General features: G+C 69.2%; 42 protein-coding genes and 1 pseudogene. 20 read left to right on the top strand and 23 right to left on the bottom strand.

Annotation, left to right across the window (positions count from 1 at the left end; genetic code table 11):
* Positions 1–150 precede the first annotated feature (150 nt).
* Positions 151–1092 (top strand): nucleoside hydrolase, encoded by a 942-nt coding sequence (locus tag SCI24_RS07585; RefSeq protein WP_318724815.1) that lies wholly within the window; start codon positions 151–153, stop codon positions 1090–1092.
* A gap of 57 nt (positions 1093–1149) precedes the next feature.
* Here the strand turns inward: SCI24_RS07585 and SCI24_RS07580 are convergent, their stop codons facing one another.
* Complete coding sequence (locus tag SCI24_RS07580) at positions 1150–1422, bottom strand: acylphosphatase (protein WP_318724814.1); 273 nt, start codon at positions 1420–1422, stop codon at positions 1150–1152.
* 214 nt (positions 1423–1636) lie between these two features.
* Here SCI24_RS07580 and SCI24_RS07575 point away from each other — a divergent pair, with 214 nt between their 5' ends.
* Entirely contained in the window at positions 1637–2683 is a 1047-nt protein-coding gene (locus SCI24_RS07575) for a Glu/Leu/Phe/Val family dehydrogenase (RefSeq protein ID WP_318724813.1), read from the top strand.
* A gap of 80 nt (positions 2684–2763) precedes the next feature.
* Here SCI24_RS07575 and SCI24_RS07570 read toward each other — a convergent pair whose 3' ends face one another.
* On the bottom strand, positions 2764–3675 hold the full coding sequence (locus tag SCI24_RS07570) for a YihY/virulence factor BrkB family protein (RefSeq protein ID WP_318724812.1): 912 nt from the start codon (positions 3673–3675) through the stop codon (positions 2764–2766).
* Positions 3676–3827: 152 nt separating this feature from the next.
* On the opposite strand from SCI24_RS07570, the gene SCI24_RS07565 reads away from it, so the two are divergent.
* Positions 3828–4919, top strand: coding sequence for a bifunctional nicotinamide-nucleotide adenylyltransferase/Nudix hydroxylase (locus SCI24_RS07565; RefSeq protein WP_318724811.1), 1092 nt, complete (start codon positions 3828–3830; stop codon positions 4917–4919).
* Between the two features lie 146 nt (positions 4920–5065).
* Here the strand turns inward: SCI24_RS07565 and SCI24_RS07560 are convergent, their stop codons facing one another.
* The 7 genes from SCI24_RS07560 to SCI24_RS07530 all read right to left on the bottom strand — a co-directional run bounded on the left by SCI24_RS07560 (position 5066) and on the right by SCI24_RS07530 (position 12852).
* Complete coding sequence (locus SCI24_RS07560; protein ID WP_106230924.1) at positions 5066–5983, bottom strand: LysR substrate-binding domain-containing protein; 918 nt, start codon at positions 5981–5983, stop codon at positions 5066–5068.
* Between the two features lie 94 nt (positions 5984–6077).
* Positions 6078–7496, bottom strand: a complete 1419-nt coding sequence (cls, locus tag SCI24_RS07555; protein ID WP_318724810.1) for a cardiolipin synthase — start codon at positions 7494–7496, stop codon at positions 6078–6080.
* A 117-nt stretch (positions 7497–7613) separates the two neighbouring features.
* The gene (locus tag SCI24_RS07550) at positions 7614–9119 is read right to left on the bottom strand and encodes a fumarate hydratase (protein ID WP_318724809.1); all 1506 of its coding nucleotides are present in this window, start codon (positions 9117–9119) and stop codon (positions 7614–7616) included.
* Positions 9120–9302: 183 nt separating this feature from the next.
* Entirely contained in the window at positions 9303–10127 is an 825-nt protein-coding gene (nei, locus tag SCI24_RS07545) for an endonuclease VIII (RefSeq protein ID WP_318724808.1), read from the bottom strand.
* A gap of 12 nt (positions 10128–10139) precedes the next feature.
* Entirely contained in the window at positions 10140–12164 is a 2025-nt protein-coding gene (uvrB, locus tag SCI24_RS07540) for an excinuclease ABC subunit UvrB (RefSeq protein WP_318724807.1), read from the bottom strand.
* A 65-nt stretch (positions 12165–12229) separates the two neighbouring features.
* On the bottom strand, positions 12230–12655 hold the full coding sequence (locus SCI24_RS07535) for an OsmC family protein (RefSeq protein ID WP_318724806.1): 426 nt from the start codon (positions 12653–12655) through the stop codon (positions 12230–12232).
* Positions 12655–12852: a hypothetical protein gene (locus SCI24_RS07530; RefSeq protein WP_318724805.1), complete on the bottom strand. Its 198-nt coding sequence runs from the start codon at positions 12850–12852 to the stop codon at positions 12655–12657. Before SCI24_RS07530 ends, SCI24_RS07535 begins: the two co-directional genes overlap by 1 nt.
* Before the next feature lie 147 nt (positions 12853–12999).
* On the opposite strand from SCI24_RS07530, the gene SCI24_RS07525 reads away from it, so the two are divergent.
* Positions 13000–14037 (top strand): folate-binding protein, encoded by a 1038-nt coding sequence (locus SCI24_RS07525; protein ID WP_318724804.1) that lies wholly within the window; start codon positions 13000–13002, stop codon positions 14035–14037.
* Here the strand turns inward: SCI24_RS07525 and SCI24_RS07520 are convergent, their stop codons facing one another.
* The 5 genes from SCI24_RS07520 to dkgB all read right to left on the bottom strand — a co-directional run bounded on the left by SCI24_RS07520 (position 14038) and on the right by dkgB (position 18866).
* On the bottom strand, positions 14038–14796 hold the full coding sequence (locus SCI24_RS07520) for a TatD family hydrolase (protein WP_318724803.1): 759 nt from the start codon (positions 14794–14796) through the stop codon (positions 14038–14040). It lies immediately after the preceding gene.
* A gap of 212 nt (positions 14797–15008) precedes the next feature.
* Positions 15009–16598 (bottom strand): peptide chain release factor 3, encoded by a 1590-nt coding sequence (locus SCI24_RS07515; protein ID WP_318724802.1) that lies wholly within the window; start codon positions 16596–16598, stop codon positions 15009–15011.
* 114 nt (positions 16599–16712) lie between these two features.
* Positions 16713–17258: a DUF6647 family protein gene (locus SCI24_RS07510; protein WP_318724801.1), complete on the bottom strand. Its 546-nt coding sequence runs from the start codon at positions 17256–17258 to the stop codon at positions 16713–16715.
* A gap of 107 nt (positions 17259–17365) precedes the next feature.
* Positions 17366–18031 carry an SDR family oxidoreductase gene (locus SCI24_RS07505; protein ID WP_318724800.1) on the bottom strand — a complete coding sequence of 222 codons (666 nt, stop codon included), beginning with the start codon at positions 18029–18031 and terminating at the stop codon, positions 17366–17368.
* A gap of 25 nt (positions 18032–18056) precedes the next feature.
* A complete protein-coding gene (gene dkgB, locus SCI24_RS07500; protein ID WP_318724799.1) occupies positions 18057–18866 on the bottom strand; it encodes a 2,5-didehydrogluconate reductase DkgB in 810 nt (269 codons plus the stop codon).
* Positions 18867–19042: 176 nt separating this feature from the next.
* Between dkgB and ftsH the strand changes: the two genes are divergently transcribed.
* Positions 19043–20890, top strand: coding sequence for an ATP-dependent zinc metalloprotease FtsH (gene ftsH / locus SCI24_RS07495; protein ID WP_318724798.1), 1848 nt, complete (start codon positions 19043–19045; stop codon positions 20888–20890).
* Here the strand turns inward: ftsH and SCI24_RS07490 are convergent.
* From SCI24_RS07490 to SCI24_RS07480, 3 genes are all read right to left on the bottom strand, one after another.
* Positions 20872–22194: an erythromycin esterase family protein gene (locus tag SCI24_RS07490; RefSeq protein WP_318724797.1), complete on the bottom strand. Its 1323-nt coding sequence runs from the start codon at positions 22192–22194 to the stop codon at positions 20872–20874. The two genes, ftsH and SCI24_RS07490, sit on opposite strands and share 19 nt — an antisense overlap.
* A 72-nt stretch (positions 22195–22266) precedes the next feature.
* A complete protein-coding gene (locus SCI24_RS07485) occupies positions 22267–25398 on the bottom strand; it encodes an efflux RND transporter permease subunit (RefSeq protein WP_318724796.1) in 3132 nt (1043 codons plus the stop codon).
* Positions 25395–26633 (bottom strand): efflux RND transporter periplasmic adaptor subunit, encoded by a 1239-nt coding sequence (locus SCI24_RS07480; protein ID WP_318724795.1) that lies wholly within the window; start codon positions 26631–26633, stop codon positions 25395–25397. Before SCI24_RS07480 ends, SCI24_RS07485 begins: the two co-directional genes overlap by 4 nt.
* Positions 26634–26799: 166 nt before the next feature.
* Between SCI24_RS07480 and SCI24_RS07475 the strand changes: the two genes are divergently transcribed.
* Both SCI24_RS07475 and SCI24_RS07470 read left to right on the top strand, forming a co-directional pair.
* A complete protein-coding gene (locus tag SCI24_RS07475) occupies positions 26800–28071 on the top strand; it encodes an ATP-binding protein (RefSeq protein ID WP_318724794.1) in 1272 nt (423 codons plus the stop codon).
* 42 nt (positions 28072–28113) lie between these two features.
* Entirely contained in the window at positions 28114–28653 is a 540-nt protein-coding gene (locus tag SCI24_RS07470) for a response regulator transcription factor (protein ID WP_318724792.1), read from the top strand.
* Positions 28654–28808: 155 nt separating this feature from the next.
* On the opposite strand, the gene SCI24_RS07465 is transcribed toward SCI24_RS07470, so the two are convergent.
* Positions 28809–29579, bottom strand: coding sequence for a 3-hydroxybutyrate dehydrogenase (locus tag SCI24_RS07465; protein ID WP_318724791.1), 771 nt, complete (start codon positions 29577–29579; stop codon positions 28809–28811).
* 121 nt (positions 29580–29700) lie between these two features.
* Positions 29701–30135 (bottom strand): [NiFe]-hydrogenase assembly chaperone HybE, encoded by a 435-nt coding sequence (gene hybE / locus SCI24_RS07460; protein WP_318724790.1) that lies wholly within the window; start codon positions 30133–30135, stop codon positions 29701–29703.
* A 111-nt stretch (positions 30136–30246) separates the two neighbouring features.
* Here hybE and SCI24_RS07455 point away from each other — a divergent pair, with 111 nt between their 5' ends.
* The 5 genes from SCI24_RS07455 to SCI24_RS07435 all read left to right on the top strand — a co-directional run bounded on the left by SCI24_RS07455 (position 30247) and on the right by SCI24_RS07435 (position 34567).
* Positions 30247–31065: an inositol monophosphatase family protein gene (locus SCI24_RS07455; RefSeq protein ID WP_318724789.1), complete on the top strand. Its 819-nt coding sequence runs from the start codon at positions 30247–30249 to the stop codon at positions 31063–31065.
* Positions 31066–31195: 130 nt separating this feature from the next.
* Positions 31196–31465 (top strand): GrxA family glutaredoxin, encoded by a 270-nt coding sequence (locus SCI24_RS07450; RefSeq protein ID WP_106230942.1) that lies wholly within the window; start codon positions 31196–31198, stop codon positions 31463–31465.
* Complete coding sequence (locus SCI24_RS07445) at positions 31462–32541, top strand: bifunctional enoyl-CoA hydratase/phosphate acetyltransferase (RefSeq protein WP_318724816.1); 1080 nt, start codon at positions 31462–31464, stop codon at positions 32539–32541. Before SCI24_RS07450 ends, SCI24_RS07445 begins: the two co-directional genes overlap by 4 nt.
* A complete protein-coding gene (locus tag SCI24_RS07440) occupies positions 32538–33692 on the top strand; it encodes an acetate/propionate family kinase (RefSeq protein WP_318724788.1) in 1155 nt (384 codons plus the stop codon). The genes SCI24_RS07445 and SCI24_RS07440 overlap by 4 nt, the downstream gene beginning before the upstream one ends.
* Before the next feature lie 107 nt (positions 33693–33799).
* Positions 33800–34567: a DUF1338 domain-containing protein gene (locus SCI24_RS07435; RefSeq protein WP_318724787.1), complete on the top strand. Its 768-nt coding sequence runs from the start codon at positions 33800–33802 to the stop codon at positions 34565–34567.
* A gap of 186 nt (positions 34568–34753) precedes the next feature.
* On the opposite strand, the gene SCI24_RS07430 is transcribed toward SCI24_RS07435, so the two are convergent.
* Both SCI24_RS07430 and SCI24_RS07425 read right to left on the bottom strand, forming a co-directional pair.
* Positions 34754–35416, bottom strand: a complete 663-nt coding sequence (locus tag SCI24_RS07430; protein ID WP_318724786.1) for a CoA transferase subunit B — start codon at positions 35414–35416, stop codon at positions 34754–34756.
* 52 nt (positions 35417–35468) lie between these two features.
* Positions 35469–36170 carry a CoA transferase subunit A gene (locus SCI24_RS07425; RefSeq protein WP_318724785.1) on the bottom strand — a complete coding sequence of 234 codons (702 nt, stop codon included), beginning with the start codon at positions 36168–36170 and terminating at the stop codon, positions 35469–35471.
* 147 nt (positions 36171–36317) lie between these two features.
* Here SCI24_RS07425 and SCI24_RS07420 point away from each other — a divergent pair, with 147 nt between their 5' ends.
* From SCI24_RS07420 to SCI24_RS07395, 6 genes are all read left to right on the top strand, one after another.
* The gene (locus tag SCI24_RS07420) at positions 36318–37223 is read left to right on the top strand and encodes a LysR family transcriptional regulator (RefSeq protein WP_318724784.1); all 906 of its coding nucleotides are present in this window, start codon (positions 36318–36320) and stop codon (positions 37221–37223) included.
* Positions 37224–37295: 72 nt separating this feature from the next.
* Positions 37296–38168 (top strand): acyltransferase, encoded by an 873-nt coding sequence (locus SCI24_RS07415; RefSeq protein WP_318724783.1) that lies wholly within the window; start codon positions 37296–37298, stop codon positions 38166–38168.
* Positions 38114–39043 carry a M23 family metallopeptidase gene (locus tag SCI24_RS07410; RefSeq protein ID WP_318724782.1) on the top strand — a complete coding sequence of 310 codons (930 nt, stop codon included), beginning with the start codon at positions 38114–38116 and terminating at the stop codon, positions 39041–39043. Before SCI24_RS07415 ends, SCI24_RS07410 begins: the two co-directional genes overlap by 55 nt.
* 125 nt (positions 39044–39168) lie before the next feature.
* The gene (locus SCI24_RS07405) at positions 39169–40329 is read left to right on the top strand and encodes a glycosyltransferase family 1 protein (RefSeq protein WP_318724781.1); all 1161 of its coding nucleotides are present in this window, start codon (positions 39169–39171) and stop codon (positions 40327–40329) included.
* Complete coding sequence (locus tag SCI24_RS07400; RefSeq protein ID WP_318724780.1) at positions 40301–40843, top strand: phosphatase PAP2 family protein; 543 nt, start codon at positions 40301–40303, stop codon at positions 40841–40843. Before SCI24_RS07405 ends, SCI24_RS07400 begins: the two co-directional genes overlap by 29 nt.
* A gap of 39 nt (positions 40844–40882) precedes the next feature.
* Positions 40883–41512, top strand: coding sequence for an alpha-ketoglutarate-dependent dioxygenase AlkB (locus tag SCI24_RS07395; protein WP_318724779.1), 630 nt, complete (start codon positions 40883–40885; stop codon positions 41510–41512).
* A 105-nt stretch (positions 41513–41617) separates the two neighbouring features.
* Here SCI24_RS07395 and gcvT read toward each other — a convergent pair whose 3' ends face one another.
* Complete coding sequence (gene gcvT / locus SCI24_RS07390; RefSeq protein WP_318724778.1) at positions 41618–42727, bottom strand: glycine cleavage system aminomethyltransferase GcvT; 1110 nt, start codon at positions 42725–42727, stop codon at positions 41618–41620.
* Positions 42728–42802: 75 nt separating this feature from the next.
* Positions 42803–44209, bottom strand: coding sequence for a sodium:alanine symporter family protein (locus SCI24_RS07385; protein WP_318724777.1), 1407 nt, complete (start codon positions 44207–44209; stop codon positions 42803–42805).
* Between the two features lie 530 nt (positions 44210–44739).
* Between SCI24_RS07385 and gcvH the strand changes: the two genes are divergently transcribed.
* Together gcvH and SCI24_RS07375 are read left to right on the top strand one after the other, a co-directional pair.
* Positions 44740–45132: a glycine cleavage system protein GcvH gene (gene gcvH, locus SCI24_RS07380; protein ID WP_133637758.1), complete on the top strand. Its 393-nt coding sequence runs from the start codon at positions 44740–44742 to the stop codon at positions 45130–45132.
* Positions 45133–45272: 140 nt separating this feature from the next.
* Positions 45273–46981: pseudogene (locus SCI24_RS07375) on the top strand (glycine dehydrogenase (aminomethyl-transferring)); the annotation flags it as partial.

The raw sequence follows: 46981 nt of genomic DNA, 5'->3' as shown, positions 1-46981 counted from the left end.
GGTGACCGACTGCCTGACGCGCGCCGCCACCGCCGCCGCCCTGGGCGTCCAGGTCGCCGGCGCCGCCGAGAGCATTCCCGAGGCGACGGCAGTCGAGCGCGCCCTGCGCGACGGCCTGCCTGCGCCCCACCGCCACGACGAGGAGGCACCGTGAGCCATCCGATCATCTTCGACACCGACCCGGGCGTCGACGACGCCCAGGCCATCGCCATCGCCCTGCGCCATCCCGAGCTCGACCTGCTGGGGTTGACCACCACCTACGGCAACGTGGACGTGGAGACCGCCACCCACAATGCCCTGCTGCTCGCCGAACTCGCCGGGCGAGAGGTTCCCGTGGCCCAGGGCGCCGCGGCACCGCTGGTCAAGGCGCGCCATCCGCCGCCCGCCCACATCCATGGCGCCAACGGCCTGGGCGACATCGAGCTGCCGCCGGTCAGGGGACAGGCCGACCCGCGCAGCGCCGCGCAGTTCATCGTCGACACCCTGAATGCCCGGCCCGGCGAGGTCACCCTGGTGGCGGTGGGACCGGTGGGCAACCTGGCCGCGGCCCTGCAGCTCGACCCGACGATCATCGAGAAGGTCAAGCGGGTGGTGATCATGGGCGGCTCGATCCGCGAGGGCGGCAACGTCACCCCGGCGGCCGAGGCCAACATGTTCAACGACCCGGACGCCGCCGCGCGGGTCCTCACCGCCGGCTGGCCGCTGACCCTGGTGGGACTGGACGTCACCCACCGCTGCGTGCTCACCGGCGAGCACATGGCGCGAATCGAGGCCGGCCAGGGCGCCCTCGGCAAGGTGCTGGCGGGCAGCTACGGCTTCTACCGGGACTTCTACCGAGAGTTCCTGGGCATCGATGGCTGCTGCCCCCACGACAGCTGCGCCCTGGCCTGGCTGCTGTGCCCGGAGCTCTTCACCACCAGCCGCGGCCACCTGACCGTGGCGACGTCCGGGGATGCCGAGGGTCAGACGATCTTCGCCCCCGAGGGGCGCGGCTTCATCGAGGCGCGCTGGTCCCGCACCCCGCTGGTGGAGGTCTGCCTGGGCGTCGACGGCGAGGCCGTCAGCGACTGGATCGCCGATACCCTGGCCTGACGACCGAAAGGCGCCGGCAGGGCACGCGCTCCGGGCCCTGCCGGTCCCGCCCTCTGGCTAGCCGACGTGGAACTCGTCCGGCGCGTGGGTCTCGATCACCTCGAACTCCACATGGGTGACGCGGGCACCGTCGGGGCCCTTCCACAGCCACTCGGCGAGCCGCTTGACCGCCTCGCACTCGCCGCACATCAGCACCTCGACCCGCCCGTCCGGCAGGTTGATCGCGTGGCCGGTGATCCCGGCCCTGAGGGCCTGCTCCTGGGTCGCGCGGCGATACCAGACCCCCTGCACCTTGCCCGTCACCAGCGCTCTGGCGCAGCACTTGTCCATGGCCATCTCCTCTGTCGTCGCGATCGATAACGTGCCCCTTTCTACCAGCCGCGCCAGGCAGGGGACCAGCCCCCGGGCCTTCCCGTCCCGGGGCCGATGCCCTAGTCTTGTCACTATCCCCGGACGCCATACGGCCACAAGCCCTCCGCGGCCGAGGATCGCCCTACCCGGGCCGACACAATCACAATGATCATCCTCACGAGGGAGTTCCACCATGCCGGTCTTCGACCACCCCGAGTTCGACCACCATCAGCAGATCGTCTTCGGCAGCGACGAGGCGAGCGGCCTGCGCGCCATCATCGCCATCCACGATACCACTCGCGGCCCGGCCCTGGGCGGCCTGCGCATCTTCCCCTATGAAAGCGACGCCGAGGCACTCACCGACGTGCTGCGCCTCTCCCGCGGCATGACCTACAAGTCGGCGCTGGCCGACCTGCCGCTGGGCGGCGGCAAGGCGGTGATCATCGCCGACCCGCGCCGTGACAAGACGCCCGAGCTGCTGCGCGCCATGGGCCGGCTGGTCGATGGCCTGGGCGGCGCCTACATCACTGCCGAGGACTCGGGCAGCAGCGAGGCCGACATGCGGCGCATCGCCGAGGCCACCGAACACGTCGGCGGCCTGCCCCGCCACGGCGAAGCCTCGGGCGACCCCTCGCCCTTCACGGCCTGGGGGGTGTACTGCGCGCTGAAGAGCGCCGTCCGCCATGGGCTGGGGTGCGACGACCTCGCCGGCGTGCGCGTGGCGGTGCAGGGGGTCGGCAATGTCGGCGCCCACCTGGCACGCCACCTCCATGCCGCCGGCGCCCGGCTGGTGCTGACCGACGTCGACGCCGCGGCCCTGGCCCACCTCGCCGAGGAACTCGGTGCCGAGGCCGTGGCACCGGCCGCGATCGCCGATGCCGAGGTCTACGTCTTCGCGCCCTGCGCCCTGGGGGCCGCCCTCTCGGAAGAGGTGGTCGACCGGCTGAAGGCCAGGGTGGTCTGTGGGGCCGCCAACAACCAGCTGGCCTCCCCGGCGATCGCCGAGCGGCTGATGGCCCGCGGCATCCTCTATACCCCGGACTACGTGGCCAACGCGGGCGGGGTGATCGAGATCGCCTGGCAACGTCGCGATGACTACCGCCGCGAGGCCGTCATGGCGCATATCGAGGGGATCGGTGCCACCCTGGAGGAGATCTTCGTCCGCGCCGATCGCGAGGGCCTGAGTCCCGCCACCGTGGCCGACGACCTGGCCCGGGAGCGTTTCCGTCCAGCCGGCTGAGGCAGACTCTCGTGCCTGGTGTTATCACCCGAAGGCCGGCCATCGCCGGCCTTCGCTTCATGGCGCCCAGGCAGTGTCGCTCACTCCTCCAGCAGCTCGTGGCGCACCAGCACCGCGGAATTGCGCGGCACCACCGGCTTGCCCAGGGCCATCAGGTGGCACTTGGTGAAGGCGGCGCCGAACAGGAGGATGAGGGACGAATAGTAGACCCACAGCAGGATCATCACCACCGACCCGGCGGCGCCGTAGGTGGAGGCCGTGGCCGTATAGGCCAGGTAGATGGCGATGCCCCAACGGCCGAACGCGAACAGCACGGCGGTGACCACCGCGCCCACCAGCACGTCCTGCCAGCGCAGCACCACGTCCGGCAATACCTTGAAGATGGTGGCGAAGAGCGCGGCGATCACCATGAGCGAGACCAGGAACTCGGCGCCGGTGGTCAGCAGCCCGACGAAGGGCAGCAGGTCGTCGGCCGCCTGCAGCATGGCCCGTATCACCACCCCGAGCACCAGCGACACCAGCAGGATGAAGCCGATGGAGAGCACCACGGTCAGCGACAGCAGGCGATTCTTGAGGAACTTGAGGGCACTGTTGCTGCTGGGCCTGGCCGTCACGCCCCAGAGGGTATTCAGCGAGAACTGCATCTGGGCGAAGACGGTGGTGGCACCGACCAGCAGGGCTCCCACCCCGAGCAGCGTCGGCAGCAGGCCGGACTCCTCGATGCGCGACTGGGCCACGGCCTGCTCGATGGCGGCGGCGGCACCATGACCCATGGTGCCCTGCAGCTGGGCGACGATCTGCCCATGGGCGGCCTCCTCGCCGAGCACCACGCCGATCACCGTGACGGCGATGATCATCGTGGGCGCCAGGGAGAAAAGGGTATAGAAGGCCAGCGAGCCGGCATAGCTGAAGGCATTGCGCTCCAGCCAGAGCTTGGCAGCACTCCGCACCACCCGCCACCAGAACAGCCCCGCTTCCCTGATGGTCGTCATGCTCGCCTTGATCATGCCGTTCCCCGCGTCCCTGTCGTTTCTTTCAGCATACCCGAATGTAGCCGGCCCGCCGAGGCCGGCCCAATTGCAGCGGCCGTCGGGCCTGACCATAATGGGCTCCGCCATCCCGCCCCCTCTTCCCAGGAGCGCCCATGACCGCACCACCGGACGCCGACAGCCCTGCCGACTTCGATTGTCTGGTGTTCATCGGCCGTTTCCAGCCTCCCCATCTGGGGCACCTGGCGGTGATCCGCGAGGCGCTGCGCCACGCGCGCCAGGTCATCGTGCTGGTGGGTTCCGCCTGGCAGGCCCGCTCGCTGCGCAACCCCTGGCGCTACGAGGAGCGGCTGCGCATGCTGCGCAGCGCCTTCGAGGAGGAGGAGAATGCCCGGCTGGAGGTCGTGCCGCTGCTCGACGCCCTCTACAACAACGACGTCTGGGTGCGCGACGTCCAGCGCAAGGTGCGCGACATCGCCAGCCCCGAGCACGCCCGGCTGCCGCGCATCGGCCTGATCGGCGCCAGTCGGGGGCAGTCCAGCTACTACCTCGCCCTGTTCCCGCAGTGGGAATCGGTCAGCGTACCCCTGGTGGAGGGCATCTCGGCCAGCCGCATCCGCGAGCGGCTGTTCCGCTCCGCCGCCTCGGCGGAGGACTACCTGAGCACCCATGCCGCCCACGACCTGCCCCCCGGGGTGGTGGCGCGGATACGCGACTTCCTGGAGGAGGCGCCCTACGGCCAGCTGGTCGAGGAGCAGCACCTGCTGGACCAATACCGCCAGGCCTGGTCCCAGGCCCCCTACCCGCCGATCTTCGTCACCGTGAATGCCGTGGTGGTGCAGTCCGGCCATGTGCTGCTGGTCAGGCGCACGGCCGCGCCCGGCAAGGGGCTCTTCGCCCTGCCCGGCGGCTTCATCAGCCCCCATGAGCGGCTGATGGACGCCTGCCTGAGGGAGCTGCGCGAACGGGTCCGCCTCAAGGTGCCCGAGGCCGTGCTCAAGGGCTCGTTGCGCGGCCAGCGGCTGTTCGACGAACCCCACCGCAGCTGGCGGGGACGCACCCTGGCTGAGGCCTTCTACTTTGCCCTGCGTCCCGAGCAGCAGCTGCCCCAGCTCAAGCCGGTCCGGGGCGGCGACCATGCACGCTGGGTCCCCCTCGCCGACCTCGACCCCGAGGGGCTGTTCGAGGACCACTTCTTCATCATCCAGGACTTCCTGGGCCTGCCGGCCGACTTCGGCGGCCCCTAGCTCAGGAAAAGGATGTGATTTCCGTCGCGAGCGAAGAGAGACCGGTCACCGCCGGAGAGGAGCTACCGGCGTGTAGTGGCCTACATGAGGATAGCGACGATCCGCCGGGGGCCAGGCTATCGAGCGCAGCAGGAAATCGCACCTTTTCAGGCCTGGAGGAAGTCGCGAGGCAACTTCATCATCTGCCGCCACAGCTTCTCGACCCCAGGCTTGTGCACCAGCGAACAGCGGTAGAGGCGGATCTCCAGCGGCACGTCCCACTGCTCGCCCCCGGCGCGCACCAGGCGCCCTTCCTTGAGCTCCTGGCGGATGCAGAAGTCGGGTATCCAGGCCATGCCCATGCCCTGCATCACCATGCCCTTGAGTCCCTCGGCCATCGCCGTCTCGTAGACGGTTCTCAGGCGCATTCGCAGGGGGTCGTTCTTGAGCAGCATGCGTACGCTGCGCCCCAGGAAGGCGCCCTGGGTGTAGGCCAGATAGGGAATCGACTCCTGGCCCTCCAGCGGGAAGCGTGGCCGGCCCTGCTCGTCGGGCAGGCAGACCGGCAGCATCTTGACCTGGCCGATGGAGAAGGAGGGAAAGACCTCGGCATCGAGCTGCATGCTGGCGTAGGGGTCGTAGTAGGCGAGCATCAGGTCGCAGTTGCCCTCGCGCAGCACATGGATGGCATCGCCCACGTTCATGGCCACCAGGCGGGTCGGCAGCTCACCGAGGCCCTGCTGCAGCCGGGAGATCCACTGAGGGTAGAAGCTCAGCGCCAGGGAATGGGCGGCGACGATATCCAGCGCCTCGTTGGCCATGGCCAGGCCACGCAGGTGGCCGAGGCTCTCGTTGAGCTGCTCGACGATATTGCGGGCGGTGACCAGGAACAGCTGCCCCTCGGGGGTCAGGTCCACCGGGGTGGTCGACCGGTCGACCAGGGTCACGCCGACCGCCTGCTCCAGGGAGCGGATGCGGCGGCTGAAGGCCGGCTGGGTGACATGCCGCTGACGGGCCGAGGCGGAAAAGCTGCGCGTGCTGGCCAGGGCGACGAAGTCTTCCAGCCACTTGGTCTCGAGGTTCACCAGGACTCCCCAGGATGTCTGCGTGGACGACTCCCGCCAGGGAGCCTTCGAAGCCCGCTAATGTACCCCAGCGGCGGCCGGGACCCAAGGCACCTCACTGGATCGGCGAGAGCAGGTAGGCCGCCCGGGACAGCAGCTTGCGCCACAGGGGGCGACGGGTCAGCTCCTCGAGGGAGACGCGGCGGCAGTCGGTGAAGTCGTGCTCGAGCATCAGGCGCACCTCGGCGGCGAACTGCCGGTCGGGCACCACGGCGGTGATCTCGAAGTTGAGGCGGAAGGAGCGGTTGTCCAGGTTGACCGTACCGACACTGGCGGCGGCATCGTCGATCAGCATCACCTTCTGGTGCAGGAAACCCGGCTGGTAGCGGTAGACCTTGACCCCTGCCCGCAGCATGTCGGGCAGGAAGGAGAAGGCCGAGAGGAAGACCAGCAGGTGGTCGGGGCGTTCGGGCATCATGATGCGTATGTCCACCCCGCGCATCGCCGCCAGTCGCAGGGCATCCTGCACCCCCTGGTCGGGCACGAAGTAGGGGCTGGTGACCCAGAAACGCTCGTGGGCACTGTGGATCGCGTGCTGCACCAGCAGGCTCGCCGTCTCCTGATGATCCGCCGGCCCGGAGGGCACGATCACCACGTTCTGGTTGGCTTCCTCGCTCGGCCGGGGCGTCCAGGTCAGGGAGATCATCTCGCCGGTGGCCCAGTGCCAATCCTCCCAGAAGGCCTCCTGCAGGCCCAGCACGCTGGGGCCGGTCAGCTTGAGGTGGGTGTCGCGCCAGTGGCCGTGGCGGGGGTGCTGTCCGAGGTATTCGGTGCCGACGTTGAAGCCCCCCAGCCACCCTTCCCGGCCATCGACCACCAGCACCTTGCGGTGGTTGCGGAAGTTGAGCTGGAAGCGATGCTTGAAACCGCGGGAGGAACGGAAGGCGCTGACCTCTACCCCGGCCTCGGCGAGGTCGCGGAGGAAGCGATCGCCGAGGCCGCGGCTGCCGATCTCGTCATACAGGAAGTAGATGCGCACATCCCGCTCGGCGGCCCGCTGCAGGCGATGCTTGAGCTCGATGCCCAGGGAATCGTCGCGGACGATGAAGAACTGGATGAGGACGTACTCCTCGGCCGCCTCGATCCCGGCGAAGAGGCTGTCGAAGGTGGCCTCGCCGTCGATCAGCAGCGCCGCCCGATTGCCGCGGGTCAGCGGCATCATCGCCAGTTGTTCCACGGCGCGGATGTCCGCATCGCCGGGTTCGGGCAGGTAAGGGTCGAAGCGGTCGCGGTAGCGTTCCAGCAGGCGGCGCAGCACGGTGTCGCGCTCGCCACGGGCCGAGACATAGCCGTAGAAGCGCGGCCGGCCGAAGATCCAGTAGGCCGGAACCGCCACGTAGGGCATGGTGATCAGCGAGATGATCCAGGCAATGGCGCCCTGGGAGGTACGGCTCGACATCAGGGCCAGCACCGCCGAGACGAAGCCCAGCAGGTAGGTCAGGAAGATCGCCAGGCCGATCAGCCAGGAAGTCATGGTCGGATCCCCGTTCCGTGGGAGGACGACAGCGCCGTCCGGAAAGCAGTGACTTGCAGCATACCCCCAACGACGACGGCCCCACCAGATGGCGGGGCCGTCGTCAGCACGGGACGATCAGGCGCGCTCGGCGATGATCTCCTTCCACTTGGCGGGGCCGGTCTGGTGCACCGAGGTGCCCTGGCTGTCCACGGCCACGGTCACCGGCATGTCCTCCACCTCGAACTCGTAGATGGCTTCCATGCCCAGGTCCTCGAAGCCGACCACGCGGGCCTTCTTGATTGCCTGGGCAACCAGATAGGCGGAGCCGCCCACCGCCATCAGGTAGACCGCCCGGTTGTCGCGGATCGCCTCGATGGCCGCCTCGCCCCGCTCGGCCTTGCCGACCATGCCCAGCAGGCCGGTCTCCTCGAGCATGGTGCGGGTGAACTTGTCCATGCGCGTCGCCGTGGTCGGGCCGGCCGGACCGACGACCTCGTCACGCACCGGATCCACCGGTCCCACGTAGTAGATGAAGCGCCCCTTCAGGTCCACGGGCAACGGCTCGCCCTTGGCGATCATGTCGACCATGCGCTTGTGGGCGGCATCGCGACCGGTGAGCAGCTTGCCGTTGAGCAGCAGGGTATCGCCGGGCTGCCAGGTCCGTACCTCGTCGGGGGTCACGCTGTCGAGGTCGACGCGCTTGACGTTGTCGCCGGCCTCGCGGGTGATCTCCGGCCAGTCCTCGAGCTTCGGTGCCGGCAGTGCCGCGGGACCTGAGCCGTCGAGGGTGAAATGGGCGTGGCGGGTGGCGGCGCAGTTGGGAATGATCGCCACCGGCTTGTTGGCGGCGTGGGTCGGGAACTCCTTGACCTTGATATCGAGCACCGTGGTCAGGCCACCGAGGCCCTGGGCGCCGATGCCGCTCCGGTTGACCTTGTCGAACAGCTCCAGGCGCAGCTCCTCGGCACGATTGGCCGGGCCGCGGGCCTGGAGATCCTGGATGTCGATGGGGTCGAGCAGCGCTTCCTTGGCGATCTCCATGGCCTTCTCGGCAGTGCCGCCGATGCCGATGCCGAGCATGCCCGGCGGGCACCAGCCGGCCCCCATCTTGGGCAGCTGCTCCATCACCCAGTCGACCACATTGTCGGAGGGGTTGAGCATGGCGAACTTCGACTTCGCCTCGCTGCCGCCCCCCTTGGCCGCCACATGCACCTCGACGGTGTCGCCGGGCACCAGCTTGTGGTGGATGACCGCCGGGGTGTTGTCGCCGGTGTTCTTGCGGGCGCCGTCCGGGTCGGCCAGCACCGAGGCGCGCAGCACGTTGTCGGGCAGCTGGTAGGCGCGCCGCACGCCCTCGTTGATCATGTCGTCGAGGCTCATGTCGGCCTCGAAGCGCACATTCATGCCCACATGCACGAAGACCGTGACGATGCCGGTGTCCTGGCAGATCGGCCGCTTGCCGAAGGCGCACATCCGCGAGTTGATCAGGATCTGGGCGATGGCGTCCTTGGCCGCCGGGTTCTCCTCGCGCTCGTAGGCCGCCGCCATGGCGTCGATGAAGTCCTTGGGGTGGTAGTAGGAGATGTACTGAAGGGCATCGGCGACGCTCTGGATCAGGTCGTCCTGGCGAATCACGGTCATGGGCAAGGGACTCCTTGGCGTTATCGGCATGCCCGCGTCAAGGCGATGCGGGGTCGCTGCGGCGGGCTTGAACGGCAGGCATTATACCCCACCCTCCCGGCTGTCGACATTGCTGTGGCCGAAGGTCTGAGCTGATGTAAGTGAACTACAAGGTAGATAACGGTATAAAGTTTATCCCGATGATCAACCAGCGGGCTGGCAGCAGGGACAGAGATAGAGCCGTCGGGAGGCCACCCTCACCCGCTCGATGGCCGTGCCGCAGGCGTGGCACGGCAGGCCCTCGCGCTCGAACACGGCGAAGCGCCAGCGCCGCCGGGTGGCTCCCAGGGTACGGTCGGCAGCGGCCCAGTCGGCACGATTGGTCACCCCGGCCTGCTCGTAGGCCTGGCGTGTCACTGCAAGGATGCACGCCGCCAGGCGCGTCAGGGCGCCCTCTTCCAGATCCCCCGCCCGAACCTTGAAGTGCAGTCCGGCGAAGAACAGGATCTCGGCACGCAGGTAGTTGCCGATACCGGCGAACAGCGACTGGTCGAGCAGCAGCCCGCCCAGCCCTCGCCGCCGGAAGCGCGGCTCGAGAAGCCGCGCCCTGGCCTGCCCCACCGTCACGCCGTGGGTCAGCAGGTCGGGGCCGAGCCGCGACAGGAAGGGGTGGTCGCCGATTCTCCCCTCGTCCCACAGCGAGACGTCCGAGGCGCTGTAGAGGCTCGCCGCCCTGCCCTGCGTCACCAGGCGGACACGCAACGAACGGTTGGTGTCCGGCTCGCGGTCGGCGGCGTGAAGCTTCCAGACCCCGTAGAGCTGGTTGTGGGAGTAGAGCACGCGACCGTCGTCGAAGCGTATCAGCAGCGCCTTGCCCCAGCTGTCGACCGCGGTGACCCGCCGCCCCACCAGCGAGGCGGCCTGGCCGGCCAGCTCAGGGAACGCGAACCAGGCGTCGTCGAGCCGCCGGCCGGCGAGCTGGCGATGCACGCAGTCGGCGGCACGACGGATCTCGGGGCCTTCGGGCATGGCGGGCGCCCGTCAGGCGGAACCCAGGAGCAGCTGGCGCTCCTTGAGCTCATGCAGACGGTCGCGCAGCCGGGCGGCCTCCTCGAACTCCAGGTTCTGCGCCGCCTCGTGCATCCCGTCCTCGGTTCGCGAGATCTCCTTGATCAGCTCGCTTGGCGACAGCTCCGCGGGGTCGTAGAGGGCCTCGCGCTCGGCCACCTTGCGTTCGCCCTTGCGCCCCTTCTTCTTCCCGGGCGTCTGGGCGGCCTCCATGATGTCGGCCACCGAGCGCGTCACCGTGGTCGGCGTGATGCCGTGGGCCGCATTATGGGCGATCTGCTTGTCGCGACGGCGCTGGGTCTCGTCCATGGCGCGGCGCATGGAGTCGGTGATCCGGTCGCCGTAGAGGATCGCCTTGCCGTGGGCGTTGCGTGCCGCCCGGCCCATGGTCTGGATCAGCGAGCGCTCGTTGCGCAGGAAGCCCTCCTTGTCGGCATCGAGGATCGCCACCAGGGAGACCTCGGGAATGTCGAGCCCCTCGCGCAGCAGGTTGATCCCCACCAGGACGTCGAACTTGCCCAGGCGCAGGTCACGGATGATCTCCACCCGCTCCACGGTGTCGATGTCCGAGTGCAGGTAGCGCACCCGCACGTCGTGCTCATCCAGGTACTCGGTGAGGTCCTCGGCCATGCGCTTGGTGAGGGTGGTGACCAGCACCCGCTCACCCACCTCGCTGCGCAGGCGGATCTCCGAGAGCAGGTCGTCCACCTGGGTGGAGGCCGGGCGCACCTCGATCTCGGGGTCCAGCAGGCCGGTGGGGCGCACCACCTGTTCCACCACCTGGCCGGCATGCTCGGCCTCGTAGGGCCCGGGCGTGGCCGAGACGAAGATGGTCTGCGGACAGATGCGCTCCCACTCCTCGAACTTCATCGGCCGGTTGTCGAGCGCCGAGGGCAGCCGGAAGCCGTACTCCACCAGCGTCTCCTTGCGCGAGCGGTCGCCCTTGTACATGCCGCCCACCTGGGGAACGCTGACGTGGCTCTCGTCGATGAACAGCAGGGCATCACTGGGCAGGTAGTCGAAGAAGGTCGGTGGCGGCTCGCCGGGGTTGCGCCCGGAGAGGTAGCGCGAGTAGTTCTCGATGCCGTTGCAGTAGCCGAGCTCGAGCATCATCTCGATATCGTATAGGGTGCGCTGCTCCAGGCGCTGGGCCTCGACCAGCCTGTCGTGCTTGCGCAGCCAGTCCAGCCGCTCCACCAGCTCCGCCTTGATCGCGTCGATGGCGCCGAGGATGGTCTCCCGGGGCGTGACGTAGTGTGACTTGGGGTAGATGGTCATGCGCGGCACCCGGCCCCGCACCTCGCCGGTGAGCGGGTCGAAGAGGCTGATGGTGTCGATCTCGTCATCGAAGAGCTCGACGCGGACCGCCTCGTCCTCGGCGTCGGCCGGGAAGATGTCGATGACATCGCCGCGCACCCGGTAGGTGCCACGCCTGAAGTCCATGTCGTTGCGCGTGTACTGCAGCTCCGCCAGGCGACGCAGGAACTTGCGCTGGTCGATCAGCTCGCCGCGGGTGAAGTGCAGGCGCATCTTCAGGTACTGGTCGGGATCCCCCAGGCCATAGATCGCCGACACCGAGACCACGATGATGGCGTCGCGACGCTCCAGCAGCGCCTTGGTGGCCGAGAGGCGCATCTGCTCGATATGGTCGTTGATCGAGGCATCCTTCTCGATGAAGGTGTCTGACGAGGGCACGTAGGCCTCGGGCTGGTAGTAGTCGTAGTAGGAGACGAAGTACTCCACGGCGTTGTCGGGAAAGAACGCCTTGAACTCGCCGTAGAGCTGCGCCGCCAGGGTCTTGTTGGGCGCCATGACGATGGTGGGGCGCTGCAGGCGCTCGACCACGTTGGCCATGGTGAAGGTCTTGCCGGAGCCGGTCACCCCGAGCAGCGTCTGGTGCGCCAGCCCCGACTCCAGCCCGCTGACCAGTTCCCGGATGGCGGTGGGCTGGTCGCCGGCGGGCTGGAACTTGGACTGCAGACGGAAGGGCTTGCTCATGGCGGCTCCAGGGACGGGGCGGGCGCCTGGGCGGCGCCCGGGGTAAGACATGCTCTGGCCCGGGATCAGGCCTCGGCGGTGCTATCGACGGTGCGGGTGGTCACCTCCACGGTGGACGTGGTCATCAACCGGTGGATCGGGCACTTGTGGCTGATCTCCTCCAGGCGAGCCCGCTGCTCGGGGTCCTCGATGCCATGGAAGGTCATCGCCACGTCGAGCCGGTAGGTCCCGTGGCGCTCCTCGCTGTCGTCCCGGTTGACCGTCACGCTGACGCCCGTCAGCGGCCACTTCTTGCGCCGGGCATACATCTGCGAGGTGATCGCCTTGCAGGCACCGAGCGAGAGGTCGAAGTAGTCATGGGGGTCCGGGGCACTCCCCTCGCCGCCATAGGCCTCGTCCACGTCGACGAAGAGGTCGTCGAAACCGTCAAGCTCGACCCGCTGGCGATAGATATGGTTGCGCTCACTGACGACTTCAATGGTCTTCTTCATCACTTGACCTCGATACCCAGATTGAGAGATTGCACCGCCTCGATAAGCGCCTCGCGCCTGACGCGCCCCTCCACCTCGGCTCCGTGGCGGCCGACCTCGACACTGTCGACGCCGTCCAGCATCATCAGGGCGGTGGTGATGCGATTGACCTGGTCGGCGTTCTCGACGCCCTGGAAGTTCAATGACTGATGGGCCATGGGCGGCTCCTGACGCGGCATGAATGAGCGGGAAGGCCCGAGTCTAGCATGCCACCGGAGCGCCAGGCAGCGCCTTGCAATGCCGCCTCCCCGCCCGCACCTAGTGAACATGACCAAGCCTGACGCCGAACCCAGAGGAGCCCGGAGATGATGGATTGGATCGCTGCCACCGGCGGTCGGCAGGAGGCCGAATATCGGGTGACCTTCGAGACCCCCGATGGGCCGCGGCTGGCCCTGGACAGCACCGTGATGACGCCCCTCGCCCACCTCGGGGTGCTGGACGTCGAGGGCCCCGATGCCGAGACCTTCCTGCAGGGCCAGACCAGCGCCCAGCTCTCGCTGGCCGACGGCGACCTCGCCCCGCTGACCTGCTTCTGCACGCCCAAGGGGCGGATGCTGGCCAATGCGCAGCTGCTGCGCGTCGCCCCGGTCCACTACCGACTGGTGATGCACGCCAGCCTGGTGGGCTCGCTGGCCGAGCACCTGAAGAAGTTCGCCCCCTTCTACAAGGTCGAACTGCACGAACGCGACGACCTGGCCCTGCTGGGGCTGATCGGCCACGAGGCCGCGGCACTGGCCGAGGTGCGCTTCGACCTCCTGCCGCCCCGACCCTGGCACCAGGCCGGGGATGAGCAGCACCAGCTGCTGGCGCATCCCGGACCGCGGCCACGCCTGCTGGCCTGCCTGCCGGCCGATGGGGCCGAGGAGGCCTGGAACTGGCTGAAGGCGCACGCCACGCCGGTCGACAACGCGGTGTGGCGCCTGCATGACATCCAGTCGGGCCTGGCCTGGCTCGAGACCGACCAGCGCGACACCTACCTGCCACAGATGCTCAACTGGGAGGCTCTCGGCGGCATCAGCTTCAAGAAGGGGTGCTATACCGGCCAGGAGGTGGTCGCCCGGGCGCACTTCCGCGGCCAGGTCAAGAAGCGGCTGGTGCGTGCCCAGCTCGACGGCGGCCTGCTGCCGGAGCCCGGCAGCGCCATCGAGGACGCCGACGACCGGCGCCTCGGCGAGGTGCTCTGTGCCGAACTGGACGCCTATGGCGAGGCCGAGGTGCTGGCGGTGATGAGTACCCGGGAGCCCGCCCTGCCGCTGCGCTGCGCCGGCCAGAAGCTCAAGCTGCTCAAGCTGCCCTACCCCGTCGAGCGCCTGGACCCGGAGAGCCTGGCGGAAGGGACATAGTCAGCAGCTGAACAGGCGGCGGGCAGTGGCGGTGCAGTCCGTCGCCACCCTGTCCACGTCCTGACCTCGCAGCCTGGCCACCACCCGGCAGACCTCCGCCACCCGTGCCGGCTCGTTGCGCTCGCCTCGGTGGCCCGCCAGCGGCATGTCGGGGCTGTCGGTCTCGAGCACATAGCCATCGTCGGGCAGGCTCTCCACCGCCCGCTGCAGGCGTTTCGCCCGCTCGAAGGTCACCGCGCCGCCCAGGCCGACGAGAAACCCCAGGTCGAGGAACTTGCTGGCCTGCTCCGGAGACCCGGCGAAGGCGTGGATCAGCCCGCCGGCGGGGAGCGCCAGCTGACGCAGGCGCTTGGCCACCTGGTCGTTGGCCCGCACGCAGTGGATCACCACCGGCAGCGCCCTCACCTTGGCCAGGCAAAGCTGGGCATCGAACAGCCGCCACTGGTCGTCCAGGGTATCGGCGAAGCGGGCATCGATGCCGCACTCGCCCACTGCCAGCACCTGCGGATGCTCGTCCAGCGCCGCCTCCAGCGCCGCCAGGTCCCCCTCGCAATGCTCGTCCATGAAGTACGGATGGAGCCCCAGGCAGACGCTGACGTCGTCCCGCTCCCCCAGCGCCAGCACTTTGGGCCAGCGGGTCCGGGTGGTGCCCGGCACCACGAAATGCGCCACGCCCATCGCCCTGGCCCGCTCGATCACCGCCTCGCGGTCGGTATCGAAGTCGGGGAAGTCCAGATGGCAGTGGGCGTCGATGAGCATGGAGACAAGCTACAAGGAGCAAGGAGCAAGGAGCAAGGAAAAAACACCAGCCTTGCTGAGCGCTCGAAGCGAGGGGCGACGGGGGCGGGCCGAAGAGGAGGTCCTATGCCAGGGATGGCATCGGTAGCGCCCAGGGAGGGGTTCACAGCGCCTCCTCGAAGAGCCCGCCGCCGGATCAGCCACGAGCGATCCGGCGACATGCAGCCAAAGCTTCAATGCTCCCGGGTGGGCTGGAAGCGAATCTCCGGCCAGCGCTCCTGGGTCATCTGCAGGTTCACGCGCGTCGGGGCGATGTAGGTCAGGTAGCCGCCGCCGTCGATGGCCAGGTTGGTGCTCGCCTTGCGCTTGAACTCCTCGAGCTTCTTGGCGTCGTCGCTGTAGATCCAGCGGGCGGTGTTGACGTTCACCCCTTCATAGACACAATCGACCTTGTACTCCTCCTTGAGGCGGTGGGCGACCACGTCGAACTGCAGGGTGCCCACGGCGCCCAGTATCAGGTCGTTGTTGTCTAGCGGCATGAACACCTGGGTGGCACCCTCCTCGGAGAGCTGCTGCAGGCCCTTCTGCAGCGCCTTCATCTTCAGCGGGTCCTTGAGGCGCACGCGCTTGAAGAGCTCCGGGGCGAAGTGCGGGATGCCGGTGAAACGCATGTCCTCGCCCTGGGTGAAGGTGTCGCCGATCTGGATGGTGCCGTGGTTGTGCAGGCCGATGATGTCGCCGGGCCAGGCCTCCTCCACCTGGGAGCGGTCCGAGGCCATGAAGGTCAGGGCATCGGCAATCTTGACGTCCTTGCCGATGCGCACGTGGCGCATCTTCATGTTCTTCTCGTACTTGCCCGAGCAGACCCGCAGGAAGGCGATGCGATCCCGGTGGTTGGGGTCCATGTTGGCCTGGATCTTGAAGACGAAGCCGGTGAAGCGCTCGTCATCGGCCTCCACCGTGCGGGTATCGGTCTCCCGCGGCTGGGGCGGCGGGGCGTACTCGACGAAGCCGTCGAGCATCTCGCGCACCCCGAAGTTGCCCATGGCGGTCCCGAAGTAGACCGGCGACAGCTCGCCCCGCAGGTAGGCCCCGTGGTCGAACTCATGGGAAGCGCCACGCACCAGTTCCACCTCCATGCGCAGCTCCTCGGCCTGCTCCTCGCCGAGCACCGAATCCACCTCGGGATTGTCGAGCCCTTCGATGCGCCGGTCGTCGGGGATCTGGCTGCCCTGCCCCTGTGTGTAGAGGTGAATCACGTCGTTGTGGAGGTGATAGACGCCCTTGAAGTGGCGGCCCATGCCGATCGGCCAGGTCATGGGGGCACACTGGATGTTCAGCACCTCCTCGACCTCGTCCATCACCTCGACGGGATCGCGGACATCGCGGTCCATCTTGTTGATGAAGGTGAGGATCGGCGTGGTGCGCAGGCGACACACCTCCATCAGCTTGATGGTCCGCGCCTCGACGCCCTTGGCGCCGTCGATCACCATCAGCGCCGAGTCCACCGCGGTCAGGGTGCGGTAGGTATCCTCGGAGAAGTCCTCGTGGCCGGGCGTGTCGAGCAGGTTGACGATGCGCCCGCCGTAGGGGAACTGCATCACCGAGGTGGTCACCGAGATGCCGCGCTCCTGCTCCATCTTCATCCAGTCGGAGGTGGCGTGGCGGTCGTTGCGCTTGCTCTTCACCGAACCGGCCATCTGGATGGCGTTGCCGAACAGCAGCATCTTCTCGGTGATGGTGGTCTTGCCTGCGTCGGGGTGCGAGATGATCGCAAAGGTGCGTCGAAGCCCGACTTCACGGGCCAGGGTGGGGTTTGACATCAATGCAGTGCCTGGTCAGGACTCGAATGGGATCTCGAATAGGCGACCATGATACCGCGACAGCCGGTGGCTCTGCACCCCGCACCACCCGCAGGCACGGCTCAGTGCTCGCCCCTATCGGGGACAACGATCGATGATGAGCAGGGTCCTTTCATCGATCCCCAGCGTCACCAGGGGGTCCGAGACCCCCGCTTCCCTGAGCCAGCGTAGCTGCAGCCGGTAGGCTTCCCCCTCGAGGATGCCACGGGTCCTGAAGCCGATATCCTCTGCATTGTGGACCTGGAAATGGTGGACCAGCTCATGAAGCAGATAACTCCTGTCGACGAGATCGTCACTCTCGAATTCGGTATCGAGATAGATGATCTTCTCGGCAGGGTCATAGGCCCCCTTGACCAGGGTCCCCCGTTGCTCCGGAAAGTCGGGAAAGCAACGCTGCTGAAGCCGGGACTGACTCTCGAACAGGATTCCCGGTATCGGCGGTTCCCGGTAGTCCGTCCGCGCGGCCAGCCAGGCACTCAGCTCCCTGACCTGAGGCTCAAGGGAAAACGGTTGCCTGGCGTCCGGGAGGGCAGGCGCCGACGATACAGGAAGGGGAACGGCCAGCAGAATGGTGCAAAGCAGCCAGCCCGCCCGCCGGCAACGCCTGCATAAGGTGTCCATCACCGCAGTCTAGCCGACCCTGGCAGCCCAGGGAGAAAAAGCCCCGGTCGAGCCGCGAAAACGACGACCGGTCCTCGAAATCCTCCGATCCTGGTCGTGAGTGTCGTCTACCAGGGCAGTGACTCGCCGTTGCTGTGCCAGAAGCCGCCGCTGGTCGCCAGTGTAAGGGCCGCGATGCGCTCGGCGATGCCCGCGGCGGCCTGCTCCGGGGTGATCAGGCCGCCGAAGTTGACCATCCGCGTCTGCACGTAGCCTGGATGCAGCTGGGCAACGGCGATGCCCCGCGGGGCCAGGTCCACCGCCAGCGACTTGCCGAAGGCGTTCAGCGCCGCCTTGGAGGCGCGGTAGCCATAGCGGCCGCCGGAGTCGTTGTCGGCGATGGAGCCCATGCGACTGGTGATGTTGGCGACCTTGGCGCCCTCGCCCAGGCACGGCAGCAGCGCCTCGGTCACCCGCAGCGGGGCATAGGCATTGACCTCCATCTGGGCGCGGATGGCGTCGAAATCGAGCGCCCCCAGCGACTCGTCGTGAAGCATGCCGGCATTGTTGATCAGCAGGTCCAGCGGCTGGTCGGCGAGCGCCTCGGCGAGCCGGGCGACATCCCCCTCCCGGGTGACGTCGATACCGTCGATGACCCGATCGGCCACCTCCGTGAGCTCGGGGGAGGCGTGGCGGCAGACACCGATCACCCGCCAGCCTGCCTGGTGGTAGTGGCGCGCCAGCGCCAGTCCGACGCCGCGATTGGCGCCGGTGACCAGTACGATGGAAGCCATGTCGTCTCCTCTCGAAGGGCCGGGATCAGTCCCAGGCCGGGGCGAAGTCCGGGTCGGCGATGCGCTCGCCGCGATCCAGGCCGGCGATGGCCTCGAGTTCGTCCTCGTCCAGGGTAAGGTCGAGCGCCGCCAGGTTGCCCCCCAGGTGCTCGCGACGGGTGGACGACGGGATGGACACCACGCCACGCGACCGGGTCCAGGCCAGGGCCACCTGGGCCGGCGTGACGCCATGGGCCTCGGCGATGCCCTTCAGGGTGTCGTCCTCCAGTACCTTGCCCACGGCCAGCGGCATGTAGCCGGTCACCGTCAGGCCGCGTGCCTGGCAGTGCTCGACTACCGCGCGGTTCTGCAGGAAGGGGTGCACCTCGACCTGATTGGTCAGCAGCGCCTGCGGGCCGAGGATCTCCAGGGCCCGGTCGAGCTGGGCGATGGTGAAGTTGGAGACCCCGATGTGGCGTGCCTGGCCGGCCTGCTGCACCTCGCGCAGGGCCGTCAGGGTGTCGGCCATGGGCACGGCATCGTCCGGCGAGGGCCAGTGGATCAGCAGCAGGTCGACGTAGTCGGTGCCGAGCCTCTCCAGGCTCTCCCGGACGCTCGCCTTCAGGGATTCGGGCTCGAGGCGGTCGTGCCACACCTTGGTGGTGAGGAAGAGTTCCTCCCGGGGCACCTCGCTCTCGGCGATGGCCGCGCCCACGTCCTGCTCGTTGTCGTACATCTGGGCGGTGTCGATGTGGCGAAACCCGAGCGCCAGGGCATCGTGGATCACCCGCTTGAGGGTGTCGCCCTGGAGGCGAAAGGTCCCGAGGCCGGGATTGGGCAGTGTCGGGGTGCTCATAAGATCTCCTTCTCGTGTCAGGGTGTCGATGCGACTCCCTCCTAGATGCGGCGGTCCAGGCGGGACTTCAAGGGCCGGCATGCCTCGGGGCCGTCCCGCCCGCCGAGCCTGGCCTACACTGATGGCCATCATCGGGCATCGCGATCTCCTCCGCGGCCACGGGAAAAGGACCCGGCATGGAACCCAATCACCGCTTCAACGTGACCTATCTGATCATCGCCGTGATGCTCTTCCTGACCTTCCAGAGCGTCTATCGCGACTGGCAGACCACCGAGCCCATTCCCTACTCGGAATTCACCCGGCTGCTGGAGGAGGGACAGATCGCCGAGGTGCAGGTCGGCGACGACCGCCTCACCGGCACCTTCACCGCCCCCCTGCCCGACGGGCGCACCGCCTTCACCACCAACCGCGTCCCGCCCGACCTGGCCGACCAGCTGGCACAGCACGACGTCACCTTCAACGGCCGCCCGGCGAGTCCCTTCCTCACCGTCCTGCTCTCCTGGTTCCTGCCGCTGGTACTGCTGTTCGCGATCTGGTCGCTGCTGATCCGCCGGATGACCGGCGGCGGCGGGATCGGCGGCATGATGTCCATCGGCAAGTCCAAGGCCAAGGTCTACGTGGAGACCTCCACCAAGGTCACCTTCGAGGATGTCGCCGGGGTCGACGAGGCCAAGAACGAGCTCCAGGAGGTGGTGGCCTTCCTGCGTGACCCCGAGCGCTACGGCCGGCTCGGCGCCCATATCCCCAAGGGCATCCTGCTGGTCGGCCCGCCGGGCACCGGCAAGACGCTGCTGGCCCGGGCCGTGGCGGGGGAAGCCGGGGTACCCTTCTTCTCCATCTCCGGCTCGGAGTTCGTCGAGATGTTCGTCGGCGTCGGCGCCGCGCGGGTCCGCGACCTCTTCGAGCAGGCCGGCAAGGCCAAGCCCTGCATCATCTTCATCGACGAACTGGACGCCCTGGGCCGTGCCCGGGGGCCGGGCGGCATGAGCGGCCAGGACGAGAAGGAGCAGACGCTCAACCAGCTGCTCTCCGAGCTCGACGGCTTCGACCCCTCCACGGGCATCGTGCTGCTCGCCGCCACCAACCGGCCGGAGATCCTCGACCCCGCCCTGCTGCGCGCCGGCCGCTTCGACCGCCAGGTGCTGGTCGACCGTCCCGAGCGCAAGGGCCGCCGGCAGATACTCGAGGTGCATATCGGCCGGATCCGCTCGCTGGCCGCCGACGTGGACCTGGACCATATCGCCTCGCTGACCCCCGGCTTCACCGGGGCAGACCTTGCCAACCTGGTCAACGAGGCCGCCCTGCTGGCGACCCGCCGGGACAGCGAGGAGGTGGCCATGGAGGACTTCACCAACGCCATCGAGCGCATCGTCGCCGGCCTGGAGAAGAAGAGCCGCCTGCTCAACGACCACGAGCGGTCCGTGGTGGCCCATCACGAGATGGGCCACGCCCTGGTGGCCGCCTCCCTGCCGGGCATGGACCCGGTGCACAAGGTCTCGATCATCCCCCGCGGCGTCGGCGCGCTGGGCTACACCATCCAGCGGCCCACCGAGGACCGCTTCCTGCAGACCGTCAGCGACCTGAAATACCGCATGGCCGTGCTGATGGGCGGCCGTGCCGCCGAACGGCTGATCTTCGACGAGATCTCCACCGGCGCCGCCGACGACCTGGCCAAGGTCACCGAGATCGCCCGTGACATGGCGACCCGTTTCGGCATGGCGGACGAGGCCGGCCAGGTGGTCTACGAGAAGGACCGCCAGGCCTTCCTGGGCGACGTCTACGGCACCAGCCAGCAGCATGACTACTCCGAGGCCACCGCCCGGGAGATCGACCTCGCGGTGCGCCAGCTGGTGGACGAGGCCTACGCCCTGGCCCGTGAGACCCTCGCCGCCCGTCGCCAGGACCTGGAGGCCGGCGCCGCCCTGCTGCTCGAGCGCGAGACGCTCACCGCCGACGAGTACCCGCCGATGAAGCCCTCGCTCCCCGCCGAGAAGACTTCCCCCCCTCAGACCCCGAAGGGATAGGTGTCGGGGATCGCCTCGCGCTGCCAGCTCGATCCCGGCGCCAGCGGCTCGACGGCCGTGGTCTCGTCCAGGTGGTAGAGCGCATCGAACTGCTCGGCCAGGCGGGCGTGGAAATAGTGGCTGGGCCGCTCGGTCTCGGGACGATAGATCACCCCGATCGCCCGTTCCAGCAGGCTCTCCTTCAAGGGCTCGGCCCGCGCCGGCGATAGGGGCAGGTAGAAGCGGTCGAGACCACTCCGGTGGAAGAGATGCTCGACGCTGCCCGCAAGCGAGGGCCGTACCCAGCGGTGCTCGGCGGGCCCATCCCAGTCGCGGGCGGCCGTGACATGGCCGGTATGGGTGGTGAAGCCCACCAGCACCACCCGATCGTCGCCAAAGCGCTGTCGCGCCAGCTGGCCGACGTTGTGCTGTCCCTGGCGCCAGCCCATCTCGGTGGCACGAGCGTCGCCCTGGTGGGAGTTGTGGGCCCACACCACCACCTTGCCGGTCCCCCCCTGTCGGCGCAGGTGGTCGTGAAGTTCGGCAAGGGTCTCGGTCATGTGGCTGTCACGCAGGTTCCAGGTATCGACCCGGGCGCCGAACATGGCCCGGTAATAGGCCTCGGCATTGACCACCACCCGGGCGTTCTGCTCGGCGAAGAACTGCGCGTCGACCGCCCGGCGACCGTCCGCCTCGAGGTAGTCGGCAGCCCGCTCCATCAGCCGGACCTGCAGGCCCACGGCCGCCCGCTCGCAGGAGGGGCTAAGGCCGAAGGCCACGTTGCGCCCGTAGTGGAAGGGGTCGCCGCGATGGTCGAGACAGGCATAGCTCCGGCGGGCCACCTCGGCCTGCTCGGGGTCGACGCGCGCCAGGTAGTCGATCACCGCCTCGGCCGAGCGATGCAGGCTATAGAGGTCCATACCGTGGAAGCCAACCTTCGTCGCCAGCGGCTGGCGGGCATTGTGACGGCGCAGCCAGGCGATGAAATCGCGCACCTCATGGTTGCACCACATCCAGTGGGGAAAGCGCTGGAAGTCCGCGAAGGCCTCGTCCAGGGAATCCTCGCCCCCGCCACGCACGTAGCGGTCGAGGCGCAGGGCATCGGGCCAGTCGGCCTCCACCAGCACCGCCTCGAAGCCCTTCTCCTCGATCAGCCGCCGGCTGATCGCCGCGCGCAGGCGATAGAACTCGGCCGTGCCGTGGGAGGCCTCGCCGAGCAGCACGAAGGGCCGCTCGCCGACCCGTTCCAGCAGCGCGTCATGGTCGCTGGCGCGGTCGTCCAGCCGCAAGGCGAGCTCACGGACACAGGCAAGCGGGGTCGTCATGACAGGCACCTCCAGGTGAACGCAGCGAAGACCTCGCTGACAGTCTAGCCCCGGCGGCGCCGGACGGCAGGCTCATGCCCGCTGCTGATCGGTGGGCACGTCCTCGCTGCGCCCGAGGCGCTCGCGCAGCCGCTCCAGGTAGCTGAGCAGCACCGGGATCACGGCGAGCACCAGCAGGGTCGAGAAGGCCAGGCCGAAGGCGATGGAGACCGCCATGGGGATCAGGAACTGGGCCTGCAGCGAGGTCTCGAAGAGCAGTGGCAAAAGGCCGCCGATGGTGGTCAAGGAGGTGAGCAGCACGGCGCGCACGCGCTGCACCACTGCCTCGTTGAGCGCCGCCTCGATGGCCAGCCCCTGGTGACGCTGGTGGCGGTAGAAGGCCACCAGGATGATGGCGTTGTTGACCACGATGCCCGAGAGGCCGAAGAGCCCGAACAGCGAGAGCATGGTCAGGTCGAGGCCCAGCAGCCAGTGTCCCAGCAGGGCCCCGACCAGCGCCAGCGGGATGATCGCCATGACGATCAGCGGCAGGCTCCAGGAGGCGAAGACCCAGGCCAGCACCACGTACATCAGCCCCAGGCCGATCATCAGCCCGGTGCGCATGTCGGCGAAGGTCTCGCGCTGGTCGGCGGCTCGCCCCTCGAAGCTGTAGCGCAGGCGGTGGGTGCTGGCCAGGCTCGGCAGCACCTGCGCGGAGACGGCTTCGAGCACGCGCTCGGCGGAGGTCGTCTCGGTGTCGAGCTCGGCGGTGACCTCCACCGCCAGGCGACCGTCGGCATGGCGCAGCGCCTCGAGACCCTGGCGATGGTCCAGGGCCATCACCTGGTCGAGCGGCACGAAGCGCCCGTCGGGGACGCGCACGCTGAGCCGCGACAGGGTCGCCAGACGCTCGCGCTGCGCCCGGGGCAGCAGCACCCTCACCTCGATCTCGTCGGCGCCGTCCTGGTAGATCTGCACCAGCCGGCCATCGAAGGCGTCCCGGAGCTGCCGGCCGAGCTCGGCGGTGGTCAGCCCCAGGGCCTCCCCCCGGGCGTTCACCCGGTAGATCAGCTGTTCTCGCCCCCAGGGCATGTCGTCCTCGGTGTCGAGCACGCCGGGCAGCTCGCGCAGCGAGCGGGAGAGCGACTCGGCGGCAGCCTTGAGGGCACCGGCCTCCTCGCCGGTCAGGCGGATGTTGACGTCCTTGCCGGGCGGGCCCGCGGCACGCTCGCTGATGGTCAGGTTCTCCAGCCCCGCCGGTTCGGCGAGACGCGAGCGCCAGGCGCGGATGAACTCGGCATTGCGCACGTCGCGGTCGTCCGAGGGGGTAAGCTCCACCATCATCGAACCGAGGTTGTCGCCGCTGCGGGCCTGCATGCCGCTGGCGAGCGTCGCCCCGTGGCGGGTCACGGCGTGCTGGACCAGGCTGCCCCCCAGGGCCTGCTCGGTCTCCTCCAGGGCCGCCTGCAGGCGCGCCAGCAGCCCATCGACGCGCGCGCTGTCGGTGCCCGCCACGAAGCTGGCATTGGCGTAGAGCACGTTGGGCTCGGGCGTGGGGAAGAAGTTGAACGCCAGGCGCCCGCCGGCCAGCAGGCCCAGGGTGAAGAGCACCACCGCCACGGCCGAGGCCAGGGTAGCGCCGCGGTGACGCAGGGTCAGCGCCGAGAAACGCCGGAAGGGCCCCTCGCGAAAGCGCTCGAAGGCCGCCTCGAAGCGCTCGCGCGGCCGCGACAGCGGGTGGCGCCGCGGCGTCCGGCCCGGCACGAAGGCGTTGCGCAGGTGGGCCGGCAGCACCACGAAGCACTCCAGCAGCGAGGCGATGAGCACGCAGATCATGATCACCGGGATGTCGCCGAGGATGTTGCCGATCACGCCCCCCACCAGCAGCAGCGGCATGAAGGCGGCCACCGTGGTCAGTGACGAGGCCAACACCGGCCAGAACATGCGCCTGGCCGCCCCCTCGGAGGCGTGACGGGGCGGCTCACCCAGGCGGAAGTGGGCGTCGGCATCCTCGCCCACCACGATGGCGTCGTCGACGATCACCCCTAGGGCCATGATCAGCGCGAACAGCGAGATCATGTTGATCGACCCGCCGATCCCCCAGAACACCGCCATGGCCGCCATGAAGGCCGTGGGAATGCCGATGGCCACCCACAGCGCCACCCGGACGGGCAGGAAGAAGTAGAGCAGCAGCAGGACCAGCACCAGGCCACCCAGACCGTTGCTGATCAGCAGCCCGATACGGTCGGCGATCAGCTGCCAGGTCTCGTCGTGGACCTCCAGCGACACGCTGGGCGGCAGCTGGGGACGGGTCTCTGCCAGCCAGTTCTCCAGCACCTCGGCGGCGGCCAGGGAGTTGCCGTCCTCGCTTCGCTGCAGCATCAGCTCCACCGCCGGATGGCCGTCGCGGCTCAGGGTCACCTGCTGCTCGCGTGACTCCTGGCGAATGGTGGCGATATCGCCCAGCCGCAGCTGCACCCGTTCGCCGCTGAGCACCGGCAGGTCGGCGAAGGCGCGCTCGTCGCGGCGCTGCTCCACGGCACGCAGCTCGCGGGTGCTGTCCTGCTGGCCGAGCAGCCCCGCCGGCAGGTCCCGGGACATGCCCTCGATTCGCTCGGCGATCTGGGCGAGGCTCAGCTGCAGCCCCTGGAGCCGCTCCGCGGGCACCTCGATGCTGATCTGCTGCTCGGGCAGGCCGCTGATCTCCACCCGGTCGATGCCCCGCTGCAGCAGCTGGTCCTCGAAGCGGTTCGCCAGGTGACGCAGCTCCTCGTGGCTCACCGCGCCATGCACCAGCAGCCGGGCCACCGGCTCGTAGCGGGCGGCCCGGGCGACCCTTGGGGCCTCGGCGTCGGCCGGCAGGTTGGTGAACTCGTCGACCTGCTGGCGCACGTCGTCCAGGGCCAGGATCGGATCGCTGCCCTCGTTGAACTCCAGGGTGATGCTGGAGATCCCCTGGGCCGAGGTGGAGGTCATCCGCTTGAGGCCATCGAGGCTGCGCAGGCGCTGCTCGAGGGGCACGGTGATGCCCTGCTCGATGTCCTCCGCCGAGGCGCCGCTCCATACCGTGCGTACGCTGACCACGTCCAGGGCGAAGGTGGGGAAGAACTGGATGTTCATGCGCGACAGGCCCAGCACCCCGCCGAGCAGCATCATCAGCATGACCAGGTTGGCGGCGACCCGGTGGTGGACGAAGAAGCCGATCAGGCCGCGCCGTCGGCTCATGGCCGCCCCTCGTCATCGGCATCGGCGGTCTCGACCCGCAGGCCCTGGAGGGCATTGGGCAGGTGGGTGGTGATCACCCGGTCGCCCTCAGCGAGGGCCTCGCCGCTGACCAGCGCCCAGCGCTCCCCGTCGTCGCGGAGCACCTCGCCGTGACGGGTCACCGACAGGCGCCGCATCCGGCCCTCGTCGTCCATCAGGTAGAGGGCATCGTTGCCATACAGGGCGCTGTCGGGGACGGCCACGCTGTCGGGCACCGGGGGCCTCACCAGCGACACGGCCAGCAGGCTGCCGGGCCGCAACCCCGCCCCGCCGGCCTCGAGGCGGAAGATCGCCTCGGTGCCCGCGGGGTCGCTCTCCCCCGCCAGCCCGACCAGCGCGAAGCGGGCGCCGCCCTCGCCGGTGGCCTCGAGCCGCTCGTTCCCGGCCAGTGCATCGAGCAACTCGGCCTGGTGGCGTTGGGGAATGCGCGCCCGCAGCTCCAGCCCCTCCTCGGGGTAGACGCTGAGCAGCTCGCCGCGGGCGGCCACCTGGTCGCCCGGGGCCACCCGGATGCGTGTGACGATGCCATCGAAGGGCGCCTCGACGCGGCTGCGCTCGGCATCGCGACGGGCGGCGGCCAGGGCTGCCGAGGCGCGCGCCAGGCCGGCCTCCAGGCCCTCGAGGCGGGCGGGATGCTCGGCGATGGCGCGCTCCCGGGCCGCCACCGTCACCCGGGCCCGGGCCAGCTCGTTGCGGGCCGCGTCCAGGTCTGACTGGGAGGCGAGGTTGCGCCCCACCAGGGAGCGGGTGCGCTCGAGCTGGCGACGGGCGGTCTCGAGCAGCTCCCGCTCGCGCTCCAGGGTGGTGAGGTCGCTGTCGTGGCGCACCCGTTCGCTGGAAATCTGGGCCCGGCGATCGGCCACCTCGGCCTCGGCCTGGGCCAGCGGGGGGCGGACATCCGCCTCGTCCAGGGCCACCAGCAGCTCGCCGCGGGCGACCTTCTGCCCCTCGCGCACCGGTCGCTCGGCGATCCGTCCGGCCAGCGGCGCGGTGACGGTGAGCATCTCGGGGGCCGTCACCTCGCCGTAGAGCGGCAGGACCGGGGCATGGCGGCCGGGCGCGGCCACCAGGGTCTCGACCCGCCAGCTGCGCTCCTCCGGAATGACGCTGGGACTCTCCGGCCGGGTGGCTCGCAGCCACAGGAAGGCCGCCACGCCGAGGGCCAGGATCAGCAGGGGAAGCAGGCGTCTGAGCATCGGGCTGGGATCCACCGGTCATATCAACAGGCCCCAATATACCGACATCGACCGCCGATTGTCGGCGCCCGTTGCCGATGGGCGACACTCTGCCCCAGGGGGCACGCCCGGGCACGGCATCGCCCGGATCGGGTATCATCGGGCCAACTCAATCCACGGAGTCGCCATGCCAGCCGCCCTGCCCCTGCCGCTCTCCACGCCCAACCGCAACCTGGTGCGGCTGACCATCGTGCGCGGCATCACCTGGACCGGCTTCCTGGCCGCGATCATCATCGGCATCGAGGTGCTGGGCTTCTCGCTGGAGGTGCCGGCGGTGATCGCGGTGATCGTCGCCATGGGAGCGATCAACATCGCCACCTGGTGGCGCATGGGCCGCCCCCGGGCGGTGACCCACGGCGAGTACCTGGTCCACCTGCTGATCGACGTGACGGGCCTGACGCTGCTGTTCTACTTCACCGGCGGCTCCCACAACCCCTTCATCAACTACTACCTGGTGCCGGTGACCATCGCCGCGGCGACCCTCCCCTGGCGGCATGCCTGGGTGATCGCCGCCGCCTCCATGGCCGCCTACAGCTTCCTGATGGTGGCCTATCAGCCGGTACCGCAATTCGCCCAGGGCCACGGTGGGGCGACCCTCAGCCTTCACGTGCTGGGCATGTGGCTCAACTTCGGGCTCTCGGCAGGGCTGGTCACCTTCTTCATCTACAAGATGGCCCGCGCCCTGCGCAGTCGCGACCAGGCGCTCTCGCGCACCCGCGAGGCCGCCCTGCGCAACGAGCAGGTGCTGGCCGTGGCCACCCAGGCGGCAGGCACCGCCCACGAGCTGGGTACCCCTCTCTCCACCATGGCGGTGCTGCTCAGCGAGATGCGCGAGGATGCCAGGGACCATCCGGACCTGATCCGGGACATCGAGCTGCTGCGCCAGCAGGTGGATACCTGCAAGGCGCGGCTGCGACACCTGGTGGAGAGTGCCGACCGACGGCGCATGGCCGAGCCCGAGGTACACGACGCCCAGGTCTGGCTGGCCGGGGTGGTCCAGCGCTGGCTGGTGCTGCGCCCCGATGTCAGCCACCAACTGGAGGTCGCCGAGCGACGCGGCCAGCCCTGGCTGGCGGTGGATGCCACCCTCGACCAGGCACTGACCAACCTGCTCAACAACGCCGCCGACGCCAACCCGGACGACATCACCATCCGGCTCGACTGGAACGCCGACGAGGTGATCATCGACATCCGCGACCATGGCCCCGGCGTGGCGATGTCCATCGCCGACCAGCTGGGCGAGACCTTCGTCTCCACCAAGAGCAAGGGACTGGGCATCGGCCTCTTCCTGACCCATGCCACCATCAATCGCTTCGGGGGCGGCGTGAGCCTGTACAATCACCCCGAGGGCGGCACCCTGACCGAGGTGACCCTGCCGCGTAGCCAGCCCAATCCCTGACACCCGACGGTTGACGGACCCCGTGACCCCTGCGAGGACAACATGCAAGAGACCGCCGAACGCCTGCTGATCATCGATGACGACGAGATGTTCTGCCACGTGCTCGACCGTGCCCTGAGCCGCCGGGGCTTCGAGGTGCTGGTGGCCCATGACGCCGCCCAGGCCCTCTCCCTGGCGCGCCGCCACCAGCCCCAGCTGGCCACCCTGGACCTCAAGCTGGAACACGAGTCGGGACTGAAGCTGCTGCCGGAACTGCTGGAGATCGTGCCGGCGTGTCGGGTGGTGGTGCTGACCGGCTACTCGAGCATCGCCACCGCGGTGGAGGCGATCAAGCTGGGCGCGGTGAACTACCTCTGCAAGCCGGCGGATGCCGACGAGGTACTGGTGGCCCTGTCCCGGGCGGAGGGCGACCCGGAGACCGAGGTGGCCGACAATCCGCCGTCGATCAACCGCATCACCTGGGAGCACATCCAGAAGGTGCTGCAGGAGCACGACGGCAACATCTCCGCCACCGCCCGCGCCCTGGGGATGCACCGCCGCACCCTGCAGCGCAAGCTGCAGAAGCGGCCGGTGAGGCGCTGACGCGGCCAAGCGGCCAAGCGGCCAAGCGGCCAAGCGGCCAAGCGGCCAAGCGGCCAAGCGGCCAAGCGGCCAGGATGTGATGCCGACGACCAGACGCAACCCCCGAGGCCACGGCCTCGGGGTTTGCTTGTCGCTCGGCGCTTGTAGCTTGGCCCTTACTGCGCCGTCCAGCCCAGGTCGATGTTCCAGCTCGCCCCGGTGACGGCACCGGCGAGGTCGGAGGCCAGGTAGCCGACCAGCTCGGCCACCTCATGGGGCTCGATAAGGCGCTTCACGGCCGCATTCTTGAGCATGATCTTCTCGATCACCTCCTGCTCCTCCATGCCGTGCATCCTCGCCTGGTCGGCGATCTGGTTGTCGACCAGCGGCGTCTTGACGTAGGCGGGACAGATGGCATTGGCGGTGATGCCCTGGCTGCCGCCCTCCAGCGCCGCGGTCTTGGTCAGGCCGATCATGCCGTGCTTGGCGCTGATGTAGGCCGACTTGCCCGGCGAGGCCACCTGGGCATGGACCGAGGCGATGTTGACGATGCGCCCCCAGCCGTTCTCGCGCATCGAGGGCCAGGCGGCCTGGGTGAGCAGGAAGGGCGCGGTGAGCATCAGGTCGATGATCTGTCGCCACTTCTCCTCCGGGAACTCCTCGATGGGCGAGACGTGCTGGATGCCGGCGTTGTTGACCAGGATGTCGACACGCCCGAAGCGCTTGACCGCCTCGGCCACCGCCGCCTTGCAGGCCTCGCCGTCGGTCAGGTCGGCCTGGAAGAAGGCGGCACCCGCCTGCTCGGCGACCTCCTTGCCGGCCGGATTGAAGTCCACGGCCAGCACCTGATGGCCCTGCTCGCAGAAATGGCGGACCACGGCCTCGCCGATGCCGCTGCTGGTGCCGGTGACCAGGGCGACGCGGGGGGTGGAAGCGTTAGCGGTCATGCATGACTCCTCTGTCCTGTGACCCGGGCCGGGGCGGCACCGGGCAGGCCCTCACGGGCCCGGGGTGGCATGGTCGATCTCCGCCACCAGCATAAGGCGGATGACGCAGCGCGTCATCCGCTCAGGCGGCCGGCGGGTCCGGCGTCATGACCCGCTCCATCAGCTGCTGGGCGAGACGGCTGCCCTCCTGCAGGGAGCCGACGTCGGAGAGGTCGTCGAGCAGCGCGCAGCGCCACCACCCGTCCGCCTCGCCCAGTGATTCGAACACGAAGGGGTAGCGTCCCGAGGGCAGCGCCAGCGTCAGCTCGGCGGCGGTGGGCCGCGGCGCGACCGGTTCGTCGAGGGCCAGGACCAGCGACAGCGAGACGGGCGTGACCAGGGCCCCGAGCAGCCCGCGGCGACCGTCCTCGAGCGAATGGGGCTGGAAGCAGAGGGCATCCACCCCCAGTCGCGGGTTGAAGCGGGGCTCGCGCTTGGCAGCCTTCAGGTGGCAGTGGCGCCAGGCCTCGGCCAGCTGGCGCAGCCGGGCATACTGGTCGGCGGTCAGGGCCTGCATGGAGTCCTCCAGGGCGACGGGGGCGCCAGTATAGCCGCCGCGGCAGGCATTCGGCAGGGGCAGGCCGAGCTGCTAGCATGGAGGGCCGTTTCCCCCTGCCGAGGAGCCGCCATGACCCCCGCCCAGCGACTGGAGATCGCCGTCGACATCGCCCACGAGGCCGGCCGGATGATCGTCGAGGCCCGTGAGCGCCAGGTCTTCGGCCATCGCTACAAGCATGGCCACGAGCTGGTCACCGATACCGACGTCGAGGTGGACACGCGCATCGGCGAGCGCCTCGAGCAGCACTTCGCCGGCGAGGCGCGGCTCAGCGAGGAGCTGGCCCCGGATCGCGAGGTACTGGCCAGCCCCCGGGCGCTATGGGTGGTCGATCCCATCGACGGCACGGTCAACTTCGCCCATGGCCTGCGCCATGTGGCGGTCTCCATCGGCTGGGCCAGCAAGGGCCGCACCCGGCTGGGGGTGGTGCATGCCCCCTTCCTGGGCGAGACCTTCACCGCGCTCGACGGCCAGGGGGCCTGGCGCAATGGCGAGGCGATCCATGCCAGCCGCACCACCGACATGGCACACGCCCTGGTGGGCACGGGCTTCCCCTACCGCCGCGACAGCCGCCCGCCGCTGATACGTCGCCTCACCGCCGTGCTGGCCCACTGCCAGGACGTGCGTCGCAACGGCTCGGCGGCCCTGGACCTGTGCGACGTGGCCTGCGGCCGACTGGATGCCTACTACGAGAGCGTCTCCCCCTGGGATTGCGCCGCCGGCTGGCTGATCGCCCGGGAGGCGGGCGCCCGCACCGGCCACCTCTATCCCGGGCCGGCGGGGATTCCCGAGGACCTCTACGGCGAGAACCTGCTGGTCACCAGTCCCGGCCTCCATGACGCGCTCGGCGACCTGCTGCGCCGGGCCGATGCCGGGGAGATCGACCTCTGAATGCCGCGATAGGAGGACGCCATCACCGCACAAGGGGCCGGCTATTGGCGAAACCTCGCCTGCTCGGTCACAATGGCAGGAAATCTTCCTCATCCCTCTTCACGCACCCTGCCGTGCAAGGAGTCGCTGCATGTTCGTCGTCATCTTCGGTCGCCCCGCCTGCCCCTTCTGCGACCGAGCCAAGGCCCTCGCCGCCCGGCTGGAGAGTGCCGGAGCCATCGAGGGTCACCGCTATGTCGATATCCATGCCGAAGGCATCACCAAGGCCGACATGGAGAAGACTATCGGCAAGCCGGTGCACACCGTGCCGCAGATCTTCGTCGACCAGACCCACGTCGGCGGTTTCACCGAGTTCGACCGCTACGTGCGTGACCAGGCCCTGCTGACCGTTTCCGGCTGAGCCCCAGGCCCTCGCCACCTGACGCCGCCATCCCGCCCGGGTGGCGGTGTCGTCGTCTGCGGCGGTGCTACCCTTGGAGCAGCCCCCCTGCCCCGGAGCCCTCCATGGACCGCCCCCTCACCGCCCCCGATCCCGACCGCCACTGGCACCAGACCGGCGCCCAGCACCGCCGGCTCATCGAGGCCACCCGCGACCTGTCGCCGCTGCGCACCGCGGTGGTCCACCCCTGCGATGCGCCCTCACTGGCCGGTGCCCTGGCCGCCTGGCGCGAGGGGTTGATCGAGCCGCTGCTGGTCGGCCCCCGGGCCCGCATCGAGGCCGCCGCCGATGAACTGGGCGAGACCCTCGACACCCTGAGGCTGATCGACACGCCCCACAGCCATGCCTCGGCGGAACGTGCCGTGCGCCTCGCCGCCGACGGAGAGGCGGAGGCGCTGATGAAGGGCGCCCTGCATACCGACGAACTGATGAGCGCAGCGGTCACCCGGCAGGCGGGTCTGCGTACCGAACGCCAGATGAGCCATGTCTACGCCCTGGACGTCCCCAGCTACCCGCGCCCGCTGCTGATCTCCGACGCCGCCCTGCACATCGCGCCGGACCTGGCCACCAAGGCCGACATCATCCAGAACGCCATCGACCTGGCCCGCGCCATCGGCATCGACCGCCCACGGGTGGCCGTGCTCTCGGCGGTGGAGACGGTACGCGCCACCCTGCCCTCCACCATCGAGGCCGCGGCGCTGTGCAAGATGGCCGAACGCGGCCAGATCGAGGGCGGCGTGCTCGACGGCCCGCTGGCCATCGACAACGCCGTCTCCCTGAGCGCCGCCCGCCAGAAGGGGCTCGACTCGCCGGTGGCGGGCCAGGCCGACATCCTGATCGCCCCGGACCTCGAGGCCGCCAACATGGTCGCCAAGCTGCTGATCCACCTGGCCGGTGCCCAGGCCGCGGGGCTGGTGGCCGGCGCCCGGGTGCCGATCATGCTCACCAGCCGCGCCGACGACGTGGAGACGCGGCTGGCCTCCGCCGCCCTGGCCCAGCTGCTGGTGCGCCGCCAGGCCGAGGCGGGCGCGTCATGAGCCGGGTTCTGGTCCTCAATGCCGGCTCGGCGACCCTCAAGTTCGGGCTCTACGATGAGATGGAGTGCCGGATGCGCGGCGTGGTGGAGCGCATCGGCGAGGCCCCGGCGCTGCGGCTGGTCAGCGGCGGGCTCGACGCCGAGGGCTTCGCCCCCACGGAGAGTGGCCACGCCGCCGTTGCCGAGGCGCTGCTCGACTGGCTGGGCACCCATTTCGACCTCGGGCAGCTCGCCGGCGTCGGCCACCGGGTGGTCCACGGCGGCACCCGACTGGCCGAGCCGGTCCGCCTGGATTCCGACCGACTGGCCTACCTGGAAGGCCTGGAGCCCCTGGCCCCCCTGCACCAGCCCCAGTCGCTGTCGATCATTCGCGACCTGCTGTCACGCCACCCGACCCTGCCCCAGGTGGCCTGCTTCGACACCGCCTTCCACCGCACCCAGCCGCGGGTCCGGCAGCTCTTCGCCCTGCCGCGGCATCTCGCCGACGAGGGGGTGCTTCGCTACGGCTTCCACGGCCTCTCCTACGCCCACGTGGCCCGTCAGCTGCCGGCCGTGGTCGGCGAGGCGGCCGCCCGGGGCCGGGTGGTGGTGGCCCATCTGGGCCAGGGGTGCAGCCTCTGCGCACTGGAGAACGGCCGCAGCGTGGCGACGTCGATGGGCTTCACGGCGCTCGACGGCATGATGATGGGCAGCCGCTGTGGCCGCCTCGATCCCGGCGTGGTGCTCTACCTGCAGCAGCGGGGCATGAGCGTCGCCGAGGTGGAGCGGATGCTCTACCACGACAGCGGCCTGCTCGGCGTCTCGGGGATCTCCGCCGACATGCGCGACCTGCTGGAGAGCCACTCGCCCCATGCCGAGGAGGCGGTGGCGCTGTTCATCGACCGGCTGCTGGGGGAGATCGGCGCCCTGGTGGCGCTGCTCGGTGGCCTCGATGCACTGGTCTTCACCGGTGGCATCGGCGAGCACGCCGCCGAGATCCGTGGTCGCACTCTCCACGCCATGGAATGGCTCGGCATCCGCCTCGACGGGCCGGCCAATGCCCGCCATGCCCTGCGCATCGACGCCGGGCGAGGCCCGGCCGTGGCCGTGATTCCCACCGACGAGGAGGGCGAGATGGCCCGCGGTACCCTCGCCTGCCTCGACCCGAGGTGACCCTGCCACGACGAACGTCTTCCCCGCGTTGAATGCCGCTGCGGACCCGCTGCCTATACTGGCGGCGTGCAGGCGCACAGGGCATCACGACAGAGGGACAAGGCACGATGCAACGGGAAGAGTTCGTCCAGCAGCTGTGGCTGGACTATATCCACCAGCACCCGGACGTGGGCGGACTGCGGCTCTGGCCCGTGGAGGCGCCGGCGGAGTACCTGGCGATCCTGACCCTGAACCATGGCCCCTGGGCGATGGAGGCCCTGCTGCCGACCCTGGTGCGGTATGGCTATCGGCCGCACCAGCGCTACGCCATGGCCGATCGCGGCCTGCTCGCCACCCTGTTAACCGCACCGGACGACGGGGCCTGGGTCGTGCTCGCCGAACTCCAGCTCGGCACCCTCTCGCGCCAGCCCCGCGAGCGTCTCCAGCAGCTGGTCGGCAACGCCGACCCCCGCGAGGCCCGCAGCCAGGCCCTGCTCTGCCACGGCCGCCCCTGGCCGATGCCCGACTGGGACACCTATCAGGCCCTGCACCAGGCCCACCCGCTGGCCGGCTGGCTCTCGGTGATGGGGCCAAGGATGCACCACGCCGGCTTCGACTGCCAGCGCCTGGGGCGCGACATCGCCACGCTCGATGGCCAGCTGCGCCAGGCCGGCCTCGCCGGCAGCAACGACCGCCACCACGGCCTCTTCCCCGTCTCGCCGCTGCTCGACTACCGCTTCTACGCCACCAGCTCGCGACGCCTGGCCTTCGCCGAGGGCGACGAGCATCGCGTCGGCCTCGGCGGGCTCGCCCTGGTCCAGAAGCAGGTCAGCGCCAACCAGGAGCGCGCCGCCGAGCTCCTGCTGCCCCACCACACCCGCTGCGAGCTCTCCTGACCCCGGTCATCCACAGATTCTGTGGATAACGCTGTGCATCATCACGTTTGAAGGGTGCCCAGGGCGGGCGGCCAGGGGGCCCGGCGCGAAATGGTCAGTTTTTCGACACTCGTCCTTCGATGTCCCTTACGAAAGCGGCCCGGACAGGAGTCCGGGCCGCAGGCCTTGCCGACAACGGGGAGTTCATCACTCCTCGAAGGTCATCTCCGGGACGTGGTCGGGCACCACCAGCTTGCCGGCGGTCAGCGACTTGATCTCCTCCACGGAGACGCCCGGGGCGCGCTCCTTGAGGTGGAAGGCGCCATCCTTGATCTCCAGGTAGGCAAGGTCGGTCAGCACCCGGTTGATGCAGCCCGCGCCGGTCAGGGGCAGATTGCAGGACTCGAGCAGCTTGGACTCACCGTGCTTGGAGGCGTGGGTCATGGTGCAGATGATGTTCTCGGCGCCGGCCACCAGGTCCATGGCGCCGCCCATCCCCTTGATCAGCTTGCCGGGGATCATCCAGGAGGCGATGTTGCCGTTCTGGTCGACCTCGAAGGCCCCCAGCACGGTCAGGTCCACGTGGCCGCCGCGGATCATGGCGAAGGATTCGGCCGACGAGAAGATCGCCGCGCCCGGACGGGCGGTGACCGTCTCCTTGCCGGCGTTGATCATGTCCGGGTCGACCTCCTCCTCGGTGGGATAGCGCCCCATGCCCAGCAGGCCGTTCTCGGACTGCAGCATCACGTCGATGCCGTCGGGGATGTAGTTGGCCACCAGGGTCGGGATGCCGATGCCCAGGTTGACGTAGAAGCCGTCCTCGAGTTCGCGCGCCACGCGCATTGCCATCTGTTCGCGAGTCAGTGCCATCTTGTTGCCTCTTGTGGTCGGTGGAGAAGCGGTCGTGGAAAAGCGGCGGGGCTCAGCCCTTGCGCACGGTGCGCTTCTCGATGCGCTTCTCGAAACTGCCCTGGATGATGCGGTCGACGTAGATCCCCGGGGTGTGGATCTGGTCGGGCTTGAGCTCGCCGGGCTCGACGATCTCCTCGACCTCGACCACGGTGATCTTGCCCGCGGTGGCGGCCATCGGGTTGAAGTTCTGGGCGGTGTCGCGATAGACGACGTTGCCGTAGCGGTCGGCCTTCCAGCCCTTGACGATGGCGAAATCCCCCACCACCGACTCCTCGAGGATGTAGTGGCGGCCGTTGAACTCGCGCACTTCCTTGCCCTCGCCGATCGGGGTGCCGTAGCCGGTGGCGGTATAGAAGGCCGGGATACCGGCGCCGCCGGCACGCATCTTCTCCGCCAGGGTGCCCTGGGGCGTGAGGATCACCTCGATCTCGTCATTGAGCATCTGCTGCTCGAAGAGCGCGTTCTCGCCGACGTAGGAGGCGTGGATCCGGCTGATCTGCTTGTCCTCCAGCAGCAGGCCCAGGCCGAAGCCGTCGACGCCGCAGTTGTTGGACCATACCGTCAGGTCATTGACGCCGCGGCGCTTGATCTCGGCGATCAGGTTCTCGGGGATGCCGCAGAGGCCGAAGCCGCCAGCGATCACGGTCATGCCGCTCTCGATGCCGTCCATTGCCTCTTCGTAGGAATACACACGCTTGTCGAATCCGGCCATAGTGGCGCCTCGCGTTGTTGTGGAGTGAGTGGTGGAGTGAGTGGGCAGAATGTCAGGCCAGTGTTGCCGCTGCCAATATATTTGTTAAGTTTGTTTTATTTATCGATTGATCCGTTTTGCTGATAAATTTGACCTTGGTAGCATGCCATGACCGTCAAGCAACTGCGCGCCTTCCTCGCCGTGGCCCGGACCCTGAGCTTCACCCAGGCCTGCGAACACCTTCACCTCTCCCAGCCGGCCCTGAGCCTGGCGATCAAGGGACTCGAGGAGAGCCTGGGCGGTCGCCTGCTGATCCGCAGCACCCGCAGCGTGCGGCTTACCCCGGAGGGTGAGTCGCTGGTGCCCCTGGCCAAGCGCCTGATCGCCGAGTGGGACAACACCGAGGAGCTGCTGCGCCAGCGCTTCACGCTGCAGCTGGGCCGCCTGGCGGTGGCCACCATGCCCTCCTTTGCCAGCAACCTGCTGCCCCCTGCCCTGCGCGTCTTCCGCCAGCGCCATCCGCGGGTCAACGTCACGGTCCATGACGTGATCAACGAGCAGGTGATCGAGATGGTGCGGGCCCGTCAGGTGGAACTGGGGCTGGTGTTCGAGCCGGAGGCCACCGGCAGCCTCTCCTTCACCCCCCTGTTTCGCGACCGCTTCGTTGCCGTGGTGCCGGCGGGATCGCGCCTCGCCGGGCGCTCGCGGCTCGGCTGGCCGACGCTGATGACCCGCGACTTCATCGCCCTGCAACGCCCCTCCATGGTGCGCCGGCTGCTCGAACAGGCGCTGGAGAGTCGCGGCCTGACCCTGCCCGCCGCCTTCGAGTGCCACCAGCTGGCCACCGTGGGCCGCATGGTGGCCAGCGGCCTGGGCGTCAGCGCGGTCCCCTCGCTGTGCATCGCCCAGATGCAGGAGCTCGGGGCCGTCTGCGTGCCCCTCGATGACCCGGTGATCGAACGCGACGTCGGCGTGCTGACCTGGAACACCCACGAGCTGTCGGTGGCCGCCCTGGCGCTCCAGGAGGTGCTCGCCGAGACCATCCGCACCCCCGACCTGGCCGCGGGACGTTGACCCCGACCGCTGGGCAGCCCGCGGCCGATCCATTAGCATGGGCGGCTCGTGAATCCGGCCGAGGAGACAGGCATGCCGACCCTCAGGGGGCTCGTCAGCATCCTGCTGCTGACTCTCACCACCCTCGCCTGGGGGGTCCCGCTGATCCTGCTCACCCTGGTCAAGCTGGTGACCCCGGGGCGGCGACTGCGCCGCCGGGTGCTTTCGGCCCTCAACCGGGTCGCGCTCAACTGGGTGGGCAGCAACCTCTGGTGGATGCGTCGCTGGCTGAGGCCACGCCTGGAGATGACTCTGCCCGAGGGACTCTCCCGCGACCAGTGGTGGCTGGTGCTCTCGAACCATCGCAGCTGGACCGACATCTTCCTGCTGTTCTTCGCCCTGCACCGGCGCATTCCCATGCCCCACTTCTTCGTCAAGCGCCAGCTGATCTGGATCCCCATCGTCGGCCTGGCCTTCTGGGCCATGGAGTTCCCCATGCTGCGCCGGCTGACCCGCGAGCAGCGCGAGCGCAACCCCCAACTGGCCCGCCGTGACCGCGAGGCCACCGAGCGCATGTGCCGCCACGCCCGGGAGCGCCCCATCGCCATCTACAACTTCGTCGAGGGGACCCGTTTCACCCCCGCCAAGCAGGCCGCCCAGGATTCCCCCTACCGCCACCTGCTCAGGCCCCGCGCCGGCGGCATCGCCCAGGTGGTGAGCCTGCTCGGCGACCGCCTCGGCGGCATCCTGGATGTCACCCTGCACTACGACAATCCCGCCCCCAGCTTCTGGGGCTTCCTCTGCGGCCGCGAGGGACGGGTGCGGCTGGAGGCCCGCCGCCTGGCGGTCCCGGCCTGGATGCTCGAGGGCGACTATCACGACGACACGGACTACAAGGAACGCTTCCAGTCATGGCTCAACGCCCTGTGGCAGGACAAGGATCGCCGTCTCGACTCATCGCGCTGACCCTGCTGCTCGGCCTGGCGCTGCTGCTGGCCGGCTGCGCCGGGCGCGGTGGCGAGGGACGAACGGGTGAAGCGATCGCCGGCGAATGGATCACCATCCAGCGCGGCGACACCCTGGGCGAGATCGCCCGTCGCGCCGAGGTGCCACTGGTACGACTGGAGCGCTTCAACCCCGGGGTCGATGCCCGGCGCCTGGCCGTGGGCCAGCGACTCCTTGTCCCCGGACGCGACGAGCGGGCCCCCTCAGGGGGCCCCTACCGCTACCGGGTGCGTCCCGGGGACACCTACAGTGCCATCGCCCGGCGCTTCGGCGGACGCGCCGACCGGATCCAGGCGGCGAACCCCGGCATCTCGCCCACCAGCCTCAGGGTCGGCCAGCTGATCCAGGTACCGCTGGGGGGCCGGCAGGCCGCCTCCTCGGGGAGTACCGGCAGCAAGGCGTCCGACAAGCGCCAGGCCGCCCGGCCGGCGAGCAGGCGCCTGCCGGACCCCGGCGGCCTGCCCGCTTCCGCACGGGGCTGGCCCTGGCCGCTGGAGGAGTACCGGGTCGAGCGCGCCTTCGGTGCCGACGGGCGCGGCACGCTGCAGCCCATGCTGCTGGCCACCGGACGGGGCAACCGCGCCCGTGCCGTGGCCGACGGCGAGGTCCGTTTCGCCGACAGCATGCGACAGCTCGGCCAAGTGGTGATCGTACACCATGCCGACAACCTGCAGAGCGTCTATGCGCTCTGCGCGAGGCCGCTGGTGGCCAATGGCGACGCGGTAAAGCGCGGGACCCCGGTGTGCGAGGTCGGCCGGCAGGATGGCAGCCCGCGGCTGCTCTTCGACATGCGCCACGGGGGCAAGCCCATCGACCCGGCCCAGGTACTGCGCTGACCAAGGCGGCGCTGCCCGGCCTGCCGTCATGCCTTGTTCATCGCCGTGACGCGCGCCTGTCATGCCCAGCCGCCATCCTCGGCGGTGTCAGCCCCCTTCGGGCCTGCCACCGCACGAGGAGCCCCATGCGCATCTGCCTGGTCAGTGAAACCTGGTCCCCCGACATCAACGGCGTCGCCCATACCCTCGGCCAGATCGGCGAGGAACTGCGCCGGCGCGGCGTGGCCCTCCAGCTGATCCGGCCCCGGCCGGCAGACGGCGCCGTGCCGCGCGCCGAGGGGATGGAGGCGGAGCTCCGGGTCCACGGGCTGGGCCTGCCCGGCTACCGCCAGGTGCGTATCGGCCTGCCGGCCACGGCGGCCATCCAGCGCCTGTGGCGCCAGCAACGCCCGACGGCCGTCTACCTGGCCACCCAGGGGCCGCTGGGCTGGTCTGCCCTGCGCGCCGCCGAGCGGCTGGGCATCCCGGTGGTCAGCGGCTGGCACACCAACTTCGACCACTACTGCCGCGACTATGGTCTGCCCTGGCTGGCGCCGCTGGTGCTGCGCCGCCTGCGCCACTTCCACAACCGCACGGCCGCCACCCTGGTGCCGACCCGTGCCCAGGCCGAGGCGCTTGCCGGCCGCGGCTTCGCCAACCTGCGGGTCATGGCGCGCGGCATCGACGGCCAGCGCTTCTCGCCGGCCCATCGCGACCCGGCCCTGCGCGCCGCCTGGGGCAGCGATGCCCATCGTCCGGTGGCGCTCCATGTCGGACGCCTCGCCGCCGAGAAGAACCTCGACCTGTTGCGCGACACCTTCACGGCGATGCTCGCCGCCCGCCCGGACATCACCCTGGTAGTGGTCGGCGACGGCCCGGGACGGGCCGCGCTGCAGCGCGCCCTGCCCGACGCCCACTTCGCCGGTTTCGTCGACAGGGAAAGCCTGGTGCGCCATTACGCCAGTGCCGACCTCTTCGTCTTTCCCTCGATCTCCGAGACCTGGGGCAATGTGGTCCTCGAGGCCATGGCCAGTGGCCTGGCCGTGGTGGCCTTCCGCCATGCCGCCGGCGCCGAGCTGATCGACGACGACCTCAACGGTGTCAGCCTGGCGGTGGGTGACGAGGCCGGCTTCCGGGAGGCCGCCGCGACCCTCTGCCAACAGCCTGCCCGCTATGCCCGTCTGGGGCGCGCCGCCAGGGAGCGCGCCCTGACGTACCGCTGGTCGGCGATTGCCGATACCTTCCTCGCCACCCTGGCCCAGCCCCGGGAGACCCACGATGAAGCCGCATCCGCCTGCCGTGTTTGAACGCCTCGACCTCATCGAGTGGCAGCTCTGCCGACGCCTGGCCGGCTTCAACGTCCACCCGCCCTGGCTGGCCCTGCTGCGCCTTTGCAGCAAGCTGGGAGACTGGCCGCTGTGGGTCGCGCTGATCCTCGCCCAGCCGCTGCTCCACCCCGCCGGCAGCGGCCAGCGGATGGCCCAGTATATCGCCACGGCCCTGGTGGCCATCGGCCTCTACCGAGTGCTGAAGACCCGCCTGTGTCGCGAACGCCCCTTCATCACCTTCCGCGGCATCATCAACTGCAGCGAGCCCGCCCGGGACCGCTACAGCTTTCCCAGCGGCCATACCATGCATGCCGTGCTGTTCTGCGTGATGACCGCCGCCCATGCCCCCTGGCTGCTGCCCTGGCTGGTTCCCGTCGCGCTGCTGATCGCCGTCTCCCGGGTGGGTCTGGGGCTGCACTACATCAGCGATGTGCTGGCCGGCGCCCTGCTGGGGATGGGCTTTGCCCTGGCGAGCCTGCAGCTGGCCGGCTGATGCTGGTCGCCAGGGGGCGCGGGATGGCATCCTGGCGTCATGACGTTGCCCACTCTCCTGCCGGGCGAGCGCCTGCTCGACTCGCCTGCCCTGACCCTCCAGCACGGCCTGCTCGGTGAGCCCGCCGCCAGCAAGGCGCTGGCACGGCTCGACCGCGAACTTGCCTGGCAGCGCCCCACCCTGCGTCTCTACGGACGTGAGCATCCGATCCCGCGCCGCCAACTCTGGATGGGGGACCCCGACGCCCGTTACTGCTACTCGGGCCGGGACTTCCTGCCCGAGCCCTGGCACCCCGCGGTGGCGGCCCTGCGCGACCGGGTGGTCAGCGCGCTGGCCGACGCCGGCACCCGCTCCCGCTTCAACAGCGTGCTGCTCAATCGCTATGCCGGCGGCGAGGAGCGCATGGGCTGGCACAGTGACGACGAACTCGAGCTTGGCCCGGCGCCGCTGATCGCCGCGGTGAGCCTGGGGAGCGAGCGGCCGCTACGCTTTCGCTGGAAGGACCGCTCCCGTGAGGCCTTCAACGTCTGGCTGCCCCATGACAGCCTGCTGGTGATGGGGGCCGGCGTGCAGGAGAGTCTGCAGCATGCCCTGCTGCCGCGCCGGCTGCCCGGGCTGCGCATCAGCCTGACCTTCCGCCTGGTGAACCCGACCGCGCCCCCCGCCTGACACGTCGCCGTCCTTGATGCTTGTGCTCCATGATGAAACGGCCATCCCGGGTCGGGATGGCCGCCATTGGGCACCTAGATAGATAACGGTATAAAAAGGCAGGCGTCAGCCCCGATGGTACCCGGGCGTGACGAAGGGCATCCTGGTCACCGTCATCGGCAGGCGCTTGCCCCGCACCTCGGCATACACCGTGGTGCCGACCTCGCTGGCCTCGATGGCCACGTAACCCATCGCCACCGGCCGGCCGATGCTGGGACCGAAGCCGCCGGAGGTCACCTGGCCCAGCCGGTTCTCCTCGGCATCGTAGAGTTCGGCCCCCTCGCGCACCGGGGCGCGGCCCTCGCCGAGCAGGCCCACCCGCTTGCGGCGATGGTCCTTCTCCGCCACCTGGTGCAGGATCAGGTCGGCCCCGGGGAAGCCACCGGCCCGCTCGCCACCGCGACGGCGCGGCTTGCCGATGGCCCAGATCAGCCCCGCCTCCACCGGCGTCGTCCCGGTATCGATATCGTGGCCATAGAGGCACAGGCCCGCCTCGAGGCGCAGCGAGTCACGCGCCCCCAGGCCGATCGCATCCACCTCCTCTTCCGCCAGCAGCAGGCGCGCCAGGGCTTCGGCCTCCTCGGCGGCTACCGAGATCTCGAAGCCGTCCTCGCCGGTGTAGCCGCTGCGGCTGGCCCAGACCTCGATGCCCTCGATGGTGAAGTGGCCATGCTGCATGAAGACCATCTCGCACGCCTCGGGACACAGGCGCTGCATCACCTCGGCCGCCTGGGGTCCCTGCAGCGCCAGCAGGCCCCGGTCGACGACCTCCACCTCGTGGTCGGGCAGGCCGCGGCGCAGGTGGGCGATATCCTGTTCCCGACAGGCGGCGTTGACCACCAGGTAGAGGTGGTCCCCGGCATTGACCACCATCAGGTCATCCAGGATGCCGCCCTCCTCGGCGGTGAACAGCGCGTAGCGCTGCATGCCCTCGGTCAGCCCGACGATGTCCGCCGGCACCAGGCTCTCCAGCGCCTCGGCCGGATTCGGGCCGCGCAGCAGGATCTGCCCCATGTGGGAGACATCGAAGAGCCCGCAGGCACGGCGGGTATGCTCGTGCTCGCGCTTGACCCCCAGCGGATACTGAACCGGCATGTCGTAGCCGGCGAACGGCACCATCTTGCCCCCCAGTTCCAGGTGCAGGGCGTGCAAGGGGGTATGCTTGAGTTCACTCATGTCGTCATCACTCATGGCTTGGGGGCCAACGCAAGAGAGGTGCCCTTCTGGACACCTCTCTTGCGCGACGCTCCCTCAGGATTTGTCGTGGTCCAGCTCCTCGCCCGGCAGGATCTCCTTACCGTCGAAGTAGTCACGGGCCAGCTTGAAGACCACCGGCGACAGCAGCGCCAGGGCGATCAGGTTGGGGATGGCCATCATGGCGTTGAAGGTGTCGGCCATCAGCCAGATGAAGCCCAGCTGGGCCATGGCACCCAGCGGGATCGCCAGAACGAACAGCACCCGGTAGAGCATGATCGAGCGGGTGCCGAACAGGAACTGGAAGCACTTCTCGCCGTAGAAGGACCAGCCGAGGATGGTGGTGAAGGCGAACACCGCCAGCGCCAGCGACACGATCTGATTGCCCATGCCCGGCAGGGCGGCGTCGAAGGAGAGCGCGGTCAGCGACGCCCCGGCCTCGCCGGTCTCCCAGACCCCCGCGGTCAGGATGACCAGCGCGGTGATGGAGCAGACGATGATGGTGTCGATGAAGGTACCCAGCATGGCGATCAGGCCCTGGCGAACCGGGTTCTTGGTCTGAGCCGCGGCGTGGGCGATGGGGGCGCTGCCCAGGCCCGCCTCGTTGGAGAAGATGCCGCGTGCCACGCCGAAGCGGATCGCCGCCATCACCGCCGCGCCGGCGAAGCCACCCATGGCCGCATGCGGGTTGAAAGCGTAGTAGAAGATCATGCTGAACGCCTCGCCGATCTGGCCGGCGTTGATGATCAGCACGACCAGGCCGGCCAGCACGTAGAGGATCCCCATGACCGGCACCAGCTTGCCCGCCACCTTGGCGATGCGCTTGATGCCGCCGAGGATCACGGCGCCGGCCAGCACCATGATCACCACCCCGGTGATCCAGTGCGGCAGGCCGAAGGTGGAGTCCAGGGCATCCGCCACGGAGTTGGACTGCACGGTATTGCCGATGCCGAAGGCCGCCACGGCGCCGAAGAAGGCGAAGGCGCCGCCCAGCCACAGCCACTTCTTGCCCAGGCCGTTCTTGATGTAGAACATCGGCCCCCCGACGTGGTAGCCGGTGCTGTCGGTCTCGCGGAAGCGCACCGCCAGCACCGCCTCAGCGAACTTCGTCGCCATGCCCACCAGGGCCGTGATCCACATCCAGAACACCGCCCCCGGGCCACCCAGGGCGATAGCGGTGGCCACGCCGGCGATGTTGCCGGTGCCGATGGTGGCGGAGAGTGCCGTCATCAGGGCATTGAAGGGCGATATCTCGCCGTCCTCATGCTTCTCGGGCTTCTTGCCGGGTTCCGGCTTCTTGTCACGCCCCTGCCACATCAGCTTGAAGCCGGTACCGAGCTTGCGGATCGGCATCAGCTTCAGGCCGAGTTGCAGGTAGAGGCCCACCCCCAGCAGCAGGATGAGCATCAATGGCCCCCATACCACGCCATTGATGGCACCGAAGATACTGTTCAAGGTTTCCACGAGAGTCTCCCTTATTCACGCTTGTTGTTGTGACCCGCCATTCACGCCGGGTATCGCCTGACCTCGGGAAAGACGAAATGGCATGGACGAGCCAGGCTTCGACGAAAGATCGACAGGACGAACGCCTTCACGATAGCGGATCCTGCCACTGATGCACCAGCCCGATGAACCGGAGGAGACACCTCGGCCGCACCGCTCGCCATGACGCCACCTGTTTCCGATCGGAAACGCGGGAAGCCTACTGTCGGCGGCGCCAAGGAGCAAGGAGATGGTGCCTGGCACCGCCGGACGCCGAGGCGCGCCCCGGATCCCGCCCGCCATGCGCCGTGCGGCCCGGTCGCATCCCAGTTCCCCCCGGCAGCAGGCCTCACGCCGGGCCCGCCACTGGACGAACCGGCCCCGGCGGACCACCCTGTGAACGGGTCGAGGAGCGCAAGGCATCGAACCGACCCACCGGGAGGACTCGCCAAATGCCGCCAATGGCGTTAGCATTCGCGGATCCGAAAACCTTTTTCGTATAGGAAATCACGATGAGCTCTATCCCCGCCAACCTGCGCTATGCCGAAAGCCATGAATGGGTCCTCGACAATGGCGACGGCACCGTGACCATCGGCATCACCGACCATGCCCAGGAGGCGCTGGGCGACGTGGTCTTCGTCGAGCTTCCCGAGGTGGGCCGCACCCTGGCCGTGGGCGACGAGTTCGGCGTCATCGAGTCGGTCAAGGCCGCCTCCGACCTCTACGCGCCGGTGGCCGGCGAGATCCTCGCGGTCAACGAGGCCCTCGAGGATGCGCCCGAGACCGTCAATGAGTCGCCCTACGAGGATGGCTGGATCATGAAGGTACGCCTCGAGGACGCCAGTGTCCTCGACGACCTGCTCGATGCCGACGCCTATCAGGCCGTCGCCGCCGACGAGGAGTGATCCTCACCCCGGCGCCCCTCGGCACCGGCCAGCCGTGCCGGCCGCCGACGACGGGCGCCATTTCCGGCCTCGTCCCTGACGGGGCCGGCCCGTTTCGATGATTCCCGGGGCGAGGCCCCGTCACGCACACAGGGTGTTCCATGGCTTTCGACAACCGCCGTCTGGCCGATCTGGCCGCTCACGATGCCTTCCTCCAGCGCCACAACGGACCGGCCGGCGCCGACGTGGACAGCATGCTCACCTCCCTCGGCATGGAGAGCCTGCCCTCGCTGATCGAGGCCACCGTCCCCGCCGACATCCGGCTGGGACGTGAGCTGGACCTGGACCCGCCCAAGAGCGAGGCCGAGGCCCTGGACTACCTGCAGCGCCTGGCCCGCCAGAACCGGGTCGTCAAGAGCTACATCGGCCAGGGCTACTACGACACCCACCTGCCGACGGTGATCCAGCGCAACGTGCTGGAGAACCCGGGCTGGTACACCGCCTACACGCCCTACCAGCCGGAGATCTCCCAGGGTCGCCTGGAGGGCCTGCTCAACTTCCAGCAGATGGTCATGGACCTCACCGGCATGGAACTGGCCAACGCCTCGCTGCTCGACGAGGCCACCGCCGCCGCCGAGGCCATGGCGCTGTGCAAGCGCGCCAACAAGAAGGCCAAGAGCGACACCTTCTTCGTCGCCGAGGACGTCTTCCCCCAGACCCTGGACGTGGTGCGCACCCGCGCCGCCTGGTTCGGCTTCGAGCTGGTGGTGGCCCCGGCCGAGGAACTCGCCGAGCATGAGGTCTTCGGCGCCCTGCTGCAGTACCCCGGCGACAGCGGCCCAGTCCGCGACCTGGCGCCGCTGATCGAGACCGCCCGCGAGCGCGGCGTGATGACCTGCGTGGTGGCCGACCTCATGGGCCTGGTGCTGCTCAAGGAGCCGGGGGCGCTGGGCGCCGACATGGTGGTGGGCTGCTCGCAGCGCTTCGGCGTGCCGATGGGCTACGGCGGCCCGCATGCCGCCTTCTTCGCCACCACCGACAAGCTCAAGCGCTCGATCCCGGGCCGCATCATCGGCGTCTCCAAGGACAGCCGCGGCAACACGGCGCTGCGCATGGCCATGCAGACCCGCGAGCAGCACATCCGCCGCGAGAAGGCCACCTCCAACATCTGCACCGCCCAGGCCCTGCTGGCCAACATCGCCGGCTTCTACGCCGTCTACCACGGCGCCAAGGGGCTGCGCACCATCGCCTCGCGCATCCACCGCCTGACCACCATCCTGGCGACGGGGCTGGCGGAAAAGGGCGTCACCCTGGTCCACGACAGCTGGTTCGACACCCTGCGCCTGACCGGCGTGGACGCCGGCAAGCTCCATGGCCGGGCCATGACCCAGGACCTCAACCTGCGCTACTTCGCCAATGGCGACGTGGGCCTGAGCCTGGACGAGACCACCACCGCCCACGATGTGGACGTGCTGTTCGACGTGCTGCTCGGCGAGGAGCACGGCCTCTCGGTGCGCGAGCTCGACGACCGGGTGCTGGCCGAGGGACTCACCGGCATCCCGGCGGCCTGCCGGCGCGAGTCGGACTTCCTGACCCACCCGACCTTCCGCCGCTACCACAGCGAGACGGAGATGCTGCGCTACCTCAAGCGCCTGGAGAACAAGGACCTGTCGCTGGCCCACGCCATGATCCCGCTGGGCTCCTGCACCATGAAGCTCAACGCCACCAGCGAGATGATCCCCATCACCTGGCCGGAGTTCGCGCGCATCCACCCCTTCGCGCCCCGCGACCAGGTGGCCGGCTACCGGCAGATGATCGACGAACTGGCCGCCTTCCTGGTGGAGGTCACCGGCTACGACCACATCTCCAT

The sequence above is a fragment of the Halomonas sp. genome, assembly GCF_033549285.1.
GTDB lineage: Bacteria > Pseudomonadota > Gammaproteobacteria > Pseudomonadales > Halomonadaceae > Halomonas.
The sequence above is the reverse complement of the archived record's forward strand: the minus strand, read 5'-3'. Positions and strand labels throughout refer to the sequence as shown.

Bases quoted from the DNA above. Each gene is read 5' to 3' on its own strand.
- SCI24_RS07440 (WP_318724788.1), top strand. From the start codon at position 32,538: ATGAGCCGGGTTCTGGTCCTCAATGCCGGCTCGGCGACCCTCAAGTTC.
- SCI24_RS07505 (WP_318724800.1), bottom strand. From the start codon at position 18,031: ATGGCTTCCATCGTACTGGTCACCGGCGCCAATCGCGGCGTCGGACTG.
- SCI24_RS07485 (WP_318724796.1), bottom strand. From the start codon at position 25,398: ATGAGCCGACGGCGCGGCCTGATCGGCTTCTTCGTCCACCACCGGGTC.
- SCI24_RS07475 (WP_318724794.1), top strand. From the start codon at position 26,800: ATGCCAGCCGCCCTGCCCCTGCCGCTCTCCACGCCCAACCGCAACCTG.
- SCI24_RS07515 (WP_318724802.1), bottom strand. From the start codon at position 16,598: ATGTCAAACCCCACCCTGGCCCGTGAAGTCGGGCTTCGACGCACCTTT.
- SCI24_RS07570 (WP_318724812.1), bottom strand. From the start codon at position 3,675: ATGACGACCATCAGGGAAGCGGGGCTGTTCTGGTGGCGGGTGGTGCGG.
- SCI24_RS07435 (WP_318724787.1), top strand. From the start codon at position 33,800: ATGCAACGGGAAGAGTTCGTCCAGCAGCTGTGGCTGGACTATATCCAC.
- SCI24_RS07455 (WP_318724789.1), top strand. From the start codon at position 30,247: ATGACCCCCGCCCAGCGACTGGAGATCGCCGTCGACATCGCCCACGAG.
- SCI24_RS07470 (WP_318724792.1), top strand. From the start codon at position 28,114: ATGCAAGAGACCGCCGAACGCCTGCTGATCATCGATGACGACGAGATG.
- gcvH (WP_133637758.1), top strand. From the start codon at position 44,740: ATGAGCTCTATCCCCGCCAACCTGCGCTATGCCGAAAGCCATGAATGG.
- SCI24_RS07480 (WP_318724795.1), bottom strand. From the start codon at position 26,633: ATGCTCAGACGCCTGCTTCCCCTGCTGATCCTGGCCCTCGGCGTGGCG.
- SCI24_RS07415 (WP_318724783.1), top strand. From the start codon at position 37,296: ATGCCGACCCTCAGGGGGCTCGTCAGCATCCTGCTGCTGACTCTCACC.
- SCI24_RS07420 (WP_318724784.1), top strand. From the start codon at position 36,318: ATGACCGTCAAGCAACTGCGCGCCTTCCTCGCCGTGGCCCGGACCCTG.
- SCI24_RS07430 (WP_318724786.1), bottom strand. From the start codon at position 35,416: ATGGCACTGACTCGCGAACAGATGGCAATGCGCGTGGCGCGCGAACTC.
- SCI24_RS07565 (WP_318724811.1), top strand. From the start codon at position 3,828: ATGACCGCACCACCGGACGCCGACAGCCCTGCCGACTTCGATTGTCTG.
- SCI24_RS07465 (WP_318724791.1), bottom strand. From the start codon at position 29,579: ATGACCGCTAACGCTTCCACCCCCCGCGTCGCCCTGGTCACCGGCACC.
- SCI24_RS07550 (WP_318724809.1), bottom strand. From the start codon at position 9,119: ATGACCGTGATTCGCCAGGACGACCTGATCCAGAGCGTCGCCGATGCC.
- SCI24_RS07520 (WP_318724803.1), bottom strand. From the start codon at position 14,796: ATGCTCATCGACGCCCACTGCCATCTGGACTTCCCCGACTTCGATACC.
- ftsH (WP_318724798.1), top strand. From the start codon at position 19,043: ATGGAACCCAATCACCGCTTCAACGTGACCTATCTGATCATCGCCGTG.
- SCI24_RS07575 (WP_318724813.1), top strand. From the start codon at position 1,637: ATGCCGGTCTTCGACCACCCCGAGTTCGACCACCATCAGCAGATCGTC.
- dkgB (WP_318724799.1), bottom strand. From the start codon at position 18,866: ATGAGCACCCCGACACTGCCCAATCCCGGCCTCGGGACCTTTCGCCTC.
- SCI24_RS07450 (WP_106230942.1), top strand. From the start codon at position 31,196: ATGTTCGTCGTCATCTTCGGTCGCCCCGCCTGCCCCTTCTGCGACCGA.
- cls (WP_318724810.1), bottom strand. From the start codon at position 7,496: ATGACTTCCTGGCTGATCGGCCTGGCGATCTTCCTGACCTACCTGCTG.
- SCI24_RS07425 (WP_318724785.1), bottom strand. From the start codon at position 36,170: ATGGCCGGATTCGACAAGCGTGTGTATTCCTACGAAGAGGCAATGGAC.
- SCI24_RS07490 (WP_318724797.1), bottom strand. From the start codon at position 22,194: ATGACGACCCCGCTTGCCTGTGTCCGTGAGCTCGCCTTGCGGCTGGAC.
- SCI24_RS07395 (WP_318724779.1), top strand. From the start codon at position 40,883: ATGACGTTGCCCACTCTCCTGCCGGGCGAGCGCCTGCTCGACTCGCCT.
- SCI24_RS07525 (WP_318724804.1), top strand. From the start codon at position 13,000: ATGATGGATTGGATCGCTGCCACCGGCGGTCGGCAGGAGGCCGAATAT.
- uvrB (WP_318724807.1), bottom strand. From the start codon at position 12,164: ATGAGCAAGCCCTTCCGTCTGCAGTCCAAGTTCCAGCCCGCCGGCGAC.
- SCI24_RS07535 (WP_318724806.1), bottom strand. From the start codon at position 12,655: ATGAAGAAGACCATTGAAGTCGTCAGTGAGCGCAACCATATCTATCGC.
- SCI24_RS07510 (WP_318724801.1), bottom strand. From the start codon at position 17,258: ATGGACACCTTATGCAGGCGTTGCCGGCGGGCGGGCTGGCTGCTTTGC.
- gcvT (WP_318724778.1), bottom strand. From the start codon at position 42,727: ATGAGTGAACTCAAGCATACCCCCTTGCACGCCCTGCACCTGGAACTG.
- SCI24_RS07530 (WP_318724805.1), bottom strand. From the start codon at position 12,852: ATGGCCCATCAGTCATTGAACTTCCAGGGCGTCGAGAACGCCGACCAG.
- SCI24_RS07410 (WP_318724782.1), top strand. From the start codon at position 38,114: ATGGCTCAACGCCCTGTGGCAGGACAAGGATCGCCGTCTCGACTCATC.
- SCI24_RS07405 (WP_318724781.1), top strand. From the start codon at position 39,169: ATGCGCATCTGCCTGGTCAGTGAAACCTGGTCCCCCGACATCAACGGC.
- nei (WP_318724808.1), bottom strand. From the start codon at position 10,127: ATGCCCGAAGGCCCCGAGATCCGTCGTGCCGCCGACTGCGTGCATCGC.
- hybE (WP_318724790.1), bottom strand. From the start codon at position 30,135: ATGCAGGCCCTGACCGCCGACCAGTATGCCCGGCTGCGCCAGCTGGCC.
- SCI24_RS07400 (WP_318724780.1), top strand. From the start codon at position 40,301: ATGAAGCCGCATCCGCCTGCCGTGTTTGAACGCCTCGACCTCATCGAG.
- SCI24_RS07580 (WP_318724814.1), bottom strand. From the start codon at position 1,422: ATGGACAAGTGCTGCGCCAGAGCGCTGGTGACGGGCAAGGTGCAGGGG.